General features: G+C 59.4%; 46 protein-coding genes (1 of these 46 running past the window's edge). 20 read left to right on the top strand and 26 right to left on the bottom strand.

Annotated elements, in window-relative coordinates:
- Nucleotides 1–1,234: the beginning of an ATP-binding protein gene (locus AA105894_RS07355; RefSeq protein ID WP_267311148.1), read on the bottom strand. The gene continues 2,156 nt to the left of window position 1, outside the view; only the first 1,234 of its 3,390 coding nucleotides appear in the window; the start codon lies at nucleotides 1,232–1,234; its stop codon lies beyond the left edge, outside the window.
- Nucleotides 1,231–2,499, bottom strand: a complete 1,269-nt coding sequence (locus AA105894_RS07350) for a metallophosphoesterase family protein (protein WP_267311147.1) — start codon at nucleotides 2,497–2,499, stop codon at nucleotides 1,231–1,233. Before AA105894_RS07350 ends, AA105894_RS07355 begins: the two co-directional genes overlap by 4 nt.
- Nucleotides 2,500–2,594: 95 nt before the next feature.
- Here AA105894_RS07350 and AA105894_RS07345 point away from each other — a divergent pair, with 95 nt between their 5' ends.
- The gene (locus AA105894_RS07345) at nucleotides 2,595–4,277 is read left to right on the top strand and encodes a Na+/H+ antiporter (RefSeq protein WP_267311146.1); all 1,683 of its coding nucleotides are present in this window, start codon (nucleotides 2,595–2,597) and stop codon (nucleotides 4,275–4,277) included.
- Nucleotides 4,278–4,299: 22 nt separating this feature from the next.
- On the opposite strand, the gene AA105894_RS07340 is transcribed toward AA105894_RS07345, so the two are convergent.
- The 4 genes from AA105894_RS07340 to AA105894_RS07325 form a co-directional block, all read right to left on the bottom strand.
- Nucleotides 4,300–5,199 (bottom strand): sugar phosphate isomerase/epimerase family protein, encoded by a 900-nt coding sequence (locus AA105894_RS07340; protein WP_267311145.1) that lies wholly within the window; start codon nucleotides 5,197–5,199, stop codon nucleotides 4,300–4,302.
- A 202-nt stretch (nucleotides 5,200–5,401) separates the two neighbouring features.
- The gene (locus AA105894_RS07335; RefSeq protein ID WP_267311144.1) at nucleotides 5,402–6,577 is read right to left on the bottom strand and encodes a mechanosensitive ion channel family protein; all 1,176 of its coding nucleotides are present in this window, start codon (nucleotides 6,575–6,577) and stop codon (nucleotides 5,402–5,404) included.
- A gap of 159 nt (nucleotides 6,578–6,736) precedes the next feature.
- Complete coding sequence (locus AA105894_RS07330; protein ID WP_267311143.1) at nucleotides 6,737–7,699, bottom strand: bile acid:sodium symporter family protein; 963 nt, start codon at nucleotides 7,697–7,699, stop codon at nucleotides 6,737–6,739.
- A gap of 245 nt (nucleotides 7,700–7,944) precedes the next feature.
- Entirely contained in the window at nucleotides 7,945–10,641 is a 2,697-nt protein-coding gene (locus AA105894_RS07325) for a Hint domain-containing protein (protein WP_267311142.1), read from the bottom strand.
- 670 nt (nucleotides 10,642–11,311) lie between these two features.
- Between AA105894_RS07325 and AA105894_RS07320 the strand changes: the two genes are divergently transcribed.
- The 5 genes from AA105894_RS07320 to AA105894_RS07300 all read left to right on the top strand — a co-directional run bounded on the left by AA105894_RS07320 (nucleotide 11,312) and on the right by AA105894_RS07300 (nucleotide 16,327).
- Complete coding sequence (locus AA105894_RS07320; protein ID WP_267311141.1) at nucleotides 11,312–12,082, top strand: DeoR/GlpR family DNA-binding transcription regulator; 771 nt, start codon at nucleotides 11,312–11,314, stop codon at nucleotides 12,080–12,082.
- 54 nt (nucleotides 12,083–12,136) lie between these two features.
- A complete protein-coding gene (locus AA105894_RS07315) occupies nucleotides 12,137–13,132 on the top strand; it encodes a tagatose kinase (protein ID WP_267311140.1) in 996 nt (331 codons plus the stop codon).
- Nucleotides 13,129–14,379 carry a D-tagatose-bisphosphate aldolase, class II, non-catalytic subunit gene (locus AA105894_RS07310; RefSeq protein WP_267311139.1) on the top strand — a complete coding sequence of 417 codons (1,251 nt, stop codon included), beginning with the start codon at nucleotides 13,129–13,131 and terminating at the stop codon, nucleotides 14,377–14,379. The genes AA105894_RS07315 and AA105894_RS07310 overlap by 4 nt, the downstream gene beginning before the upstream one ends.
- A gap of 25 nt (nucleotides 14,380–14,404) precedes the next feature.
- On the top strand, nucleotides 14,405–15,187 hold the full coding sequence (locus AA105894_RS07305) for an L-iditol 2-dehydrogenase (RefSeq protein ID WP_267311138.1): 783 nt from the start codon (nucleotides 14,405–14,407) through the stop codon (nucleotides 15,185–15,187).
- 372 nt (nucleotides 15,188–15,559) lie between these two features.
- Complete coding sequence (locus AA105894_RS07300) at nucleotides 15,560–16,327, top strand: DUF1460 domain-containing protein (RefSeq protein ID WP_267311137.1); 768 nt, start codon at nucleotides 15,560–15,562, stop codon at nucleotides 16,325–16,327.
- A gap of 22 nt (nucleotides 16,328–16,349) precedes the next feature.
- Here the strand turns inward: AA105894_RS07300 and AA105894_RS07295 are convergent, their stop codons facing one another.
- Nucleotides 16,350–17,282 (bottom strand): bifunctional helix-turn-helix transcriptional regulator/GNAT family N-acetyltransferase, encoded by a 933-nt coding sequence (locus tag AA105894_RS07295; protein ID WP_267311136.1) that lies wholly within the window; start codon nucleotides 17,280–17,282, stop codon nucleotides 16,350–16,352.
- Between the two features lie 221 nt (nucleotides 17,283–17,503).
- Here AA105894_RS07295 and AA105894_RS07290 point away from each other — a divergent pair, with 221 nt between their 5' ends.
- Genes AA105894_RS07290 through AA105894_RS07275 form a run of 4 tightly spaced genes read left to right on the top strand, consistent with a single transcriptional unit; the run spans nucleotide 17,504 to nucleotide 21,949 of the window.
- Nucleotides 17,504–19,816 carry a TonB-dependent siderophore receptor gene (locus AA105894_RS07290; protein ID WP_267311135.1) on the top strand — a complete coding sequence of 771 codons (2,313 nt, stop codon included), beginning with the start codon at nucleotides 17,504–17,506 and terminating at the stop codon, nucleotides 19,814–19,816.
- The gene (locus tag AA105894_RS07285; protein WP_267311134.1) at nucleotides 19,813–20,097 is read left to right on the top strand and encodes a hypothetical protein; all 285 of its coding nucleotides are present in this window, start codon (nucleotides 19,813–19,815) and stop codon (nucleotides 20,095–20,097) included. The genes AA105894_RS07290 and AA105894_RS07285 overlap by 4 nt, the downstream gene beginning before the upstream one ends.
- Nucleotides 20,094–20,402 (top strand): hypothetical protein, encoded by a 309-nt coding sequence (locus AA105894_RS07280; protein ID WP_188427454.1) that lies wholly within the window; start codon nucleotides 20,094–20,096, stop codon nucleotides 20,400–20,402. Before AA105894_RS07285 ends, AA105894_RS07280 begins: the two co-directional genes overlap by 4 nt.
- Nucleotides 20,399–21,949, top strand: a complete 1,551-nt coding sequence (locus AA105894_RS07275; protein ID WP_267311133.1) for a PepSY-associated TM helix domain-containing protein — start codon at nucleotides 20,399–20,401, stop codon at nucleotides 21,947–21,949. The genes AA105894_RS07280 and AA105894_RS07275 overlap by 4 nt, the downstream gene beginning before the upstream one ends.
- A gap of 45 nt (nucleotides 21,950–21,994) precedes the next feature.
- On the opposite strand, the gene AA105894_RS07270 is transcribed toward AA105894_RS07275, so the two are convergent.
- The 7 genes from AA105894_RS07270 to AA105894_RS07240 all read right to left on the bottom strand — a co-directional run bounded on the left by AA105894_RS07270 (nucleotide 21,995) and on the right by AA105894_RS07240 (nucleotide 31,256).
- On the bottom strand, nucleotides 21,995–23,305 hold the full coding sequence (locus tag AA105894_RS07270; protein WP_267311132.1) for a serine hydrolase domain-containing protein: 1,311 nt from the start codon (nucleotides 23,303–23,305) through the stop codon (nucleotides 21,995–21,997).
- Between the two features lie 205 nt (nucleotides 23,306–23,510).
- Entirely contained in the window at nucleotides 23,511–25,379 is a 1,869-nt protein-coding gene (htpG, locus tag AA105894_RS07265) for a molecular chaperone HtpG (RefSeq protein WP_267311131.1), read from the bottom strand.
- Between the two features lie 76 nt (nucleotides 25,380–25,455).
- Nucleotides 25,456–25,854 carry an NUDIX hydrolase gene (locus AA105894_RS07260; RefSeq protein ID WP_267311130.1) on the bottom strand — a complete coding sequence of 133 codons (399 nt, stop codon included), beginning with the start codon at nucleotides 25,852–25,854 and terminating at the stop codon, nucleotides 25,456–25,458.
- A gap of 10 nt (nucleotides 25,855–25,864) precedes the next feature.
- A complete protein-coding gene (locus tag AA105894_RS07255) occupies nucleotides 25,865–26,539 on the bottom strand; it encodes an HAD-IA family hydrolase (protein WP_267311129.1) in 675 nt (224 codons plus the stop codon).
- Between the two features lie 82 nt (nucleotides 26,540–26,621).
- Nucleotides 26,622–27,734, bottom strand: a complete 1,113-nt coding sequence (locus tag AA105894_RS07250) for a glycerophosphodiester phosphodiesterase family protein (RefSeq protein WP_267311128.1) — start codon at nucleotides 27,732–27,734, stop codon at nucleotides 26,622–26,624.
- A 111-nt stretch (nucleotides 27,735–27,845) separates the two neighbouring features.
- Nucleotides 27,846–30,263 (bottom strand): TonB-dependent receptor, encoded by a 2,418-nt coding sequence (locus AA105894_RS07245; protein WP_267311127.1) that lies wholly within the window; start codon nucleotides 30,261–30,263, stop codon nucleotides 27,846–27,848.
- A gap of 189 nt (nucleotides 30,264–30,452) precedes the next feature.
- Nucleotides 30,453–31,256, bottom strand: coding sequence for an OmpW/AlkL family protein (locus tag AA105894_RS07240; protein ID WP_267311126.1), 804 nt, complete (start codon nucleotides 31,254–31,256; stop codon nucleotides 30,453–30,455).
- 273 nt (nucleotides 31,257–31,529) lie between these two features.
- On the opposite strand from AA105894_RS07240, the gene AA105894_RS07235 reads away from it, so the two are divergent.
- Together AA105894_RS07235 and murA are read left to right on the top strand one after the other, a co-directional pair.
- Nucleotides 31,530–32,159 carry a Crp/Fnr family transcriptional regulator gene (locus AA105894_RS07235; protein WP_267311125.1) on the top strand — a complete coding sequence of 210 codons (630 nt, stop codon included), beginning with the start codon at nucleotides 31,530–31,532 and terminating at the stop codon, nucleotides 32,157–32,159.
- 108 nt (nucleotides 32,160–32,267) lie between these two features.
- Nucleotides 32,268–33,530: a UDP-N-acetylglucosamine 1-carboxyvinyltransferase gene (gene murA / locus AA105894_RS07230; RefSeq protein ID WP_267311124.1), complete on the top strand. Its 1,263-nt coding sequence runs from the start codon at nucleotides 32,268–32,270 to the stop codon at nucleotides 33,528–33,530.
- A gap of 162 nt (nucleotides 33,531–33,692) precedes the next feature.
- Here murA and AA105894_RS07225 read toward each other — a convergent pair whose 3' ends face one another.
- The 9 genes from AA105894_RS07225 to AA105894_RS07185 form a co-directional block, all read right to left on the bottom strand.
- Nucleotides 33,693–35,213 (bottom strand): GMC family oxidoreductase, encoded by a 1,521-nt coding sequence (locus AA105894_RS07225; protein WP_267311123.1) that lies wholly within the window; start codon nucleotides 35,211–35,213, stop codon nucleotides 33,693–33,695.
- Nucleotides 35,210–35,851, bottom strand: a complete 642-nt coding sequence (locus tag AA105894_RS07220; RefSeq protein WP_267311122.1) for a gluconate 2-dehydrogenase subunit 3 family protein — start codon at nucleotides 35,849–35,851, stop codon at nucleotides 35,210–35,212. Before AA105894_RS07220 ends, AA105894_RS07225 begins: the two co-directional genes overlap by 4 nt.
- Before the next feature lie 262 nt (nucleotides 35,852–36,113).
- Nucleotides 36,114–36,665: a dCTP deaminase gene (gene dcd / locus AA105894_RS07215; RefSeq protein WP_025841649.1), complete on the bottom strand. Its 552-nt coding sequence runs from the start codon at nucleotides 36,663–36,665 to the stop codon at nucleotides 36,114–36,116.
- Between the two features lie 82 nt (nucleotides 36,666–36,747).
- Nucleotides 36,748–37,041 (bottom strand): putative quinol monooxygenase, encoded by a 294-nt coding sequence (locus AA105894_RS07210; RefSeq protein WP_188427467.1) that lies wholly within the window; start codon nucleotides 37,039–37,041, stop codon nucleotides 36,748–36,750.
- 13 nt (nucleotides 37,042–37,054) lie between these two features.
- Entirely contained in the window at nucleotides 37,055–37,243 is a 189-nt protein-coding gene (locus tag AA105894_RS07205; RefSeq protein ID WP_188427468.1) for a hypothetical protein, read from the bottom strand.
- Nucleotides 37,240–38,421 (bottom strand): glycosyltransferase family 4 protein, encoded by a 1,182-nt coding sequence (locus AA105894_RS07200; protein WP_267311121.1) that lies wholly within the window; start codon nucleotides 38,419–38,421, stop codon nucleotides 37,240–37,242. Before AA105894_RS07200 ends, AA105894_RS07205 begins: the two co-directional genes overlap by 4 nt.
- A 126-nt stretch (nucleotides 38,422–38,547) precedes the next feature.
- Nucleotides 38,548–40,749 carry a pyrroloquinoline quinone-dependent dehydrogenase gene (locus tag AA105894_RS07195; RefSeq protein WP_267311120.1) on the bottom strand — a complete coding sequence of 734 codons (2,202 nt, stop codon included), beginning with the start codon at nucleotides 40,747–40,749 and terminating at the stop codon, nucleotides 38,548–38,550.
- The gene (locus AA105894_RS07190; protein ID WP_267311119.1) at nucleotides 40,749–41,132 is read right to left on the bottom strand and encodes a glycerol dehydrogenase; all 384 of its coding nucleotides are present in this window, start codon (nucleotides 41,130–41,132) and stop codon (nucleotides 40,749–40,751) included. Before AA105894_RS07190 ends, AA105894_RS07195 begins: the two co-directional genes overlap by 1 nt.
- A gap of 185 nt (nucleotides 41,133–41,317) precedes the next feature.
- Nucleotides 41,318–42,274: a LysR family transcriptional regulator gene (locus AA105894_RS07185; protein ID WP_267311118.1), complete on the bottom strand. Its 957-nt coding sequence runs from the start codon at nucleotides 42,272–42,274 to the stop codon at nucleotides 41,318–41,320.
- Nucleotides 42,275–42,415: 141 nt separating this feature from the next.
- Here AA105894_RS07185 and AA105894_RS07180 point away from each other — a divergent pair, with 141 nt between their 5' ends.
- From AA105894_RS07180 to AA105894_RS07170, 3 genes are read left to right on the top strand one after another with little or no spacing between them, the layout of a single operon-like run.
- A complete protein-coding gene (locus AA105894_RS07180; RefSeq protein WP_267311117.1) occupies nucleotides 42,416–44,020 on the top strand; it encodes an MFS transporter in 1,605 nt (534 codons plus the stop codon).
- Nucleotides 44,021–44,033: 13 nt separating this feature from the next.
- Nucleotides 44,034–45,110: an HlyD family secretion protein gene (locus AA105894_RS07175; protein ID WP_267311116.1), complete on the top strand. Its 1,077-nt coding sequence runs from the start codon at nucleotides 44,034–44,036 to the stop codon at nucleotides 45,108–45,110.
- A gap of 5 nt (nucleotides 45,111–45,115) precedes the next feature.
- Nucleotides 45,116–46,615, top strand: a complete 1,500-nt coding sequence (locus AA105894_RS07170; protein ID WP_267311115.1) for an efflux transporter outer membrane subunit — start codon at nucleotides 45,116–45,118, stop codon at nucleotides 46,613–46,615.
- Between the two features lie 45 nt (nucleotides 46,616–46,660).
- Here AA105894_RS07170 and AA105894_RS07165 read toward each other — a convergent pair whose 3' ends face one another.
- Both AA105894_RS07165 and AA105894_RS07160 read right to left on the bottom strand, forming a co-directional pair.
- Nucleotides 46,661–47,797 carry a hypothetical protein gene (locus tag AA105894_RS07165; protein ID WP_267311114.1) on the bottom strand — a complete coding sequence of 379 codons (1,137 nt, stop codon included), beginning with the start codon at nucleotides 47,795–47,797 and terminating at the stop codon, nucleotides 46,661–46,663.
- Nucleotides 47,798–47,907: 110 nt separating this feature from the next.
- Entirely contained in the window at nucleotides 47,908–48,762 is an 855-nt protein-coding gene (locus AA105894_RS07160; RefSeq protein ID WP_267311113.1) for a Rossmann-fold NAD(P)-binding domain-containing protein, read from the bottom strand.
- Nucleotides 48,763–48,815: 53 nt separating this feature from the next.
- Here AA105894_RS07160 and AA105894_RS07155 point away from each other — a divergent pair, with 53 nt between their 5' ends.
- Nucleotides 48,816–49,607, top strand: coding sequence for a tetratricopeptide repeat protein (locus AA105894_RS07155; protein ID WP_267311112.1), 792 nt, complete (start codon nucleotides 48,816–48,818; stop codon nucleotides 49,605–49,607).
- A 53-nt stretch (nucleotides 49,608–49,660) separates the two neighbouring features.
- Here AA105894_RS07155 and rbsK read toward each other — a convergent pair whose 3' ends face one another.
- On the bottom strand, nucleotides 49,661–50,626 hold the full coding sequence (rbsK, locus tag AA105894_RS07150) for a ribokinase (protein WP_267311111.1): 966 nt from the start codon (nucleotides 50,624–50,626) through the stop codon (nucleotides 49,661–49,663).
- Nucleotides 50,627–50,695: 69 nt separating this feature from the next.
- On the opposite strand from rbsK, the gene AA105894_RS07145 reads away from it, so the two are divergent.
- The 4 genes from AA105894_RS07145 (at nucleotide 50,696) to AA105894_RS07130 (ending at nucleotide 57,519) form a co-directional block, all read left to right on the top strand.
- Complete coding sequence (locus AA105894_RS07145) at nucleotides 50,696–51,607, top strand: glycosyltransferase family 9 protein (protein ID WP_267311110.1); 912 nt, start codon at nucleotides 50,696–50,698, stop codon at nucleotides 51,605–51,607.
- Between the two features lie 39 nt (nucleotides 51,608–51,646).
- On the top strand, nucleotides 51,647–53,581 hold the full coding sequence (gene thrS / locus AA105894_RS07140) for a threonine--tRNA ligase (protein ID WP_267311109.1): 1,935 nt from the start codon (nucleotides 51,647–51,649) through the stop codon (nucleotides 53,579–53,581).
- 196 nt (nucleotides 53,582–53,777) lie between these two features.
- The gene (infC, locus tag AA105894_RS07135; RefSeq protein WP_025885897.1) at nucleotides 53,778–54,299 is read left to right on the top strand and encodes a translation initiation factor IF-3; all 522 of its coding nucleotides are present in this window, start codon (nucleotides 53,778–53,780) and stop codon (nucleotides 54,297–54,299) included.
- 817 nt (nucleotides 54,300–55,116) lie between these two features.
- Nucleotides 55,117–57,519 (top strand): beta strand repeat-containing protein, encoded by a 2,403-nt coding sequence (locus tag AA105894_RS07130; protein WP_267311108.1) that lies wholly within the window; start codon nucleotides 55,117–55,119, stop codon nucleotides 57,517–57,519.
- Nucleotides 57,520–57,671: the final 152 nt, after the last annotated feature.

Here is a 57,671-nt window from a genome sequence, read left to right as displayed (position 1 = left end):
CCCTGGCCGTGCCGCGTGTTGCCTCGGCGCGGGCCAGTCTTTCCTGCGCGGCTTCATGATTCCGGCGCCATTCAGTCTCACGCAGGGTGAGCGCATCATGGGCTTTTGCCTGAGGGCGCAGCCTTTCAAGAAGGCTCTCCTGCGGCAGGCGCGACAGGATTTCTTCTGCTGTCCCGGTATGGCCCTGTGCCTGCAACGCGGCTTCGAGCTGTGACAGGCTGGCTTCCTCTTCGCGATCGAGGCGCTCAGGGCCGAGCGCTTCGAACCGGCTTTTGAAGTCGCGAACTTTTCCTGCCTGCGCCAGCAGAACGAGATCAGGCTGGCAGCCCGCACGGGTTTCGACCAGCCCGTCATGGTCTTGTTGCAGGGCAGCCCGTTTCTGTAGCGCTTCGACCCAGCCCCGCAGCAGGCGCTCGAAACTTTCATGTTCCTGCAAGGTGAGGAGCGGGGCGGGTGTGGCGTTCAGTGCATCGTTGAGCGCATCGAGACGGGTCAGTGCCGATCTGAGCCGTTTGAGTCTTCCCAGCCGGCTGCGCTCCTGACGCAGGGCGGTGATACGCTGCTCAAGGCTCAGGCGGTCGCTCTCGAGTGCGCTGGCCTCGTTGGTGAGGAAGGTCCAGGTTGAGCGGGCGCTTTCGGCGGTGCTCAACTGGCTGCGCGCCGCATCGAATTCCTTTTTCAGCTCATTGAGCTGTGTGCCGCGACCGCCTTTTTTCCAGATAGCGCTGGCTTGGGCGTCGAGAGCCTCAAGCACGTTCTGCACGTTTTCGAGCCCGAATCCTGCGGCCAGAAGCTGCTGGCCGAGATCGCCCTCAAAACGTGCCATGGCGTCGCCACCGGCGCGCAGACGCTGATGGTCGAGGCTCCACATGCGCTCGAAAGCCGTACGATCGACACCGCCCAGCCAGCGAAGCAGGGCGTTTTCATCAAGTGGCGTGGTATCGTCAGGGGCGAGCAGCGTCTGCGTGCGCCCGCGTTTGCGGACGACATCGAGCCGGGTATCGCCCTGTTCGAGACTGGCACCGACGCGCAGCAGGGGGGCGTCGAAAAGCCAGTCCTGCGATTTGAGATTGGGAAAGCCGAAAAGCAGATCGCCAATCGCGGCGAGCATGGTCGATTTGCCCGCCTCATTGGCACCATGCAGCACGTGCAGGTCAGCGGGACTGGGCGCAAAATCGTAATGTCGGTCAGAAAAACTGCCGTAGCGGATGAGATCGAGCGAGCCAAATCTCATGATGCGTCTCCCTTGCCCGACAGCCTGTCGCAAAGAGCCTCGTTCAGCTCGGGCAGGATAGAGGCCCAGTCGCGACGGTTGATGCGGTCGAGGAGGGAATCAGGGGCAATCTCACCGAGATTGAGCGTCTTGAGACAGGAATCGAGCTCCTCACCAATCGATTTCAGCAGGGTTTCATCACTGGCAGCCTCATGCACGAGGCCGGATAATGCGAAACCATCGCCCTCATCTGGCGCCAATCGGGTCTGTGTCGCGACAGGGGTGGTGTCGAGCAGAAGTTTTTCGAGTTCGATCTCACCACCGCTCATGGCGGCCAGATGCTGCACGGCTTCGCGCAGAGTCTGGCCCTGACGCTTGAGCGTGTCATGCAGCGCAGTTGTCCCCGCTATTGTCAGGCGCATCACGCAGAGATGCCCTTCATGCATGTGGGCGATGTCACGCAGAAAGGCGCCGAGCCGGTCTTCGAAGGCCGAAAAATTCTCGATTCCGGTGCAATCGAAACGCGCAGCGTGCCAGCGCACCACATCGCAGGCGATGGGGGTGATCGAGTCGATGCGATGATCGGTTACGGAAACCAGTACGACGCCTTTTTCGCCCGTCTCGCGGATATGGCGGCCCTGAAGCACGCCGGGAAAGACGATGGGGGTGCCATCGGTCAGGATCATGCGCTCATGCACATGGCCCAGCGCCCAGTAATCATAGTTCTTGGCACGCAATGTCTCGGGCGCGCAGGGGGCATAGGTTTCATGCTGCCCATGGCCCGAAAGCGAGGTGTGCAGGACGCCGATATTGAAATAGCCGGGTACGGGCGCCGGATAGGCGGGGGTCATGTCATGGGGCATATGCCGGTTGGCGAAGCTCTGCCCATGCAGGGCCACGCCGAGGTCTTCAATCAGAAAGCTGCCCGGGCGGGGGGAAGGAAAACGGTCTATGCCGGCCTGTAGCGGCAGGTCGCGAGTGAGCACCGAGGCAGCGTCGTGATTGCCCTGCAGCAGGAAAACCCTGATGCCATGCGCGATCAGGCGCCCAAGAGCGGTCGCCATGTAGCGCCCGGTGCTGATGGTCTTCCAGTCGCCGTCATAAAGATCGCCTGCAATCACGACAAAAGCGACATCATGCTCGATAGCGGCATCGACCATATTGTCGAGTGCGCGGCGTGATGCCGAGCGGATGCGGTCGATGGACAAATCGTCATGCCGCTCCAGCCCCTTGAGTGGGCTATCAAGATGGAGATCGGCCGCGTGCAGAAAGCGAAAGGAGCTCATCCCGCTATTCTAGCGCATTTTGCAAAGGCGTGCGCCGGGCGAATAACGAAGGCTGTTCCTATCCTCATGTCGTGCCACACGCGGGCCCCGAAGCCATGATACCCGCAGATCATATTCTCTTTCTTCTCGTGCTGGCCGCCGCAAGCAGTCTGCTGATCCGCCTGGTCAAAAATGCGATTCCGCTGCCGCTGATCCAGATCGTGCTGGGGATCGGCGCTGCCCTGCTGGGAGTAAAGATCGGGCTGCGCCCCGATCTGTTCATGCTGGTCTTTCTGCCCCCGCTGCTTTTTGCGGATGCCTTTCGCATGCCGCTGCGTGAGTTTCACGAATTGCGGGGCACGATCTTCTTTCTGGCTTTCGGGCTTGTGGTGTTCAGTACGGTTTGCTGCGGCTACGCCATTCACTGGCTGATACCGACACTCGATCTGCCCTGCTGCTTCGCGCTCGCCGCCGCGCTTTCCCCCACCGACACGGTGGCAGTCTCGAGTCTCATGGCCGGGCGCAATGTGCCCGAACGGATGATCCATGTTCTTTCAGGCGAGGCGCTTTTCAACGATGCGTCGGGTCTGGTGTGCTTTCGCTTTGCGACGGCAGCGGCGCTGACGGGCGAATTCTCCTATCGTCAGGCTTTTGACGCGTTTCTGCTGGTTGCCTTTGGTGGCATGGCCATCGGGGCGCTCATTGCCTATGTCTCGGCGCGGCTCAACCGTGTGTTGCTGCGTCGCGGGTTTGACGATCCGCCCTTGCAGATCACCCTGATGATCCTGCTGCCGTTCGTGACCTATATCGTGGCCGAGGCGGTGCATTGCTCGGGCATTCTGGCCTCTGTCGCGGCGTGCATGGTCATCAAGACGATGGGCATGATCGAGGAGACGAATACCGCCACCCGCCTTCAGGCCACGACGGTCTGGGGCATGGTCAACTACATCTTCAACGCCCTGATCTTTCTTCTGCTTGGCCTGCAACTGCCTGCTCTGGTGAAGGGCGGCATGGCAATGGCGCGTGAGCGCCAGGTATCGCTGCTGCAGCTCGTCGCCCTTGTCGGCGCGGTTTATCTCATCATGACGACGCTGCGCTTCATCGGGATATGGCTGTCCATCCTGCGGCGCTGGTGCGTGGCGCGCTGGACGCAAAAGCCCTTTGCCTGGCCAGGTTTCCTGAGTTCGCTGCTGCTGACCTTTGCCGGGGTGCGCGGTGCGGTCACGCTTGCAGCTGTTCTGTCCCTGCCTGCGGTGGGGAGTGAACTGGGGGCGTTTCCATCACGCGATCTGCTGATTACGGTTGCGGCGGGTGTGATTGTTATTTCCCTTGTCGGTGCCGGGCTGCTTATGCCGCTCTGCATCCGCTTTTTGCCTGACCCCGGCATGGATCGCTACGCCTCGGAAGAAATCATGGCGCGTCAGAGGTTGTTGCGCACGGCAATCACCCTTCTGCACGACGAACGTTTCCAGACACCCGACACGGCCGATAGCAGCGTGCAGGACAGGGAACTCAAGCATGATGTGATCGATCGTCTGTCACAGAGCTATGAAAACCGGCTGAGCCAGATTGATGAATCGCATCACTCCACATTGATGAACCGCCAGCTTGCCCTGCGTCGCGAGCGGCTCGAACTGGCAACGCGCCTGCTTGTTCTGCGCGCGCAGCGACAGACGCTGCATGACCTGTTTGTCGAGCGTGGGATCAACGACCAGACGGAATGGGAATTGCAGCAGGAGCTGGATTTCGAGGAGCAGTTATTGCGCTCGCGCGTCCAGCGCCTGCCGAAGGATATCTGAGCCCAGCCTGGGCGGGGGCGGGTCAGATCAGACGGCGCCTGTTCAGTTCGCGCCGCATTGTATCGAGCATGAAGCGTGACGAGTCTTCCGCACGCTCTTCCCAGGCGAAGACACAGGAGGACAGAACGCCGTCAAAGCGTATCTCTGCCAGCGTGTCGAAAAAGACCGTCCAGTCGATTTCGCCCTGACCGATATCGAGATGCTGATGCACCCGCACGCGCGCGCCCGGCGGGTTGACGATGTAGCGCAGTTCCGAGGATTTGCGGTGGTCGAATGTATCGGCCACGCGGATATGAACAAGAATATCCGCCGCCTCGCGCAGCATGGCAGCCATGTCTTCGCCGTAGAAGAAGGTATGCGGCACGATATAGGACATTCTGACCGCATCCGAGCCGATATTGCGGATGATATCGATGGCAGGATGGAAGGTTTCGACCCAGTCTTCCGGATGCGGTTCCAGAGACAGGGTGATGCCTGCACGCTCGAGAACGGGCACGAGATCATCCATGGAGCGCCAGAAGGCTGCCTCGCAGGTTTCCGGTGTCGCAACGCCGGGTGGCAGTCCCGCAGACCGTTCGGGCGAGGTGCCACGCCCGAATTCGGAGACCATGAGCGGGCACTCCATTTCGGAGGCAATCTCGATGGCGCGCTTCCAGTAGCGCATGGCGATCTGACGTTCTTCCTCGATCGGGCTCGACCAGCGATACATGGGCTGCAACGTGGAAAGCTCGGTGCCGTGGTCGCGCAAGGCAGCCTTGAAATCACGGATACGCTGCGACGTGGCGCGCGGCATCACCCACCAGTCCAGAAAATCGGCGCGCGGCGAGAGTTCGATACCGTCGAAACCATAGCCGGAAACCGTTCTGGCAATTTCCGGCAGGGTGAGATGGCGTTGCATATAGGGGTCGAGAACCAGTTTCACCGGGCAATTCCCTTCGACAAAGGTGAGGCCGACCTGACAGGTGTTTCGTCCGGCCTGGTCGCCTTTTCGTCTAGAGCCTCAGCCACACGCTGTTATGCGTGAAATTGATTGAAAACCATCAGTAGGGGACTCGTGCCGGCGGGGGCGTGCGGGTTGGAAGGTGTCTCGCGCGCCCTGTAGAGCTTATGCGGTCATGCAGATATTACCGCGCAGGACGGATATCCGGACCATTATACTGGCTGCCGCTCATTGGACGGTTGACGGGGGGCGAGACCAGTGAGTCTGGCCAGGCAGGTTCGTCGGCGGCGCCGGGTACGATGGCGGTGCGACCACGCGGCAGGGATTGCGGCAGATCTTCGCGCAGGCGTTTGAGCATGCGCTCACGCAGATCGCAGCAGAGATTCCACATGCCATTGGCATCGCTGGCGCCCGCAATCAGGCGGATCGAGATTACCTGGGCATTGCTGTCGGCAACCTGGCAGCCGACCGAATTCATGTCGTGATCCCAGTTTTCGCAAGCCTTGAGTTCCTCATGGAACAGGCGCCGTACCTCGTCCATGGGTGTCTGGTAATCCAGCCAGAGAAACACCGAACCGATGAGAGAGGGCGAGCTGTGCGTCCAGTTCTGGAACGGGTTTTCGAGAAAATAGGCGATCGGCACGATATAGCGTCTGCGGTCCCAGGTGCGCAGCACGACATAGGTGGCGTTGATCTCTTCCACATAGGCCCAGTCGCCATTGAGAATAAGCATGTCTTCCATGCGTATGGGCTGGGTGATGGCAATCTGGATGCCAGCAATCAGGTTGGACAGGGCCGGGCGGGCCGAAAGACCCACGACGAGAGAGGCCGCACCGGCAGAGGCGAAAAGCGAGACGCCATATTGTCTGACAGATTCGAACACCATCAGCGCCGCACCCACAGTAATGACACCGCAGGTGATTTCGATCAGGCGTCGCAGGATGCGAATCTGGGTCTGGTGCGAGCGCACGGTGATATCATCAACCTGCGCACGGTTGGCGATGCGGTCGAGATATTTATCCGTGCCGAAACGAAAGGCCTTTATCAGCCCGAACCCGATGGTGATGATCGAGGCAAAGACAAAGAAATGGGCCAGAAACTGGATGGTCTTCGGCGTAAAGCCCGTCGTGGCAGGCAGGGCAGCACTGGCCGCCACAATCATCAGCAGCAGGCGGACATGGTTTTGCAGCCGGGCGATCGTCTCGTGAATGAAGGCGATACGCCGCAGGCCGGGCAGGCGGGGAAGTGCTTCGGTGATCAGGCGGCTGAAAAGCAGCGCGAACAGGGCGGCGGCACAGAGAAGCAGGGTGGAGGCGAGTGAGGGCGGCAGCCAGTCGAACCATGCGAGGAGCCTCGACATGGAGTGTACATAGTCTTGCTTGATCACAGTCTCTCCTGACGCTTTGCGGGAGGGGCGTCAGAATGTCACCTGTGCATGATCTCTCCAGGCGCCCCAGTCAGGGGTTTAACCGCTGACTCCTCAGGCGTTTCCCATGAAAGAGCCGTAAGAAAAGGTTTTTCAGCCTTCTTCGCCGGAGGTATGGCGCGCGGCAAAGCGTCTTGCGAGCAGCGTGCAGATGAAAAGCTGGATCTGGTGATACATCATGAGCGGCAGCACGACCGTGCCGACTGCGGCTGCGGGGAACAGGATATTGGCCATGGGCACGCCGGTTGCGAGGGATTTTTTCGACCCGCAGAACATGAGCGAAATGCTGCTGGCTTCACTGAATCCGGCAAAACGTCCGATCCCGCGAGACAGGAACAGAACCAGTGCCAGAAGCACCGTATCGAACAATGCCGTAATCAGCAGATCAGGCACCGAGACGCGATGCCAGATGCCTTCCACTACGGCATGGCTGAAGGCCGTATAGACCACGAGAATGATCGATCCGCGATCGCTGAGTGAAAGCAGCTTCTTGTTGCGTCGTGCCCAGTCGCCCAGACGTGTGTGCAGAAGCTGGCCCAGCCCGAAAGGCAGAAGCAGCTGGGTGGCGATGTCTATGATGGCGTGGCCGGACCATACATTGCCGCGCTGAACGATAAGCGCGACCAGAATGGGCGTTGCGACGATACCCGCCAGATTGGAGAGCGTTGCCGCACAGATCGAGGCGGGCACATTGCCGCGCGCGATCGAGGTAAGGGCGATGGAGCTTTGCACCGTCGAGGGCAGGCAGCACAGAAACAGCACGCCATGCCACATGTCGGGTTTGAGCAGGCCAGGCATGAGCGCGTGCAGAACGATACCGAGCACGGGAAACATCAGAAACGTGCAGCCGAGCACGCTGCCCTGCAGACGCCAGTCGCGCACACTTTCCAGAACGGCTGTGGGTTCAAGCCGTGCGCCTTGCAGAAAGAACATGATGGCGATGCAAAGCGTCGTCAGATGGGTCAGCAGCGTTGCGCCCAGCCCGTGACAGGGCAGGAACGTCGCGAGCACGATGGCGGCAATCAGGCTGAGCAGGAAAGGGTCGAGTTTGCGCATGGGGAGCGATTTCCACCGCAAAGCCATGGTTTGGCAAGAGGCCATGACGGGTTATTGCGGGGAGTGGGCGCGATCGGGAGTCGCAAGGCCGTGATCGGGGCTGATAATCGGGGTGCTGTCTGTGAGTGGCAGCAGCAATGCGTCGTGTATTCGAAGCGGGCTGGAAGCGAGCGTTTCGGCGTGACGGTGCGATCAGGCAGGATGACCGGACCGGGCGGAGGAAGCCGCCCGGTCCGGAAGGTGTATCAGGCCGTGATGCGATAGCAGGCCACTTCATCCTTGTCGGCAAGATAGGGGCCAGCGGCCAGGACCTGCACCGAGAGAATACTGCCGCCGACCGGAAGGTCGATGTCCAGCGTGATCTCGGCGTTACCCGTCGTCCATCTGGACTGATCGTTTTCCAGAGCAGCCCAGCCCTTGAGCGCTGCGATTTTCTGATGATCGGTCAGTTGCACGCTGCCCTGTGCAGTGAACACACTCATCTCACCGACCAGAACACCGAGTTCACGACGATCATCGACGAAGGCGCCAATCGTATCGACGGGTCGGCTCGTGCGGGAAACAAGCCGGAATTTCGTCATGTGAGACGGCACCATGAAGATGGTGTGGCCATTGCTCTGCCGCGCCGGACGAATGACCTTGCCACCTGCCGTCACAAGATGCAGGTCGGCATCAGTGGTCAACTCAGGCTGACTGGTCTTTGCCGCCACACCCATCTGGGCCGCACGGGCTTCGATCCTGCGGGAAAGCGGCTCGATGACAGAACGATCCACCATGAGCGGGGCTGCCGCATGGCTCTGCCAGGTGATTCCCTTTTTCGGCAGGCGCACCACTGTGTCGTCTCTGTCCATGCGAAGGCTGTTGCCCGTGTCGAGATAGCTTTCTGTCAGCACGCCATCTGCCCAGATCACCGAATGCTCGGCAGTCTCGACATGATAATAACGATAGCGGGTCTCGCTCATGTCGTAGAAGACGCTGCGGCCATTGACGAGCATGCGCACCGGCACGAAAGCACCATCGAGATAGAGGCAGTGCTCTGCCGTCACCAGCATGTCCTTGTGAGGGACGTTATCTCCCAGGGCATCCTTGAGCACGCGTATCGGGAAGCCGGAAAGATCGGCGGCCAGAACACGGCTGGCATGGATCTCGCCACCACCAATCCAGGTAACGGGACGGGCGATTGTAGCGCCGGTACGGGAGTCGAAGGTCAGGATTTCATCGCCGATCGACAGATCTTCTACCGCGATCTCACCAGTGGGTGTGCGGATCATCGAGCCAGCGAGGAAGCAGGCCTCGGAAGCACCAGCAATATTGGCAATACCACCGGAGCCCACATTCAATGGCTGCACCAGTGTCGCACCGCTCGACACTGTAAGCGTAGTGTTGGAAATCGACGGGCCTTCAATATAGCCGCCCGACGCCACCGTGACTGAGTCGTTACCGCCATAGGTCGTGTAGAAGGTGTCATTGACCGAGCTGCCACCGGAAGAGATGACGACATTGGCGGAGTTGCCGTTATTGCCGGACATATAGCCACCAGACTGCACAACAACGTAGCCGTTATTCAGGGTGGAGTTCAGCAGCTTGCCGCCGTTCTGAACGGTGATGGTCGGATAACCCCACTGGGCCTGCAGCATGCCATCGACTGTCGCACCGGAGGTAATGTAGAGGTTCGCGCCAGTAAGGAAAACAGGGCCGGTGATGCTGGTTGTACCGCTCTGATAATAAGTCGTGCCGCCGATGTTGACGGCGGACCACGTACCACCCGTGATATTGCCGTCAGAAAAGAGCGTATTGCTTGTCACATGGCTCGGATCTACTGTCACCGAGCTTGTATTGGAAGTAACTGCGACGCCACCAGAAGTGACGCGCCCGCCCGACCCGACGACAACACCGTTCAAGGTGGCACCATTGACAGCATTAAGGTTCATGTTGGCGTCGACAATCGCACCGGACACTGAAGCACCGCTCTGCACTGTGACCGTGTTTGCGTTTGTGCCGGCAACGTAGAACTGATCGTCCTGCGATTTTGCGCCGGTTGCGAATGTTACACTGTTTCCGTTGAATTGATTGCCTGAGGTCAATCCACCCGCGCTGACGACGACGATGCCTGCGTTGACTGTGGAGTCAGTGAGTGTGCCGCCGCTCATGATCGTGATGCGGGGATTACCGCCAGCGGCTGCTCCCAGCAGGCCAGATACCACGGCGCCCGATGTGATAACGAGTGCTGTATTTGCGTTGAGAACAATGGGTCCCGAGACGGTCACGCCACCGCTTTGGTAGACTGTGGTGCCATTGACGTTGACGGCAGACCAGGTCGTTCCGTTGAGCAGTGCCTGTTTGTAGCGTTGGGCATCAGTCGCAATATTTTGCGTTATCGTCGTGCCGGTGCCGACGGAGGCGCCATTGGCAATGGAGACCGTGCCGCCGTCATGACTGGTGAATGTTCCAACTTTCGCGCCAGATGACGCTGTCATCGTTGTATTAGCTAGATCGGCGCCCGTTATATAACCGCCATTCATGACGGTCACCGTATCAGCTGTTCCGGCAACGGCCTTGAACTGATCATTGACCGAGCTACCACCGGCACTGATGGTTGTTTTTTGCGAATCGCCGATATTGCCCGAGGTCAGTCCGCCACTCATAATGTTGGTCGTACCGTCAGTCAGGGTCGAATTACGCAGAATACCGCCATTTTGCACATTGATAATGCCGCCCTTTGTCTGGACCAGACCGTCGACGACGGCACCTGAGGTCACGTTCAGCGTTGCTGCTCCGAGAATCACAGGACCCGACACAGTAACAGTGCCACTCACAAATACCGTTGCGTCTCCTGATTTGACGGCCGACCAGACGCCTGTCGAGAGCGTAGTCGTGGTGGCTCTTGGCGTCACTGAAGCACTGGCTGCGTTTGCTGTAACGCTCGAGGTGACGTCGGCCATTTCTTATTCTCCATTCTCAAACCGCAAGGGCGGATAACAAGTAGAATTTTAGGACCCAGCTTGTTCTTTATTGTTATTTTTTCGGTCCCGACAATATTTTGTCGAGAAAGTCAGGATTCCCCGGACTGGGTTGGGATTATACAAACAAGCGTCACAAAATAATCTAATGACAAAATCTTTTCCCAATATGTCGTAATGCGAGCGATTTCGGATGAGGTCGGGTTTATCGTGAAATTAGTCTATTATTAATAAATAATTCTTTGTTTTTATGCATTGATTACTGAAATATATTATTGATAGATATTATTCTGTTAAATGCCCATAATTATCGTTATATCGATCGATGTGTTGGAAAGAAAAACGCGCGCAAATTTGTATACAAATATGGACATCTGTAACGGTCAAATTTTGTAATATCTCTCGCTAGGTTTCGTCGAATTTTTTACTGTCTATCTTTGAGGCGAAGATGTTTCCGGGATCTTTTTTCGAAAAAGACTTTTCTTGGAGCAGGAGGGGCGAAGCCAGAGACTCCGACGATTTCTAGGCGTGGGAATCCCAAGGGAGGCGTTTAGAGACACGTTGTCGTGACAGTTCGCGTAGCTGGCTGACAAGCAGCGCAGGATCGCCTACAGAACGAAAACAAGATTTTCGTTTCGAAAGATCCTCACTGATGTCCATGGGCGTGAACAGTGCGACTCTCAAACGCCGCCTTGGCATCATCGATGCTGTCAGGCGGGCCGGGTTCCTGCGCACAGAAGCGCTGGCAGACCAGTTTGATGTCTCCATGGTAACGATCAGATCAGATCTGGCCTATCTTCAAAGCCAGAATCTCGTGATCAGAACCAATGGTGGCGCACAGCCGGCCCATGATTGCGCGGTCAATGCGCCTCTTGATGAAAGCCCGACCCTTTTCGAAGCGCGGGCGCTTGCGAGAGCGGTGGCTTTCCGGCTGCAGCCCGGGCAATGCGTCTTTCTCGACAACTCACAGGCAGCATCTTTCGTGCCGGTCCATGCGACCGCGGAAAATCTGCGTTTTGTGGTCAATAGTTTCGAAACTTATCATCTGGCGAGCCGATGCAGCGATGCGGCAGTCTCACTGCTTGGTGGCGAATATGACCGGCTCGGTTACCCGCTGATCAGCCCGGCAGCTAATCATGCGCTCTCTTTCTATGATCTCGATCTTGCAGTGATCTCGGTCTCACAGATCGGCAAGCCTGGGTTTTCGTGTCTCGACCAGACAGGCAATTGCCTCGACGCTGCCATCTATCAGGCAAAGCAGGTTTTTCTGCTTACCGACCGGCTAGATCGTGTCGATGAGGACGCGCATCTGTTCGAATGGCGCGACACCATGTCGGTTCTGCATGGCGGCAGCCCGCCCGACGGCGCCGTGCTGTGTCAGGACTGGAGCGTTTTCGCTGACAACCCGTCATCGCCCGATTGAGGGGCTTTCCCGCTCTCCGTTTCTCTTTTTCTCTTCCCGGATGGATATCTGACCATGGCATCCAGTTTTCTGATGGATCTCGATCCCGAAGCGCCACGCTGTATCGTCACGATTGGCGAGATTGTGGTCGAGATCATGGCCGAGACGCAGGGCGTCGGCTTTCTTGAGCCCATGACTCTGAAAGGCCCTTATCCTTCAGGCGCTCCTGCGATCTTCATCGATCAGGTGGCAAAGCTGGGTGGAGATTGCGGTGTCATCTCCGCAGTTGGACATGACGATTTCGGGACACTGAATGTCGAGCGCCTTAATCGCGACGGTGTCGATGTCTCGGCCATTCTGCGTGCCGAGTCCTATTCTACCGGTAGTGCGTTTGTGCGTTACCGCCCGGATGGCAGTCGGGATTTTGTCTATAATATACGTCAATCGGCCTGTTCGCAGGTGGGTCTGCATGAGGCGGCCCGGGGCCTATTGAAGCGTGCCACGCATTTTCATGTCATGGGGTCGTCTCTTTTTTCCTTCCCGATTATCGATGCGGTGACGACCGCCGTGCATCAGGTGAAGGCGCAGGGCGGTACGATTTCATTCGATCCGAATATCCGCAAGGAAATGCTCGATATTCCTGATATGCGGGCCGCTCTCGAATTGATGCTGCAGGAATGCGATATCTTCCTGCCCAGCGGGCCGGAATTGCTGCTGTTCTGCACCGGTACGACTCAGGAAGAAGCCATCAGGGAAATTCTCGATATGGGTGTTTCCGAGATCGTGCTGAAGCAGGGAGCTGAGGGGGCTACGTGTTTCTGCGCCGACAAGACGGTGCGCAATGCGGCATTCACTGCTCAGGAAGTCGATCCGACAGGGGCTGGTGACTGCTTTGGCGCCACCTATGTCACGTGTCGCCTGTCTGGCAAGACCCGTGAGGATTCCCTGCGCTATGCCTGCGCTTCCGGGGCTCGTGCCGTATCGGTTTTCGGGCCGATGGAAGGGACATCGAGCTTCACCGAGCTTGACCAGCTGATCGCAGCGCAAAGCGCGACAGGAGCCGCATCATGATCGCGTCACCTCTGTCCATGCTGCGTGCTCAATACGACAAGGGTCAGGGCCAGGCTCTGATTTCCGTCTGCTCGGCCCATCCGGTTGTCATCGAGGCGGCACTTTTGCATGCAGCGTCGCGCAACCAGTCTGCAATGATTGAGGCAACCTGCAATCAGGTCAATCAGGAGGGCGGCTATACGGGCATGACTCCTGAAGGTTTCAGGGATTATGTTTTTGGCATTGCCGATCGCGTCGGGTTTGCACGAGAGCAGGTCATTCTGGGGGGCGATCATCTCGGCCCCAATCCGTGGAAGTCCCTGCCGCCTGAAGAGGCGCTGCAAAAAGCATCCGACATGATTGCGGCCTATGCCGGGGCGGGTTTTACCAAACTGCATCTCGATGCCAGCATGGGATGCAAAGGTGAAGCCGCGCATCTGCCCGATGCCGTCGTGGCCGAGCGTGCGGTGATGTTGGCCAGAAGGGCGGAAACCGTGGCGCCCGGTCAGGCCGTCTATGTGATCGGTACTGAAATTCCGACACCAGGCGGGGCGACAGAGGCGCTCGACCATGTGGTGCCGACCACGCCGGAAGCGGTGCGCGCAACCTATGCGGTGCATGAAGCGGCTTTTCGGGCGGCTCTGCCCGAAGCCTGGTCTCGTGTGATCGGCATCGTTGTGCAGCCGGGTGTGGAATTCGGTCATGACGATGTGGCGGTCTATCAGCCTGAGGCCGCCCGGGCGCTGGTAGCGAGCCTGGTCGATCTGCCGGGGCTCGTTTTCGAGGCCCATTCCACCGATTATCAGCCGGGGGCTTCTCTGGCGCAACTCAAGCGCGATGGGTTCTGTATTCTCAAGGTAGGCCCCGAGCTGAGCTTCGCCCTGCGTGAAGCGCTGTATGGACTTGATGCGATCAACCAGTTTCGTCAGCCACAGGCGTCTTCGCTTATTGAGATCATGGAGCGGGTAATGCTGGCAGCGCCAGCGAACTGGCAAAGCCATTATCATGGCGATGCAGAGGAACAGCGTATTCTGCGTCATTTCAGCTATAGCGACCGCATTCGCTATTACTGGCCGGTGCCTGAAGCTGAAAAAGCAGTACAGGATCTGATGCATTCATTAGGGCAGGATTCACTGCCCGAGACGATGGTCAGCCAGTATCTGCCCCGGTTTTTCGAGCGTGTTCAGGCGGGCGCCCTTGCCCCAGAAGCCGGGAATTTTCTGATCCAGTCGGTCCGGGATGTCCTGGATCGCTACGAAACGCTGTGACTGGCACAGCTGCAGGAATAGACACATGAGCACCAACAAGACGTTGCAGGATCGTGTTGCTCTTATCACCGGTGCCGCGCGTGGCATCGGCCGGGCTCTGGCCGAGCGCTACGCGCAGGAAGGCGCGAAGGTCGTGATCGGCGACCTGAACGAAGCGGGCGCTATCAGTGCCGCTGCGGCGCTGGGCGAGGGCCATCTGGGCGTAAAGCTGGATGTGACGCGTCAGGAATCAATCGATGAGGCTCTGGCTGCGATCGTTGCGCGCTATGGCCGTATCGACATACTCGTCAATAATGCCGGTCTTTTCGATCTGGCGCCGACAGTGGAAATAACGCGGGAAAGCTATCATCGCGTTTTTGCGGTCAATGTCGAAGGTCTGCTCTTCACGTTGCAGGCCGTGGCCCGTCAGATGATCGCACAGGGCGAGGGTGGCAAGATCATCAATTTTGCCTCGCAGGCGGGGCGTCGCGGTGAGCCGCTTGTCGGCATTTACTGCGCGTCGAAAGCCGCTGTCATTTCGCTCACCCAGAGCACCGGGCTGGACCTCATCAAATACGGCATCAACGTCAACGCGATTGCGCCGGGTGTGGTCGATAACGAGCACTGGGATGATGTGGATCGTCGTTTTGCGCAGTACGAAAATCTGCCCCTTGGCGAAAAAAAGCGCCTTGTCGGCGCTTCTGTGCCTTTCGGGCGCATGGCACGCCCTGATGAAATCGGTGGCCTGGCAGTTTTTCTGGCGTCCAGAGACGCCGATTATATCGTCTCGCAGACCTATAACATCGATGGAGGCAACTGGATGAGCTGAGGCCCGTCGCGGCAGTTATTAAGGGTCGCAAACGAGGGATCGCTTGCGACCGTTGATAGGCAGGCCGTATCACCTGTTGCCCGAAAAGGTGATTTTACCCACGAGTACTGCCTCTAAGCGTCAGTTGTTTGGGAGCCCCTCAGCCACGTCGCACAGGCGGCTTTTAACTGGTCTTGGTCTAACCTACTGCAGAACTCAGGATGGGGAGAAACCATATCTTCTACCGGTATGTCTTGTGAGACGAATGATCCCGTTGCTGCTTTGATAGGGTGCTCTTTATCTCGCCGTTTTTCCTTGCAATCCTGCGGCACAGGGATGGTCAGACGTAGGAGGGATGACGTGGGTGATTGTGGTTTCTGGAAAAGGGTGGCCATGGCGGTGTTTGCTGCCCTGATGCCTCTTTCGGCTCAGGCTGCCGAAAGCCGTTTCTCGCCCGAGGATCAAGCGCGCCTCGCCATGATCGAGCGCCAGTTGGTGTCCGTCAGACCGTTTGCCGAGCGTGTAGCGCTGGCATCGGCAATGTTTCTTGGTACGCCCTATCGTGCGAATACACTGATCGGTGGCCCCGAGACTGCCGAGGCGCTTGTCGTGCGTTTTGACGGGGTTGATTGCTATACTTTTGTCGACATGGTGCGGGCGCTCACCCTGTCAGAAAACCAGGCCGGTTTTATCAGGGCACTCGAAAAAACCCGTTATCATGATGGCCATGTTGCCTATCTGGACCGGCGCCATTTTCTGACGGACTGGGTGGCCCTTACACCGCAGAATGCGCGTGACATCACCCGGGCGCTTTCGCCTCATGTCGTGGTGACGCACAAGGATCTCAATCGTCGGGCCGATGGGGGCGTCTATATCCAGGGGTTGCCGGTTCATCCGCGCGAGATTGCGCATCTGGCGCCGGAATTCCTCACGCCGGAAGTGGCTGCGAAAATCCATACAGGCGATGTGATCGGCATTTATACGAAGCTGGACGGGCTGGACGTGACCCATACCGGTCTGGCCGTCTGGAAAGATGGCGTGCTGTATTTCCGCAACGCCTCGTCGCTCAAGGCCAATATGAAAGTGGTTGACACACCGCTTGCCGCCTATCTGGCAGGCAAGCCGGGCTTTCTCGTCCTGCGCATGATGGAGGCGGGCTGAGTCACGCCGAAACCTCACTCCCTCAGGGAGTGGGTGTCGTGTCCGGGGTGAGGCGACATTCCCAGTCTTCCCCCTGAAGCGGCACGCCAAAGAGATCGTGCGGTGCCGTTGCGATGCACACAAACCCGTTTCGTGCGTAGAGGCGGCGTGCCGTTTCAAGTACGGTATGGGTCCAGAGAATGACGCGCTCATAACCCTTGTCACGCGCGAAGGAGAGGCAGTTCTGCACCAGCGCGTCACCGACGCCGCGCCTGCGTGCAAAAGGCTCGACATGCAGCAGGCGCAGCCGCGCCGTGCCACCGCTCTCATCGGTCAGAAAGACGGCCCCTGCCATCACGCCGTCGAGTTCTGCCACCCAGCAGGCTTCGCGATCGGGGTTGAAATGGCGCAGGTAGCTGGCAACGGTTTCGGCGATCAGGCATTCGAGCTTGTGTCCCCAGCCATGGCTTTCGGCATAGAGCGCCGATTGTCGTGAGGCGATCAGACTGGGTTCTCCCGCTCCTGCCAGGCGTAGGGTGAACCGGGCCTCGCTGGCAGGCGCAAGCAAACGATGCGCGCGGGAAAGGGACTGAACGAGGTCGTTCTGTTCGATCGGGGGCAGGCTATCGAGCGTTTGCGCGAGCGCGCCGTTTATCCGCTCTTCGAGCTGGGCAAGCAGTACCCGTCCCCTGTCAGTAAGGGAAACGGGGCGCGCACGTCGGTCATGGGCCGGGCTATTTCGTGTAACGAGGTCGTTTCGGACGAAACGCGTGATCATGCGGCTGAGATAGCCCGGATCGATCTGCATGATTTCCTGCAGTGTCGTAGCGCGCACCGGGGCACGTTCTGCGATTTCGTATAGCAGGCGCGCTTCGGTTGCATTGACTTCCGAACCCAGAAATTGCGCGTCGATCGCGCCGACATGCTGAACGTAAAACCGGTTGAACCGCCGGATAGCCGCGATCTTCTCGTTCATGCCGTATGTCTCCTTCTTGCGGGACGCCCTCTTTGCGGGGTTCTGTACCATCAGTGTCTAGGGATGGGCATGGGGTGTGTCACGTCACCTTGCCGGGACCGGGCAGGGAGGTGTGGCTTTGGCGTAGCACCCCCAGAGCGAAAGCTGACTCATTAGATAATATGCAATTGACAATGACTCGCATTCAAAAGAAATCCTGCGCGGGTTTTGAACAGTTTGATGTGAAATTTAAAGCGATGCGCAGGATAATCGGTCTCGTCGCCCTTGCCGCTGCAAGTGCCTCTTCCCTGACTGCCGCTCAGGCAGAAAACAGCCAGCCGGACTCAGTCCTGCGGCAGAAACCGGCGCTTAAAAACACGGATCGGCAAAAACAGGCCGAAACGAAGCGCGACAAGGCGCACAAGGACAAGGCCGATGAGGTGATTGTCGTTTCGGCTACCGGGCTTTCGCAGGCAGGAGCAACGACGAAAACACGTACGCCCATCATCGACTCTCCGCAGACGATCTCGATCGTTACGCGTGAAGAAATCGAATTGCGGGCCTCGCCGACCATCGCCGACGCGCTTTCCTACATGGCGGGTGTGCAGGCCGAGCCTTCAGGCATTGATAATCGTGTGGATGAAGTTTCGGTACGCGGTTTCGGTGCCGGTGGATTTTCGTCCAACAACAACTTCGTCGATGGCCTGCGTCTGCCTTCGGGCGGGCAATGGACGCGTACGTCATTCGACCCCTTCGCCTTGCAGCAGATCGAGGTGCTCAAGGGGCCGTCAGGTGCGCTTTACGGCCAGACGGCGCCTGGAGGTATTGTCAATCTGACGACCAAGCGCCCGACCGAAAAATCGCATGGCGAATTTTTCCTGCAAACCATCGGCTACACCAAGCTTGGCAACTGGCAGGGCCAGGCATCGGGTGATGTTTCCGGCAAGCTGAACAAGTCCGGAACGGTTCGTGGTCGTATTGTTGCGTTGGCACGCTACGGCGGCACGCAGGTCAATGATGTGAATAGTGGCCGCTATTATGTCTCTCCCAGCCTGACCTGGGCCTATGCGCCGGGCTCGAGCTGGACGCTTCTCGCGCAGTATCAGCGCGATACCGGCGGCTCGACTTTCCAGTTCCTGCCCATGACTGGCACGCTTGTACCGTCGAAGGGGCGCTATATCGCCAATGATGCAAATATCGGCGAGCCGGACTGGAATAATTTCGACCGCACGCAGGCACTGGCAGGTTCGTTCCTCGAGCATCGCTTCAGCCGCATTTTCACGCTACGGAACAACACGCGTTATACCTATCTCGATAACCTCTATCGTTCGACCGTGCTCTCGGGCGATACGCTCACCAAATGTACCGCCGCCATCAAGGGGTGCGTCCCGTATGACACCGTCAATCGCCGTGCGGTTGAGGGGCGTGGACGGTCACAGGGCGTCGCAACCGACACCCAGCTTGAGGCGAAGGCAAAGACCGGCATCGTTCACCATACGCTGCTCGTCGGCACGGATTATTTTTACACGAACTGGGAAAGCTCGCGCGATCTGGTGAATTCAGCGCTCGTGCTGCCCATGCTCAATATTTTCGATCCTGTTGCGCGTGGCACGACGGGTTACTCGGCCGGACTTGCACCGCAGGTCTATGGTGCGACCGAATCACAGCAGAACGGCATTTATTTTCAGGATCAGATCAAGATCCAGAATCTCTATATTACCGTGGGTGGGCGAGAGGACTGGGCGCGTGACAACACGCTCAATATCCTGACCCAGAAGCGCTATCAGAATAACAATGACAAGTTTACGTGGCGGGCCGGTGCGGTCTACCGCACGAAAATCGGTCTGGCGCCCTATTTCAGCTATGCGACATCGTTCCAGCCTCAGGTCTCCGATCCGTCGACCGCGCTTGATAACAAGCCTTTCAAGCCGACAACGGGCGATCAGTATGAAGCTGGTCTGCGCTATCAGTACGGCAAGAATATCTATGTCACTTTCGGCGCCTATCAGATCAAGCAGCGCAATGTGACCACGCCCGCCCCCAGCGGTGTTCTTTGCGGCACCGCGACCTGCCTTGTGCAGACGGGCGAGATGCGGGCGCGTGGCCTCGAGCTTGAGGGCCGGGCGACCCTGCCTTGGGATATGGCCGTCATTTTCACCGGTACGCGCAGCGATGCGAAGATCACGGAATCCAATACGCTGTCGCAGGTCGGCAATTACATGAATGCCGCGCCGAAATGGATGGCGTCGCTATTCGTCGATCAGCGTCTGCTTCATGGTCCGATGCGTGGTGCCGGTTTTGGCGGTGGTGTGCGTTATACCGGTCATTCCTATGGTGATACGGCCAATACGCTCTCCATCCCCGGCTACACGCTTTTTGACATGTTCCTGCGCTATGATTTTGGTGTGGCGCGGCCGCGCTATGACGGGCTCTCTTTCTCGCTCAACATGCGCAACATTGCGAACAAGCGCTTCGTTGCGACCTGCACTGCAGTGTCAGCCTGCTATTACGGTCAGGGCCGCAGCCTGACGATGCGTCTGGAGTATCGCTGGTGAGCCACGCACCGCTCTTCGTTCTGACGGGTGTGGTGCTGTCATCTGGGGCGGGTGTCCTGTTTTATCTGGCGTCGCACCAGCAACAGATCCTGCCCAGACGCATGCCATTCAGGCCTGGCGTGACAGGAGGCATAGTGCTGAGTGTGCTTACCTGTCTGGCCTTTTCCGCAGCGACGAGTCCTCTGGTCGGGATTTTTATGAGCTTTGTCGCGCTGATGACGGTCACGAGCCTGTTTCCGCTGGTCGTGGCGCTTGCGATCCATAAAAGGCGCCCCTCATGAAAAAACGCGTCATCGATAACCGGCAATGGCCCGCGAAGGTTCTGGCGGGTCTGATACTCGGAGCGATTTTCTCTCTGGGGATAATGGTGCTGATCGGTCATGTCTGTGGCAGCACGGGCAATCCGATGACGCAGTCGGCGCAATGGCTGATGTGGCTGGCAGCCCTGCTCTGGGTGATTTGTCTCAGTCTCTGTTTCCTGTTCCGCACAGGGCTGGGGGCATGGCTCGGGTTTGGCTGGCTGGCCTGCCTTGTCTGGCTGATCGACACGCTCCTTACGGGCTTTGACGCAGCAGGTGGGTCATGAAGTTGCGTGCTGACATCGTGACCGTCTATCGCGAGCTGCATAGCTGGGTGGGCGTTGTGGCAGGGCTTTTCCTGTTCATCGCGTTCTATGCCGGCGCGATCAGCATGTTCGAGCCTGCGCTGGAATCCTGGCTGACGCCGCGTGTCTCGCTTCCTGTGGCGGTATCGCTCGACCGGACGCCTGAGTTGGCGCAGAAGGTGTTCGAGGCTTTTCCCGAAAGCCGCAAAAACTACACGATCGTGGTCGCTCCTGATGCCGATCATCCCGCCCGCATGGTCTGGCCATTGACCGCATCGCGTCACGGCCATGGGGCGCAGTCTGTCATGATGGCCGCGCTCGATGAGCAGGGGGGGCTTGTGACAGCGCAGCGCAAACCCTCGGCAGTGGCGCAGCTGATCGACACGCTGCATCAGCAGATGGGGCTGCCCTTGCCTCACGAGATCGCCATGATCGTGATGGGTTTTATCGCTCTCGGTTATGCGCTGGCGCTTGTTTCCGGCACGCTGGTTTTTCTGCCAGCTCTGGCTCGGGCGCTTTTCGCGGTCAGGCTGGAGGGCAGTGTCCGCCGCAAATGGCTCGACCTGCATAATCTGCTGGGTTTCTGCTCACTGCCGTTTCATATCATCATGGCGCTGACCTCCGTGGTGTTTGCCTTCCACGATGTCATCTTCACGGTGCAGGCCGAATTTCTTGCCCATGAGCAGAGCGACGCCCATCGGGGGGGACATGCGGGCCGCGCCATGGCTGGAATGCCCCATGGCTCTCGTCCGCCCGAGGGAGCTGTGCCGCTTTCTCCGGCCGAAATCGTGTCGCGTCTTGCCCTTGAGGCGCCCGGCTTTACGCCCGATACACTCGATTATTCAACGCGTCCAAATGGCGCCATGATGCTGCGTGTTGCAGGTCATGACCCTGCGCATCTCACGCGCGGACCGAGCAGCGGCTTTACGACCATGGACCCTTATTCGGGTCGTCTGATCTGGCGTGATTATCTGCCCGGGTTCCAGCCGGGAGGCTTTGCGGCGCTTACCAGCTTTTTCGCGCTGCATTTCGGCAGTTATGGTGGCGCACCCATACGCTGGGCCTATCTGGTGCTCGGCTTTGCCGGGGCGTTTCTCTTTTATACTGGCAACCGCCTCTGGATCGCGGTGCGCCGACGAAAGGAAAAGGCGACCGGGCGCGAGACCGATACGCGCGGCACGTGGTTCCTTAGCCGCTTGACTGCCGGGTGTTGCGCCGGATGCATGGCCGGTATCGCGATATTGCTCGACACGGCGCTCGTCAGACCGGGTTGGGTCTCTGATCATCACGCCATGACGGTGTATCAGGTCGTTTTCTGGCTGTTCGTTTTTGGCGCCTTCATCCCTCAGATAAAGGAGCGGGCCCTTCTGGCGGTTTGCGGCGTCTTTTACCTGCTGCTGACCGTGCTCGTTTTTCTGCACGGCGGACGCGACATGACGACCAGCTGGGCTGTCGCCCTTGTTTCACTGGTTCTTGGCGGCGCGCTATGCCGCCATGCCCTGCGGCGTCAGCGGTTGCGCGCAGCGTGACGAGGCCGTCTCTCGACCAGTTTCCGGGCAAGAGACGGTGGGTTTTTATTTCTTCAGTCCGTTGGCGATGGCGTTGAACATTAGGGACGCCTCGAGCGGCTGCTTTGCGAAAGAGGGTTCTGCCTCTGGCCAGGTCGACCACTGGACGATCACCAGCTTTTCTTCAGGGTCAATCGCGATAAGCTGGCCGAAAATACCGATGGCCCAGAGCGTCCGGGCGGCAGTCATGCCGTTTCGGGGGGCGACATGGCTGGCAGTGGCTGGAACATCGTTGTGCCACCACTCGAAGCCGTAAGTGCCATTGGGGTGAGACGGGGTGACCGAATGCAACGCGCGTGTCCAGTCGCTGCATTCTTTCAGCCATAAATCGGGCAGCATCTTGCGGCCGTCGGGCAGAACTCCCTCATTCATTACGAACAGCCCGAATTTCCCCCAGTCTTCCAGCGTGGCGTTGAAGCCGTGGGCACCTACATCATGCTGGCCTTTGCGATAGCTGTGCCAGACGCCGTCATGAGTCATGCCGTAGGGCTGCCAGATGTTGTCCTGCAAATTTTGCGCGAGGGTCTTGCCTGTCGCTTTTTCAAGCACGTCGCCCAGAACCCAGGCGCCTCCTGAGGAATAGGACCATTCGTGACCGGGTGCCGCGACCGGCTTGCGGTCTGGCGTGTTCACCAGCGTTGTGACGCAGGCATAGGGGTCCTTGCCCGCCTCACAGGTTGTCAGCTGTGAGAAATCGGAGGCCGGGTTGGTATAATCCTCGTTCCACGCGACGCCCGAAACATGCTGAAGCAACTGGCGGATCGTGATGTTGCCCCATACCGTATGGTCGAATTGCGGATCATAGCGACTCACCCTGTCATCGAGCGACTGGATATGGCCCTGTCTGAGCGCGATACCGATCAGGGTCGAGACGACGGATTTGCCAACCGAACGCGAGGTCCAGAGCGTATCTGGCGTGTTGCCGCTGCCATAATAGCGATAGACGATGCGGCCGTTCTTGATGACCATCAGGCCGGTGACGTTGTTGCGGCTCAGATAATCCGCAAGCGTGTAGCGTTTCGCGTCGGCCTCGTAGTGAAGCGCCGAAAGATCCTGCAGGGCAACGGGAAGGGGTGACGGCGTGCCGGCTTTGAAGACATCGCCTTCATACATGCGCCAGTCATTGCGAAACCCGATGACCCGCTGTGCCTGTCCCCAGGTGAGCATGTCTTTGGCCGCAGGCAATGTCTTGTCGGTCGGTATCGGACAGGATGAGAGGCCGAGTTTCTGACATGCCTCGCTGGCGGTACTGGCTCTGGCTGCGGCAGTGCTGCCAAGCAGGAGAGCGCAAAGAAGGCTGACTGTTCTGATCTGCATTTTATGAGAGACTCTTCTTGTTCTTGCCGCAACGGTCAGCGGAATTCTGACCGCGATTGACGACAAGGGTGAGTCTCAAAGGGGCAAGGTCACGCCCATTTCATCAGATCGGTGCCCGGCTGAAGGCCGCGCCTACGCGCAGGGCCGGGGCAGATTTCCCCCGGAGAAGCTATGCTCTCCGGGGGCGGTAGCGCGTAACCTGATATCAGACCGTAATGCCGCTGGTGAGCATGGCGGTCAGGCGCTGCGCGAAGCCTGCGGCGTCGGGCAGGGTTTCGCCATCCTGGATACGGGCCACATCGAGCAGGACGCGTGCATAATCGGCAACGCTTTCGCCCTTCTCAACGCGTGCCGCCAGATCGCGGATGAGCGGATGGTGCGGATTGATCTCCATGATCGGTGCTGCCGGTGGCATACCCTGACCTGAGCGACGCATCAGACGCTGCATCATCAGGTCCGGACCGCCCTCGCTCGTGATGACCACGGCGCTGCCGACCAGACGCACGGTGCCGCGCACATCCTTCACATCATCGCCAAGGGCTTCCTTGAGCGCCGGGATCAGCTTCCCGAGATCCGCGGCCTCGCCTTCCGGCGTGGGAGCCTCGAACTTCTCCAGATCGCCATGAGCCTGATTGATGGATTTCAGGGTCTTGTCTTCATAGGAAGACAGACGATCGGGCCAGAAGCCATCCACCTGATCGGAGAGCAGCAGCACTTCGATGCCACGGGCACGGAAGCCTTCGAGCTGCGGCGAAGCAGCCAGGGCCTCGGCATTTTCACCCGTCAGGTAATAGATCGATTCCTGACCCGGCTTCATGCGCGTCAGATAGGCGTCGAGCGTGGTCGGATCGTCAGACGCCGTGGAACGGAAGCGCGACAGGGCAGCGAGTTCCTGACGATGCTCGGAATCCTCCCAGATGCCTTCCTTGATGATCGGGCCGAAATTCTCCCAGAACGTGCCGAAGGATTCGGCATTTTCCGTGTCCTTGGCGCGGTTCCTGATTTCGGTCATCACGCGCTTGGTCACGGCCTTGCGAATGCGCTGCAGCACCGGTGTCGATTGTAGCATTTCACGCGAGACGTTCAGCGGCAGGTCTTCGGTGTCGACAACACCTTTCACGAAGCGCAGCCAGGCCGGTAGAAGCTCGGCGTCATCGGTGATGAACATGCGGCGTACATGGAGATGCACCTTGCTCTCACGCGACTGTTCCATGAAGTCGAACGGGCGCGCACCGGGAATGAACAGGAGCGCCGTGAATTCCGTCGTGCCTTCCGCGCTCCAGTGCAGGGTCGCATAGGGCTCGTCGAACTGATGGGCAACGTGACGATAGAATTCGGTGTACTGCTCGGGCGTGATGTCGGATTTCGACTTGCGCCACAGAGCCGTGCCCTCATTGGCCGATTTGTCTTCCTCTCCTTCACGCAGTGTGATCGGCCAGGAAATGTGATCGGCCCATTTGCGGATGATCGAGCGCAGACGCCAGGCATCGAGAAATTCATCGGCATCGGTTTTGACATGCAGAATGATGTCTGTGCCGGGCTGCTCGCGCGTGGCAGGGGCGATCGTATAGGCCCCCTTGCCGTCAGACGACCACTGCCAGGCCTGATCGGAACCGGGCTGGCGCGAAATCACGTCCACCTTGTCGGCCACCATGAAGGCTGCATAGAAGCCGACGCCGAACTGGCCAATCAGGCTGGGGCGGTCTTCAGGCTTGGCGCTGTTCAGCTTCTCGCCAAAAGCGCGCGTGCCCGAGCGCGCGATGGTGCCCAGATTGCTCGCCAGCTCTTCACGGCTCATGCCGGCGCCATTGTCGCTGATGGTCAGCAGACGGGCATCCTTGTCGGGGTGGATGCGAATGGCGGCATCGGCGGGGAGGGCCTTGGCGGCGTCGGTCAGAGCCTCGAAACGCCGCTTGTCCGAAGCATCGGCAGCATTGGCCACGAGTTCACGCAAGAAGATCTCGCGCTCGGAATAAAGGGCATGGACGACGAGATCGAGCAGACGGCCGACTTCGGCGCTGAACTCATGTTTTTCGGCGCCCTGGACCTGATCTTTTTCTGTGTTTTCGGTCATGGATATCCCTTGAGACTGTGATGGCGCCGTAACGACGCCTATTTGCAGGGAGAAGTAGAAATGCGCGTCTCTTTTTTCAAGAGAGGCAAGGCCATAAGGGCAGTACGCAATCGCGCGTCAGGGGCGCGAGGGAGAGCGAAAGGGCATCGTCAGGCGTGACCCAGCGCGCTTCGGCAATTTCAGCGGCGACCTTGATGGCGCCCGTCCAGCGCAAGGCGAAGAGTTCGGCCCGCACTGTATGGCCGGGCTCATTCGCCGCCGGGGCCTCGATCCGTTTCAGAAACCGGCAGGCTTCTGCTGAGGCCTGCAGGCCAAGTTCTTCGTCAAGTTCACGAAGCAGGGCGGCACAGGGTGTTTCACCGGGTTCGATCTTGCCGCCGGGCTGCATGAAGGCCGCAGTGTCCTGCTTGCGCACGAGAAGGAGGTGCCCCGCCCCGTCATGAAGCAGGGCGGCAGCAATATGGATCACAGGCATTGTCAGGCAGTCAGATTGTCTCGCCACGAATGCTCAGACGGCCATCCTCGTTCTGATGGGCCTTGAGGGCCTCATATCCCGGAACGGTCGGGTGCGGGACGTCTATTGCATGGGTATGGGTGGCGGTAATCACCACCACGCTGGCATCGGCGGCTTCACCCGCCTTGATGCCGGCTGGCGCATCTTCGAACACGGCGCAGTTCTTCGCTTCGAAACCCAGACGCTGCGCGCCGAGCAGGAAGCAATCCGGGGCGGGTTTGCCGTTTGGCGCGTCTTCTGCCGTGATGAGAATTTTCGGCAGGGGCAGGCCTGCAATCTGGATGCGCTTGAGGGCAAGATCGCGCGAGGCCGAGGTGACGATGGCCCAGCGATCTGTAGGCAGGCTGTTCAGAAAAGCCGTGGCGCCGGGAATGGGGTCGATGCCATGGGTGTCTTCCAGCTCCCGACTGGTAATCCAGTGCGCTTCCTCAACCGGGTCGACACCCGGCAGTTTCTGGCGACGAATGGTTTCGATGGTCTGCACGCCATGGATGGTAGGCAGGAATTTGGCAACATCCAGACCGTGCTTCTGTGCCCAGAGGGTCCAGACGCGTTCTGCCGCGATGATCGAGGTCAGGATCGTGCCATCCATGTCGAACAGGAAGGCATCGAAGGAACGTCCGGGAAAAAGGTCATGCTCGGCCAAAAGACATCTCCGTCATGAGAACAGGGTCAGCAGGGTGGGAGACCCTGCATGAGCTGTGTAACGCAGACAAGCTTGATTCAGATCAACCCGCCGTGTCGACGGCAAGGCGACCGAGGGCCGGGTCATCGGTGAAAAATCCGTCCAGCCCCATGTCGAGATAGCGTTTGACCTCGGCAATCATGCCTTGCGGATTGCGGGCATTCAGCGCGCCACCATCGCGCAATTCCTTGGGCAGACAGTAGTTTTCCGGACGCGCCGTGTAGGAATGAACCAGCAATCCGGCCGCATGCGCATCGGTGATCAGTGTGGTCGGGGTGCCCCAGGACCCGTCCGGTTTGCGCGGAATCAGATCCGTATTGGATGGGCCGATGACATCGGCAAAGCGGCGTATGGCGCGCAGCCCTTCGGGCTTCATGAAATCGCCAAAGCTTTTTGCATCGCTCTTGCCCAGCAGATCGGGCGGGGTCTGGCCGGGTTCGCCCATCAGGAACATGATTCGCGCCTGGGGATTGATGGCGCGTGTCTTTTCCCCGATCGCCTTCAGATTTGTTGTCTCGAAGGACTGGAGTTCCAGCGGGGCCTGACGGGTGTATTCATGCGCTGCGATGGTACGCAGAAACGCGGTTTCCGGGTCCAGACCGAGGCTGTGGAAATGGGTGGAATTCTTGATTTCGGGAATAAGCCCGAACACCTTGCCGCGTGCTGCCGATTCAGCGGCGACAAAATCGATGACCTCTTCAAAGGTCGGCACATCGAAATGCCCGTCATAGCGCGTGTTATGCGGGCGAAGCTGCGGCAGGCGCTCTTTTGCCCTCAGGGTCTTGAGTTCTGCCAGGGTGAAATCGGTGGTGAACCAGCCTGTCTCCTTCTGGCCGTCAATGGTCAGGCTGCGCTTGCGGGCGGCAAATTCAGGGCGCGAAGCGACATCGGTGGTATCGGCGATATTGCTCTCATGGCGCACGATCAGCACGCCGTCCTTTGTCATGACCAGATCAGGCTCGATGTAATCGGCACCGTCTTCCATCGCCTTGGCATAGGAGGCCAGCGTGTGTTCGGGGCGCAGGGCGGAGGCGCCGCGATGCGCGAAGACGAGCGGCTTCGGTGCCAGGGAAGGGGCGGCGAACCCTTTCTTGGTCAGGCTCGGGGCGCAGATCCCGGCAAGGCCGAGAAACAGGGTATGACGACGTGACAGCAAATCAGATCTCCTCAACCCCGCTCCCGTCAAAGACACGGCCGGGAGGAGGCATTCTGAAAAGAAAGACGCCGCCCGATTGAAAAGGCGGCGTCGTGTTGGTGATCGCCCGGATTACCAGTTGGCGCTCAGCGTCAGGAAATACATGCGCGGCGCGATGGGATAGGCTGTGAACTGACCCGAGGTCTGCGTCGTGCTGACCGTGGACCAGCCACGCGTATTGGTCAGGTTGGTGATGTTTCCCTGAACGCGCAAGGCAGGAATATGGGGGATGCCGTGAATGGTGTAGCCCGCATTCATGCTGAACTGTGCGGTCGGCGAGGCCCAGAGATCATTGGTATAGGTCGTGTAGCGCTTGCCCATGACATCACCGATGAACTGACCGTAGAAATTGCCCCAGTTCGTGGTGGCAACGAACTTCTCGGTCCAGTCAGGCTGACCGGCCACATTGCGGCCTGCAATGCGGATGGTGGACGTGCCGGAGTTGTAATTGTCGTTATAGACCGACTTGTTATAGCTTAGCCCGTTATAGATCGAGAAATGCGGCCCGAACTGCGCGGTGAAGGAGAAATCCATACCGTCTGTCGTGACCGAGCCCACATTGGCGAGCGTCGTGGCCGAACCGATGATGGAAGACAGCGACTGCGTGGTGGCGATGGCAACCAGACGGTTCGAGAAATGTACGTGGTAATATTCGGCCTGTGCCGAGATATCGGTCAGCGGCCCGAGATTGACATGGTGATGGGTACGCAGGCCTGTTTCATAGGTCCATGAGGTCTCGACCTTGCCGTTCTTCTTGAAATCCTCGAAGGCGGCCTGGCTGGTGGCTCCCCAGGGAGTGGCGTTGCCGTAACCGGCGCTCTGATAGGAGCGCATGTTTTCCTGGATATTGGCGAACCACTGCTCGTTCGGCGTGATGTTCCACAAGGCACCGAATGAAGGCAGGAACGGCTTGGCAGCGGCAATCGTGCCGCCAGGCACGGTCACGGCGGTGGCGGGTGAGAGCGAGCCTGGCTTGCCAGCCACAGGCAGCGTGCCGTTGGTGTAGACCAGCTCGGATTTGAAGCCTGCCGAGAGCGTGAAGTTCTTCGTGACTTTCCAGCTGTCCTGCAGATGGGTGACGAAGGTGTTGGTATAGAAATAGTTGGTGTACTGCTTGATCAGCGCATCCTGCTGACGATCATAGGGCGTCGTCGGGTTGTTCGCATCCAGCGGATACCAGCGACGCGCCTGGGTGTTGTTGTTGCGCTCGTACCAGCCCCCGACTTCGAGATCGTGATGGCCCAGCTTGTAACGCAGCGTCGTGAGCAGGCCGCCACGGTTATCCCAGTATTCCGTCGTGCGCGTGGCATAGCCCGAGCCGCCGAACACGTTGCTAAGCTGGCTGGCACTCTGGTTGGGGAAATAGGCACTGAACAGCGTGGGCAGACCGGCAGCCGTGATCGGCCCCGCCACCACACCTTCACCAAGGTTGTGATGGTAATAGAGCTTGTTGTCCCAATGCAGATTGGCGTTGAAATCATGCTGCCAGCCCAGATAGGTCAGGAAATCCTCACGCTGGGCGGCTGAGTAGTAATTGCGATAATTCAGGCCGGCATTCTTGTAGGCGGCCGAGTTCAGATAGGATTTGGCGTAGGTGAAATCGGGATAGGTGAAGGGGCGTACATAAGTGCCATAGCCGTTGGGCAGCACGATCCCGTCTTCATTGGGTTCGACCTTGTCGGACCAGTCAAAGAAATAGGTGATCTTGTCCTTGCTGCCCTTGTGCACGAATTTCGCGTTGACCTGATTGCCGCCCTGATGACCGGCAAAATCCCAGGCGCGGGCATCCTGACGGGCCCATGAGATATAGGCCGAGTTGCCGTTACCGAAATTGCCGGTATCGAAACGGGCAAAGGTGCGGAAGGTCGAGAAGCTGCCGAAAGTCTGATCGAGCTGGCCGCCCATCTTCTGTTTCGGGTCGAGCGAGGAGAACAGCAATGTGCCGCCCAGATTGGAGGTTGAGGCCGTGCCGAGGGCGCCAGAGCCGGTCGCCACTGTGGCATTGCCCACGTTTTCGCTGATCACGGCGCGCTGTGGTGAGAGACCGTTATAGTTTCCGTAGGCCTGGTCACCCAGCGGAATGCCGTCAAGCGTATATCCCAGCTGGTTCTGGTTGAAGCCATGGATGAAAAGCGAGGAATTCTGCTCGTTATTGCCCCAGGGATCGGCATTGTTGAACACGACGCCGGGCAGGATCTGCAGCGCCTTGAGCGGGCTGACACCTGGCAGGATACGCTGAAGCTGCGTGTGGCCGACGCTCTGCTCCGAGCGGGTGCGGCGTGCGGTCGCGATGACCTCTTCCGCCGGAGCGGTAGAAACCAGAGCTTTCGCCTTGCGCGAGGCGTTCTGGGCATGAAGCTGCGAGGCCGGTGCCGTATTCTGATGAACGGGAAGCTTCGCTTCTGCAGCATGAGCGGTTGCGCTCAGCAAAGCGAGGGGAGAGCAGAAGAGAGACAGCGTAAGGGCATGGCGCTGCTTGCGAAGCTTCATCAGTAAACTTTCCTTTAAGGCGGGCTCGAACGCGGCGCACCCTATTCGGAGAGTTCGTTACGGTGTGTGAAGCTTCAGTGATTTGGGTATGACAGGCCTGTTACAGGGCCTGGGGGCGATCCGGCACAAAAAAAGGCCACCCGTCTGACGGGTGGCCTCTTCCATTCCAATGTTCCCGGGGAGGAGAAATCAGAAGCGGTATTCGATACCGGCGCCGACAACCGTCGGGTCAAGCGAGTCATGAGCCTTGATGAAGGCGCCCGACCCACGGTCGTTAGCCCAGGCATGCATGCGCATGAACATCTGCTTGGCATCGACGTTGAAGAACCAGTTGCCGACCAGCTGGTAGTCGAAACCGACATTGACCGACGGGCCACCCGTCACGCCGACATTGAGCTTCTGCACCAGGCCGCCAGCGGGCGACACGTTGTGGAACCAGGCAAGCGTTGCGCCCACGCCAACATAGGGGTTGAAGCGCTTGTGAGGGCGGAAATGCCAGGCCAGCGTGATGGTGGGGGGGAGCGCCCAGGCGCTGCCGACATCGATGTTGCCGAGCGGCGTGCCCTTGGCAGCCACTTCGTGGCGGGTGCTGGCAGCGATCAGGTCGATCGAGATGTTATCGGTAAAGAAATACTCGAAGGTGAGTTCCGGCATGACCTGGCTGGTGGTCTTGACGCGGCCGGGAATGGCAGCACCGTTCAGCCAGAGCTTGCTGTCACGATCCTGCGGGATGACGCCCAGAGCCGACAGACGGACGATGAAGTCGCCCTTGCCCAGACCGATCTTGGTGGTGGAGCAGGTCTTGAACAGGCCACAATCGTCGCTCGACGAACGGGGCGCAGCCATAGCCTGAGCCTGGGGGGCGAGAACCATGTTGGTCGTCACCGGGGTATTGACGACCGGGGTCGTCTGGGCCTGAGCGGCCGGTGCTGCGACAGCAGCAGCGACGAAACCGGTCAGGAGAGCGCTTGAAAGTTTGAAAGAGGTCTTCATCGACGTCATCCGTGATTAAACAGTGACGTTCACTCACCATGCGCTATGATGCGACGCCTTGATCCACATCAAAGCCATGACAACGTTGCTGATGACCGTGGGGAATTAGCAACAGTATATGACTTAATGTTAACGAATCAAGAATAAGAATAAAAAAGAGGACTGTTTTTCGCCATGGATGCCCAGACGAGGGAAAGTATCAGCATGCTCGGATCTTGCGGCAGTTGCGGGCAGTGCCTCCATTGCGAGGCGCGATCACGCAGTATTTGTTCCGTGATCGATCCGGATCATGTGGCGCGACTCGCTCAATACTCTCATCGGCTTGCCGTCTCGCCGGGCAAGACGTTCATTCAGGAAGGGGAAGCAGCGAGCGATTTCTTTATCGTCACCTCGGGCCATGCCAAGCTTTTCTCGCTGATGCCCGATGGTCGGCGTCAGATCATGGGCTTTGCTCAGGCGGGTGACTTCCTCGGGCTGGCCAGTGGTGCAACCTATGCGTTCAGCGCAGAGGCCCTTGGCTCGCTCTCGCTCTGTCGCTTCTCCCGTGCGGGCCTCGCTCTCCTGCGGCGCGAATTTCCCGATCTCGAGAACCGTCTGATGGAAGAAGCCTCGCGTGAGCTGGTTCAGGCGCAGAAAAGCATGATGCTGCTCGGGCGCAAGACGGCGCGTGAGCGTCTGGCCAGCTTTCTGCTGGAGCAGCATCAACGCTCGCCCACCCGTGAAATCGTCATCCATTTGCCGATGAGTCGCACTGGGATTGCCGATTATCTCGGTCTGACCATCGAGACGGTCAGCCGCACGCTCAATGCGCTTCAGCGTGAAAAGCTGATTGCGATCAGCCAGGTCACGCAGATCACCCTGCTCAACCTGCCAGCGCTTGAAATTCTGGCCCGTGGCGGCTGAGTTGCGAGCCAGGCCACGCCTGCCCAATTGATGCCTTGACGCCGCCATGATGAAGGGGGAGAGAAGACACTTTCCCGTTAGAGCCTCATCCTTCAGGAGCGACAGATCATGGACCGTTTCATTATACGTGGCGGCAGGCGTCTTGAAGGCGAGATCGTGATCGGTGGCGCCAAGAACGCCGGTCTCAAGCTCATGGTCGCGGGGCTTCTCACTTCTGAACGCCTCATTCTCTCCAACGTGCCGAAAATTGCCGATATCGAGACCATGCAGACGCTTTTGCGTCAGCACGGTATTGCGGTTGAGCCGGTTGATGCAGAAGGGCGCACGCTGTCGATCGGTGGTCCCATTACATCCGTCGAAGCGCCTTACGATATCGTGTCGAAAATGCGCGCCTCGATTCTGGTGCTTGGCCCGCTTCTGGCGCGTGCGCATGAGGCGCGTGTATCGCTGCCGGGTGGCTGCGCCATCGGCACACGTCCGGTCGATCTGCATCTGAAGGGCCTCGAAACCCTCGGCGCCAGGATTCGTCTCGAAAACGGCTACATCAATGCCAGTGCCCCTGGTGGTCTGGTGGGCGATCGTATCCTTCTGCCCTTCGCTTCTGTCGGGGCTACCGAAAACCTGTTGATGGCGGCGACGCTGGCCAAGGGGCGCACGGAGATCGTCAATGCCGCGCGCGAACCGGAAATCAGCGATCTGGTCGAGTGCCTCAACCGCATGGGCGCGCGTATCGCTGGTGCCGGTACCGGTACGCTGGTGATCGATGGCGTCGAAGCGCTGACCGGTGCTGAACACGCCATCATGGCTGACCGTATCGAATGCGGCACTTATGCCTGCGCAGCGGGTATCACGGGCGGTGATCTGCGCCTGATCGGCGGCCGCGTTCGCGATCTCGGTGCCGTGGTGCGCACGCTTGAGGAAGCGGGCGTCGAAGTGCTGGAAGAAGAAAACGCCATTCGTGTGCGTCGCAATGGTCCGCTCAAGGGGGTCGATATCATGACCGAGCCCTATCCGGGCTTCCCGACCGATATGCAGGCCCAGTTCATGGCCATGCTTGCCGTTGCAGAGGGCGCCTCAATGGTGACGGAGACGATTTTCGAAAACCGCTTCATGCATGTGCCCGAGCTCAATCGTATGGGCGCGCGCATCAATGTGCATGGCTCTTCCGCCATTATCCGTGGCGTGGATCATCTTTCCGGCGCGCCAGTGATGGCAACCGATCTGCGTGCATCCTTCTCGCTGATCATCGCGGGTCTCGGTGCGCAGGGTGAGACCACGCTAAGCCGCATCTATCATCTCGATCGTGGCTATGAAGCCGTCGATCGCAAGCTCTCCGCCGTGGGTGCCGATATCGAGCGCATCAGCGAATAACCAAGCCCGACCGTCTTTCTGGTCAGAAGCAAGAGCTAGCCGGAAAAGGGGGATGAAAGGGGCGCGCCCCTTTCCGGGGGGGCGGGGCAGCGCCCCGCGAAGCCCAAAAGGAAGCGATGGCCCCATACCCCGCCAGAGGGCCATCTTCCTCCGGAAACTCCCTTATTTCGCCTTGATGGCTTCGGCCGTGCGCAGGCTCAGGGCCATGATCGCCAGTGCCGGATTGGCTGCCGTAGCACTCGGGAAGATCGAGTGATCGCTGATCCAGAGATTATCGATATCATGGCTGCGACCGAACGGATCGACGACCGAATCATCAGGGTCGCTGCCCATACGACAGGTGCCGATCATATGGGCAGCACGATCCATCGCCCAGATATCCTTTGCTCCGGCAGCTTCCCAGATGGCGGTCATGGTACGGGCCATATGCTCGTGCATGGCCTGTTCGTTGGGGCCGTAGCTGAAGGTGATTTTTGGCTTGGGCACACCGGCACGACCGATCTCGTCTGACAGCGTGACAAGATTATCGTCATTCGGCAGGCAGTCGCCATGGGCACCGAGCCCGGCCATGTAGTTATAGCCGCGCAGATAATTGGTCAGGGCCTCGCCCCAGAGACCACGCCCTCGTGCCACGCCCGTGGCCCATGTCAGAGGCATCATGCCAAGTGACTGGATGAGATAGCCGCCTGCGAAATCGGCATCCTTGGGGCGCATCATGTCTTCGGTGATGGTGAGCGACGGATAGCCCTTATTGGGACGGATGATCTCGTCGAACCGTCCCCAGACCTGCGTCGAGATATGCGCCATGTAGTTGCGCCCGACCTGGCCGCTGCGGTTGGCGAGCCCGGTATGAAGCAGCAGACGCGCCGTTTCAACGGCGCCAGCAGCAAGAACGAGGGCCGCGCAACGCTGCTTGCGGTCTTCGCCGTTCTCACGATAGACGACCGCCGTCACACGACCCGCGCTGTCGCGTTCGATACCATGGACGAAGCAGTTCGGCCGGATTTCGGCCCCGGCAGAAACGGCCAGCGGCAGATAGGTAACGTCGGTGCCGGATTTTGCGCCGTTGCGGCAGCCCTGATGACAGGCGCCACAGCCGACACAGGCTTTGCGATTGCCCCAGTCACGGGTGATGAGAGCTGTCGGACCATCGGCGTTGCGAATACCAAGCGCATTGCACCCCCGCGCCATGGCCTGCGCGGCACCATTGCGCTGCGGCGGCGGGTAAGCATAGCGACGTTCGGGGGCCCACGGGTAGTTTTCGGGGCCGGAAACTCCGATTTCACGTTCGACACGCTCGATATAGGGAAGCAGCGTTTCATAACCGAAAGGCCAGTCCACGCCTTTTCCTGTTTCGGTATGCAGGCGCATGTCACGCGCGTCGATTCGCGGCATGAAGGCACCGAAATGGAGCATCGACCCGCCAACGCCGGTGCCACTGTTATTGCCGCCGAATGCCATCGGGTTGGCGCCGCCGGAGAGGCGTTCCTCCAGCCAGTAGATTTCAGAGGCCGTTGCCTCATCGGGCGTGTGCTGACGCGGATCGAAGCGCGGGCCTGCCTCGAGCGCCACCACCTTCAGCCCGGACCGGGCGAGTTCGGCCAGAAGCGGGGCGCCACCCGCGCCTGTTCCCACAACAACGACATCGACCACGTCATGGTCGTCAAAGCGACGGCTGTTCATCGGTCGCGCTCCCTGGCTTCGGGTTCCCACGCTTCGCTCACGCCTTCTCCCATTGCGGAGAAGCCCTGAAATACGCCATCGCCGCCATTGAAGACGGCATCAATGCCGAGCTGCGCCTGGACGGCCGGGTGGCTGATGAAGATCTGCACGCAATCCGCACGCAGATCCGCAAACCAGGCGCGCATCTGGGTTGCATCGAGCGATTCCGTGCTGAGAGCGCCTTCTGCCATCGTGTGGACGAGGCTGTCCTGCAATTCGGCATCGAGCCCGGTGAAACCGGCACCATGACGCTGCCTGGCTACGGTATCGATCCCGGTCAGTGCCAGTTCATAGGCCTCTGTATCCGGTGGCAGGGCAGCAAAACGCCAGCCATCTCCGGCCGATCCAAGTCTTGAATCGATGCGCGCAGCGATATTGATCGTGGCATCCGGAAGGATGGCGGCCTGGGGAAGGACACGTGCCGACAGGGCGCCGAGCACGTCATAGGCGATTTGCGAGAGGTGACGCGGCTTGTAGCCTGCATCGCTGGTCTGGGCGCGTTCCTCCATGACCTGACGGGTGCGGCCCGAGATACGATCGGAATCCAATAGCGCCAGATAATCCGGGTCGATGGCGGGGGGCAGAGAAGTCTGGCTCATGGTACGTTCCCAAAACCGTGATGACGCCTCTAACATGCCCGGAGTGGCGAAAGTTGCCAATGCGCCTCTTCCGGCAAGTCATTGAGAATGCTTCTCAAAATCATCTTGAGTGTCGGGAAGGGGTCTCCGTCGTCAGACGAATAGGGGGAGCTGCGGCGCTTTCCGAAAAGAGCGCCATCGCCCCTTTACCCCTCACGGGGATAAAAAAGGGGCTGCGGCTTTCGGGAGAGGCAGAGGCGCAAGCCCCTCTGCCCACCGGGTTTCAGAGGCGTGGTGTCGTGACGCCAAGTTGCTTCATGTATTTGCCGGCGCGGTCGGCATAGCTTGTCTCGCAGGGAGAGGCGCCCTGGAAGAACAGAAACTGGCAGATGCCCTCATTGGCATAGATGCGTGCAGGCAGTTTGGTGGTGTTGCTGATTTCAATCGTGACCTGGCCTTCCCATTCGGGTTCGAGCGGGGTGACATTCACGATGATGCCGCAACGCGCATAGGTGGATTTGCCGAGGCAGACCACGAGGACGTCGCGCGGGATACGGAAATATTCAACCGTATGAGCCAGAGCGAAGCTGTTGGGCGGGATGGTGATGTCGCCTGTGCGCGTGACGAAGCTGTTGGCAGCAAACTGCTTGGGGTCGACCACGGCATTATCGACATCGGTGAAGATCTTGAAGTCTTCGCCAACGCGGGCGTCATAGCCATAGGAAGACAGGCCGTAGGAAATGACACCTTCGCGTTTCTGGGCCTCGACGAAGGGTTCGATCATGCCCTTTTCCTGGGCCATTTGACGGATCCAGCTATCTGGCATGATGGGCATGGCGCGATTTCCAGTACGGTGAGGAGAATGGGGTTTGCAGGTCTAGCGCCAGCGCCACGGCTCTGCAAACCGCCAGGGATGATCAGGCGATATGGGTCAGGAAGACAACCTTCGAGCCACCGCCCTCGACCAGGGTCTTGATGGCATTATTGAAGATTTTGCCATGTTCCATGCCCATATGGGCCTTGAAGGCGTCTTCGTCGCGATAGGTTTCCTCGACATGGAAGAAATCGGGATCTTCCTCAAGGGTATAGACGACGAAACGCTCATTGCCGGGCTCGTTGCGCACGTCATCGGCAAGAGACGTAAGCAGTCGGGCAATTTCCTCGCGCTTGCCGGGCAGGGCGCGCATGGTCGCATAAAGAACCTTGGACATGATCATGTTCCTTTCAGGGGGATGAAGCCGGGCCGGGGCCTGTCGGTGCTTCCTGGTCTTCAGGGGCCTTGACCGCGCGATTGCGCACCTGCGCCTTGCGACGCAGCAGATTGGCACGCAGGGCAGCGGCCTCACGCGCCTGGCGCTTTTCCAGATCGGCTTGCGCCTTTTCGGTCAGGGTGGTGCGTGGCGGCGTGGTCATGAGGTGAGTCCCAGAAAGCGGTCTGACAGGCAGCCACCGAGCAGTTCATCATAGACAGCGAGTGTGGCTGATTGCATCTGCCGGGTGGTGTAGTTTTCTGCAATGTGATGGCGCGCGGTCTCGGCCAGAAGGGTGCGGGCGCCATCTGACAGGGTCAGGATCTGCGCCAGCGCCTCGGCCAGTGCTGTGGCATCGTCAGGAGGCACGAGAAGCCCGGTGCGGAAGGGAATGACCGTCTCCATGGCACCACCCTGAGCCGAGACCACCACGGGACGCCCCATTGCCTGCGCCTCGATCACCACGCGCCCGAAAGGCTCGGGACGCAAGGACGGTACGGCAACGACATCGGCCAGCGCATAAGCGGCGGGCATGTCCTGACACAGCCCGGCAAAACGCAGGCGTTCGCGCAGGCCCAGCCGGATGGCGGTGGCCTCGACCTCCTGCACATAGCTGTCCTTGGGGTCGGCCGGGCCAACCAGAACGCAGAGCCAAGGCCCCGGAAGCTGCGTCTGAAGATGAACCATGGCCCTGAGCAGGAGAAGCTGCCCCTTCCATCGTGTCAGACGACCGGGAAGCATGATGACCGGCGTACCCGGCGGCACCTGCCATTTTTCTGCAAGAGCCTGAATCCGCGCACCATTGACGATATCGGGGTCGAAGCGGGTCATGTCGGCCCCGCGTGGAATCAGGCGCAGCCGGTCATCGCCCACGCCATATTCCTCTCTCAGGCGGGTGGCGATGTACGTGCTGATGGCAATAACACGTCTGCCGCGCGCCAGAACGGCGTTATAGCGTTTCTTGCCGGGAAAGCCTGCCTTGTGAACACCATGCCATGTCGTGACGAGCGGGGTGCCCGTGCGCCGTGTGGCATGCCATGCCGCCCATGCCGGTGCACGGGAACGCGCATGGACCAGATCGATGCGTTCATCCCTGATGAGCTGGGCGAGCACCTTTGCATGACGCCAGATGGCAAAGGGTGATTTCTGCCCGAGCGGCAGATCGATATGACGGGCGCCGATGGAGATCAGCTTCGGAACAAGCGGTCCTGTGGCGCCTGCCACCAGCGCACGCCCTCCTGCGGCGATGATTGCCTCGGCCATCTCTATGGTGCCCTGCTCGATACCTCCCGTGCCGAGGGCCGGAAGAACCTGAAGGATATGAGGGCAGAGACGCGACATGGTCTGGCGGTAGCATGAAGCGCGCGCCGCAGGGAGAGGAAACGGGGCGACGCCATCAAAAAAGGGCCGGGGGAAACCCCCGACCCTTTTTGATACGCACCGTCAAAGGGGAAGACCCCTGCCGGTTCAGTGCTTCTGGTCTGCCGTGTCGGGCAGAGCATAGACCACGAGCTGGTCAGACACGGGGGTCATCATGAAGTGGTGACCGCCCGCCATGATGGCGACGTACTGCTTGCCGTTGACTTCGTAGGTCATCGGGTTGGCCTGGCCGCCGCCGGGCAGAACGTCAGACCAGACATCCTTGCCTGTGCGGATATCGATGGCACGGATCTGGTTGTCGGTCGCTGCCGCGACGAAAACGAGACCGCCCTTGGTAACGACCGAACCTCCATTATTGGGTGTGCCGATATTGAGCGGCAGACCTGTCGGCATGTTCCACGGACCATTGGCGCGTGCCGTGCCGAGCGGACGTGACCACAGAACCTTCTTGGTCTTGATGTCGATCGCCTCGATCATGCCGTAAGGCGGCTTGTTGCACATCATGCCCGTATAGTGATTCCAGAACGGGGTCACGACGATACCATAGGGCGTGTCAGCCTGAGCGCCATTGCCTTCTGCGCCGCCGCCAGCCGGGTTGTAGCTGGGGTTGTCGATCGGCTTGAGGCCCAGCGCATCCGCCTTCTTGCGGGTGATGAGCTGGTCATACATCGGCGTCGAGTTCCAGTTGGCGATGACGATGCCCGATTCCGGGTCATAGGCCATGCTGCCCCAGTCACTGCCACCGTTATAGCCGGGATATTCGATATTCGGCTTGTCGAGGGCAGGCGGGGTGAACTCACCCACATAACGCGCCTTGCGGAACATGATGCGGCAATAGAGCTGGTCGATGGGCGACATGCCCCACATGTCGCTTTCCTTCAGATCAGGGAAGGCGAGACGCGGGAAAGCGGTCGACCAGGGCTGGGTCGGGCTGCGCGGGTCGTCAGACATCGTGCTGGCAGGAGCCGGCTTTTCGACGACCGGGAATTCCGGCAGCGGCTTGCCTGTGGCGCGGTCGAGCACGAAGGTCTGGCCACGCTTGGTGGGCACCAGCAGGGCCGGGGTGACCGTGCCGTCTTCGTGGTGATAGTCGAACTTGGTAGCCTGCGATCCGATGTCATAATCCCAGACATCCTTGTGCGCTGTCTGGAAGACCCAGCGCGGCTCACCTGTCTTGACGTCGATCGCGACGATCGAGGAGGAAACGGCGTTCTCCTTGTCCGTGCGCATGGCGCTGTAATAGTCGGCGGCCGAGTTGCCTGTCGGCACGTAGACCAGACCCAGCTCATTATCACCGGTCATGGCGGCCCAGGAGTTGGGCGTACCGCGGCTGTAGAACTTGCCCGGTTCGGGCTGGTGATGATCGTCGGGATTATTGACGTCCCAGGCCCAGACGAACTTGCCGCTTTCGGCGTCGTAGCCACGGATCACGCCGGACGGTGCCCAGCGACGCTGGCCATCGAGGACTTCATGATTGACTACGACGATGCCGTTGATGACCGGAGGCGGGGTCGTCATGGAGACGAAGCCCGGTACGGACTCACCCATGCCCTGCATCAGGTTTACCTGGCCGCCAAAACCGAAGCCCTCGCAAGGCTTGCCGGTTTCGGCATCGACCTGGATCAGCCGCATGTCGAGCGTGGCTTCCATGATGCGCGTATGGCAGGCCTGACCTTCGGGAACGGTCGAGGAGGTGTAGTAGGTCACGCCCTTGCAGGCAGCCGTGTAGGGAATGGAGTGGTATTTCACACCCGCATCATGACGCCAGATTTCCTTGCCGGTGGCAGCGTCGATGCGCATCATGTCGTTCATGGCCGAACACATGTAGAGCGAGTTGCCTACCTTGATCGGCGTCGTCTCGGCGGCCCATTTATTGGCCTGACCCGGGCCGGGCTTGCTGCCCGTATGATAGACGAAGGCGCGCTTGAGCTGACCAACGTTTTCGGGTGTCAGCTGGTCGAGCGGCGAGTAGCGGTTCTGGCTAGAATCGCGTCCGTAGGCCGGCCAGTCTTCGCGGGCAGGTGTCGCGTCGATCTGCGGCACAGCGGCCGGAACCTCGTTGATGCCGATCTCGGAGATGTCGGGCAGATTGGCGGCATTGACGCCAGGGGCCTGCGGGGCCGAGGGCGACGGCCCACCGAAGCGCCCTGCGCCGGCATTATGCGCCATGGCCGCAGTGGTCGTTTCTTCGCCGGGCGTGCTGTTGGACGGCGGAATCTGCGCGAAAGCCATCGAGGCGGAAATCATGCCGCCCAGAATGGTGGCGGTCAGAAGGGCTGGTTTACGCATCAGACGGCTCCACGGGAAACTGGACGAACCGTATCCTGACGACGCAGAACCGGCAGGCTGAGCACGACCAGAATGGCGATGAGCGTCGGGCCGAAAAGGCGCGGCAGCCAGCCCCACCAGTCGAAACCAGCTTCATAGATGGTCCAGACGAGCGTTGCCGCCCAGGCAAGAAGGAAGAGATAGGCGCCAAGCAGACGGCCCATGGCCATGAGCCCCCCCGATGCCAACAGAACGATGCCGCAGATCAGGTAATAGGGAGAACCGCCAAGGCTCAGAAGATAGCCGCCACCACCGACAAAGATGAGACCGAAAACAACGATCAGGATGGCGAGGCCCAGTGTTGCCCAGTCGCCAATGCGCCTGGGTCTGGAACGAGACGTCATGAATCCTCCTTGAGACAGGGTGTGCAGCCTATCCTGAACGCGAACAGAACAGAGCAACACATATCGGTGAAAACTCTGATACGTTTAATGAGATGCTCAGTTTGTCGATCACAGGATATCGTCTGGAGGTTATTCGCAAGAAGTTTCTGATTCGTGTTTGCAGAACGAGCCGTATGGCCACTCCGTCATGTCCCCTGTCGATCGCGCAGGGCTTTGACCACTGACTGCACCGTTGAAAAAATGGTCTCACGGAGCCAGCGATGGACGGGATCATTATCGAGTCGTGGATGCCAGGCCTGGAAACTGACCAGATCCGGAAGCGGAAAAGGAAAGGCAAAGGCCTTTGCGCCGATACCTTCAAGAGGGAGGCGACGAATGATGATCTCCGGCAAGGGCAGGATCATGTCGGTTTCGCGCATGGTTTCGATCATGGCGTAGTCACTGGGTACGACCAGTGCAATCCGTCTTTCAAGACCATATCTTTCGGCGAGAATGCTATCGATAGGTCCATGTGCACGCCCTTTTCGAGAGGTGCTGATGTGATCATAGGCAACCAGTGTCTGTGGGGTGATTTCCTGATCGAGAATCGGGTGACCGGCACGGACAACCGCCTCGAACCGTGTCTGGAACAAGGTCTGTTTCTTGATTTCGGGCAGCAGATCCTGGGTGGCGCCGATATACAGATCGATCGTGCCGCGTCTGAGTGCGTCGCCGATCGAATCTTCTGTTTCTGGTGAAAAAACGACCTGACAGCGTGGAGAGGCCTCCCGAAGTTTCTGCGCAATGGCGCTGCCAAAAGCCCCGATAAAGAGGTCACGCGCACGGATCGTGAAATGCGGTGCAATCTGTGACAGATCCAGATGGGCGCGCGCGCTGACAAGTGCTTCCGCCTCAGCCAGAACCGTCTGTACCCTTCCCAGCAGATCAGTAGCGAAGGGCGTCGGGACGAGCTGCCTTCCCGAGAGGACCAGCAAGGGGTCGCCAAAAAGCGTTCGCAAGGATGCAAGGTGGCGACTTGTGGCAGCCTCGCTCACCTTGAGCCTTTTAGCGGCACGCGTGACGCTTTCTTCTTCAAGCAGAACCTGAAGCCATCGGAGATGATCGAGCGAGTAGCCACGTTTGGCAGGCAGATTTCTGGTCATGAGGTGTGGCTCCGGATGTGCTGCACGGAATGCAAGAGATCTGCCGCACCCTTACGCCAGGTGGAAGGGTTTTTTACCTGGATTGCGGGTTATTGGCCCGGCAGGGCGACGCTAGAGACCATGCGGAAAGGATACCCCCGCATGAGCGCACCCACAGGGCAGGAGGCAAGGACCTCGCCATCTCCTGCCGCCATACCCCCGTTCGGGCTTCGAACGATCACCGGATGTCTGGGCATGCTGCTGGCCGTGCATGTCGCGGGATTCAATGAACATGTGACGGAACTGGGTCTGTCCGATCTGCGCGGGGCCATGCATCTGGGTCACGATGAAGGAACCTGGTTCATCTCGGTCTATGAGGCCTGCAACATTGCGGCGATGGCCTTCACGCCCTGGTTCTACATGACCTTTTCGATCTATCGATTTGCCCTGTTCATGACGGCGGCACTGGCTCTGCTGTCGCTCCCACTTCCCTTCATGACCGATATGGTCTCGATTGGCATCCTGCGCGCCATGCAGGGGCTGAGCGCCGGTTGTCTGCCGCCCATTCTCATGACGGTCATGCTGAAATATCTGCCGCCGCCGCTCAAGGTTTTCGGCATAGGCGGTTACGCGATGAGCGCGACCTTCGGCCCCAATCTCGGCATACCTTTCGAAGCCCTGCTTTTTGAACGCCTTGGCTGGCACTGGCTCTATTGGGAGGTATTGCCGCTCGGCGCGCTCGCGCTTGTCATGATCGCCTGGGGGCTGCCGCAGGACCCGGTTCAGCTCTCGCGTTTTCGTGGCTTCAACTGGCGGGGATTTCTGATCGGCGCGCCTTCAATCCTCTGCATCGTGACGGTTCTTTATCAGGGTGACCGGCTCGACTGGTTTCGTTCGCCTCTCATCACGCATCTGACGTTCTGGGGCGGGGCCCTCTTTCTCGGGTTCCTGATCCATGAATGGCATCACCACAGTCCGTTCTTTCGTCTGCAATACTGGAAGAGCCGCAATATCACGATGTCTCTGCTGGCACTCGTGGCGGTGCTGATCGTCTGCGCCCTGATGAATGAGGTCACGACGACATTTCTGGAAGAGATCAAGGGGTACCGCCCCGTTCAGGCGGCTCCCGTCGCCTTGACCGTCGCTCTGCCGCAGCTTGTGGTGCTGCCTCTGGTCGCGGCGCTGTGCAACATGCGTCGGGTCGACTGCCGATGGGTGCTCGGGATCGGCATGACCCTTTTGGGGCTGTCAGCCTGGCTCGGGCTGGGTCTGACATCCGAATGGGTACGCGACAATTTCTATCTTATCCAGGCTCTTCAGATCTTCGGTCAGCCCATGGTGGTCATTCCGGTGCTGATGCTGGCCACGCTCGCACTCGGGCCGAGCGACGGGCCGTTCATTTCGGGCATGGTCAATATGCTCAAGGGCATGGCCAATGCGCTGGCATTCGCCTTGTTCTCGACTCTGCTGCGCCGTCGCGAACAATATCATTCGACCATGCTGCTGGATCATCCCGGCATGGCTCATGACCCTTACGGCGCCGATGTGGCGGGCCGCCTGCACGAAATGCTGTCTGGCCAAGCTCTGGTACTTGCTCTGGTCGATATCCTGCTTGTCGTGGTCGTGATCTGCGCCGCCTTCGTCGTGCTGACGGCCATTCTCCCCGGGCGCGTCTATCCCCCCGGCAAGGCACCCGCCGATCGCGGCTCTCCCTTGCCCGCGTCGCCCTCGCCGCAGGCCGTGCCCTCTTCTCTCGCAGCACAGTAACGGAATTATTCAGATGGCTTACAAGAAACCGCTTCTGCTTGCGGGATGCACCGCGCTTGTTCTGACCGGTCTGGCCTGGAGCGCGGATCGTTTCTTTATTGGCGATGGTCGTCATCAATCGACCAATGATGCCTATATCACCGCAGATTTCACGCGTGTGGCACCCAAGGTCGCGGGGCGAATTGACCGGGTGCCCGTTTCAGACAACCAGAAAGTGCATGCGGGCGATCTGCTGGCACATATAGAAGATGACGATTATCGCACGGCGCTGGATACGGCTCAGGGAAAGAACCGCGCAGCCGAAGCCGATATCGCCAATCTTGCAGCTGCGCAGCAGCGTCAGTCAGCCACGATCGACGCGGCTCTCTCGACAATCGAGGCGGATGAGGCTGCCCTGCTCTTCGCTCGACAGAATGCAGCACGCTATCGCGCTCTTTCGGCCGGAGGGGCCAGTACGATCGAGCAGCAGCAGGCGGCCGAGGATCGTCAGCGCGAGGCCGTTGCGCGGCTTGCTCGCGACAAGGCAACCCTGAACGCCGATCGCGCCGGGCTTGCTGTACTCGCCGCAGAGAGTGAGCGTGCGAAAGGTGTGCTGATCCAGACGAAAAGTCTTGTGCGTCAAGCCGAACTCAACCTGACCTATTGCACCATTACTGCCCCTGTCGACGGAGTGGTCGGAGCGCGTGACGTTCGTGTCGGGATGTATGTCCACCCCGGAACAGGGCTTCTGGCTGTTGTACCCGTGCGTGAGGCTTATGTGATCGCCAATTTTCAGGAGACGCAGATGGCCCATGTGCAGACCGGCCAGAAAGCCGAGATACGGGTCGACAGCTTCCCGGGTGAGGTTCTCCATGCCCGTGTTGATAGTGTCGCGCCAGCGACGAATGTCGCCTTCGCGCTTATCCAGCCGGATAACGCAACCGGAAATTTCACAAAGGTGGTGCAGCGCATGCCGGTGAAGCTGGTCTTTGATGCTGGGCAGCCTCTGGCACGGCGTGTACGCGTCGGCATGTCTGTCGAGGCCATGATCGATACTGGCTCGTCTCGTGATGGCGCTCATGCCGCCGACGCGCGCTTTGTGTGGGAGTGAGGGGTATGAAACACCTGTCCCGCACGGCTGGGCTGATCCTTCCTGTGATCCTCGGCGGATGTTCTGTTGGGCCTGATTTCCAGAAGCACGACCCTGCGGTGTCGCCTCACTGGTATGAGAGCGTGACGCCTCGGAAAAGCCATCCGGATGAAACCGCGCCTGTCGAGGCGCAATGGTGGAAACTCTATCAGGACCCGGTTTTGACGGCGCTGGAACAGGATGTGCTGACGGCCAATCTCGACCTCAAGGAAGCGGCCCTCCATTTCGAACAGAGCCGCGCCGAACGCAGGATCGCGGCTGCAGCGCGTCTGCCCCATGCGCAGGGCGCTGCCTCTTATGCCCGCGAACGCGCCAGCACGAACGGTATTCTGAGCCTGCTCGGCACTGAAGCGGACCGTGACCCGGCGCAGATAGCGGATGGAACGCAGGGGTTCGGGCCCGCCGCCGCAGCCGGGCCGAAGGGCAATCCTGCCTTCAACCTGCCCCAGTATGGGCTCAGTGCGTCCTGGGAGGTCGATCTGTGGGGACATGTACGCCGTCAGGTCGAAGCCGCAACAGCCTCGATGAAAGCGATGCAGGAGATGCAGCGTGACACGCTGGTTTCGCTCATGGCCGAGACCGCGCAGGATTACATCGCCTTGCGCAATGTGCAGGCGCAAACCGAGATCACGCACCAAAGCCTCGACATCGCCCATCATAGTGTCGAGTTGACTGTTCTGCGCGTGACGCAGGGTACGGCAACAAAACTCGACCTCGCCTATGCGCGGGGGCAGCTTCACGGGTTCGAGGCGCGTCTGCCCCAGCTCCATCGTGAAGAGGTGCATCTCCTCAATGCCCTGGCGTTCCTGATGGCACGCGAACCGGGCGCCCTGTCACAGCGCCTTGCAGGCCATGGGAGCATTCCGCCGCTCCCGGCGTCCATTCCGGTAGGATTACCCTCGCAGCTTGCCGAAAGACGGCCGGATATACGCGCCGCCCAGGAGCGTTTGCATGCGGCGACGGCAACGATCGGCGTGGCCATGGCCGATTTTTTTCCGCGCATCACGCTATCGGGCAGTCTGGATGTTCAGGCGCTGCAGTTCAGCGGTCTTGGCTCGTGGGCGTCGCGCCAATACGGTTTTGGCCCGACAGTGACCATCCCGCTGTTCGAGGGCGGGAAACTGGCCGGACAGCTTGCCTTGCGGCGTCTGCAGGAGAAGGAGGCAGCGATCGCGCTTCAGCGAACGGTTCTTCATGCCTGGGAGGAAGTTGATGATGCGATGGCGGATCTGGGCACTGCACAGGAGCGCCACGACCGATTGAGCGAAGCGGTTACCGAAAGTGAGACGGCCGTTCAGGTAGCGCAGCTGCAATATGCTCAGGGGGCGGGAGATTTTCTCAACGTCTTGACTACGCAGAACGGACTGCTCGAAAGCCGGAGCGCGCTTTCGGATGCGCGAGCCGAGGTGGCGGTATCGATGGCGCGGCTGTATCGGGCCTTGGGTGGTGGCTGGACCCGATCTTAGGTGAACTGGGCGCTACGATACGCGCTGCGCCGTCGCAGCTTCTGTTCAGCCCGCCGGAATGGTGATGACGGCGCCGGGCGAATGACTGGTGGCAGCGAGAGCGGCAAGGATCTGCATCATGGTGAAACTGAGCTTGCTGCGGAAATCGTCATCGCTGATCCAGTACCAGCGTCCGCGATAATGGACGGCGTCGTAATTATGCTCAGGGGCTGTCTTGCCCGAATGAATTACGACATCGGGACGCGTCTCGATGCCGACCGGACTGATTGTCGGCAGGGTGCGGCCTTCTTTCACATCGTCTTCAGGCACTTCCATTTCATAGGCGATCTGCGACAGCATGGCGAACATCGAACGTGTCAGGATGGCAATCTGTCCGGGCACCTTGGGATAGGGCCCGTAAACGATTTCGGCTTCCTCGGCATGCGCGTCGAGATGCAGCAGGCGGCGCACTTCCATCTGGATGGTGGTCAGCGCGGGGTCTGACGTCGCCGTCAGAACAAGATAGGCATGTTCAGGCTGTGAACCCGAGGGCTTGTTTGCCGAGCCGGAGGGGGGCTGATCGCCGGAGGGTTTGGGGGCATCGGTCGAGATGCGGATCGTCATGGCGCCCTGGATCTGCAACTGACGCAGATCGTGCAGCAGCAGATAGAATCGCACCGAGCCGCCGCCGGTCGGGCCTGCGCCAAGGGCGCGGACATTCGACAGACCGTCGATCGATTGTGCCGTCAGGCGCAGCAGGGTGTCGATCGGCAGGCCGCCAAGGCTGAGCGGCATGATGACCACGGGAGAGATCGGCCGGATGACGTTCTCGGCATATTGCTGCCCTGTCTCGGGCTGATAGGTGAAAGTCGGGCTTTCCTGGAGTGTCGCCGTACTGCCGCCGAACAGATAGCTGCCTACGCCGGAAGGAAAGGCGTTGAAGCCGCCATTGACCGACCGGTTGAACTGATAACCGGCAATGACCTGTGTTGTATCGAGAAAGGTTGGCGGGTCGGCATAGCGGATACGGATGATATTGAGCAGCATCGCATGTTTTTCCGCCTCGCCAAGGGCGCGGGAATAGTCGAGCTGATCATGGGAAAGACGTGAGGGTCCGATGGTGATGCAGCCAGAGACCAGGCAGGGCAGCATCACGAGGCACAGGGCGCGCAGGGGCGAGAGAATGGAACGTGAAATGATCATGGCCCCCGAGGCTTGGCACAACCCACAAGCCTTAGCGTATCCGTGATCGGGGCGACCAGCCCACATTGAAGGTTTCTTCACACGCCGCTGACGAAATGCGCTTTCTGCCGTCACTCTGCCGAGCGGCTTTCTTCGCTGTCGAAAATGGCAGCGAGTCCTTCGCGATAGCTGGGATAGCGCCACTCCCTGTTCAGGCTTTGCTTTGTCAGAACGCTTTCGACCAGACGGCGCTCTGCCCAGAAACTTCTGGCCATGGGGCTCATCTCTTCCCATGCGGCCTCGAGCGTCAGTCTGGGCGGCAGCGTTGCACCGCTGAGGCGTGAGGCCTCTTCGAAAACGGCTGCCTGCGGGCTGGGGGTGTCATCCACAAAATTCAGAATACGACAGCCTTGGGCTGTTTCGATGGCGGCAAGCGTCGCCTCGGCAATGTCATCCCGGTGGATGCGGCTGAAGAAATGATCGGGCGCGTCGATGAGGCGCGCCTTTCCGGAACGGAGCGCATCGAATGCCGACCGACCGGGGCCGTAGATGCCGCCCAGGCGCATGATATCGCAGGCCAGTCCGCGTCTGGTAGCAAGGGATTGCCAGTCCTGTTCCGCCTTGACCCGTGCCGCGCTGCGCGTCTGACCGGGGGCTACCGACGTGTTCTCGTCAACACGGGCGCCCTGCCTGTCGCCATAGACGCCCGTGGTTGAATAATAGCCAATCCAGCGCAGATGGGGGGCTTCTTCAAGAATCGCGCCGTAGCGGAGCAGGGCCGGGTCACCCGCCTCGCCCGGTGGGGCGCTGACCAGAAGATGCGTGGCGTTGAGTAATTCGGTTTCGACAGCATCGAATGCCTTCAGCCCCGATTCTGCCTCAGGGGCGCGTTTCGTGCCTGTGACAGTCCAGCCTTGTGCATGCAGAAGCGTCGAGACGGCGCTTGCCGAATAGCCCTGACCGAGAATGACGAGGTAAGGTGGCATGAAGGCTCCATTCCCGCTTGACCGCTGAGGCGCTGCCGCGCCAATCACAACGTATGAAACATGCTTTTGGTGCTCTGGCGATAGGAAGCAGTCTGTGGGCAGGAGCCGCTCTGGCTCATGCTCCCGCGCAAAGCCTTGCCCAATGTATCGCCCCTTTGCCCGATACCCCTGACCTTGTGCAGGAACAGGCGCAGGAATGGCTGCGTCATGGCGGCGGGCGCGAGGCTCATGATTGTCTTGCCCAGGCAGATCTGGCGTTGGGGGCCTATCGTGACGCAGCGCTGGAATATCAGGCGCTTTCGGCTGTCCCGGCTCATGAGCGGAAGGGGCAGGCTGACGCAGCGGAAGGGGATGCAGGCTATGCCGAGCAGGAGGCGGGAGCCTGGCTTCTCGCCGGTGATGGCAAGGCGGCGGAGCAGGCTGCGCGGCTGGCGCTGAAACGTGATCCGTCCCGCCTTGGCCTGCGTCTGCTTCTGGCCCGCAGCCTGTCGATGCAGAATGATTTTGCCGGGGGTATCGCGGCTCTGGGCACTTTGCCAGAACCGGGCGTACCTGGCGGGGCAACAGATCCGTTTCTTGTGCGCGCGCTCGTCACGCGTGCGGCGGCCTATCGGCAGCTCGGCCAGAATGAGAAGGGGCTGGCCGATGCGAATCAGGCGCTGGCGCTTGAGCATGACAATATCGAGGCATTGCTTGAGCGCGGCATTCTGGAAGCGCGTCTCGCCCGTTATGCCGAAGCGCGGCATGATTGGGATCAGGTCATCGCGCTCTCGCCTGATGGTCATGCGGCCTATCTCGCCCGTCAGGATGAGGCCGTCATGGATTCCGACCCGGATCAGAACTGAGTCTGCCGGTGCGGCCTGCCGGATAAAGCAGGCAGGCCGCACCGTACGGGGGCTCAGCCGTGATCTGAGACGCTGCCGGTTGTGACGAGAGAGACGACTTCCTGCCACTCCGGGGCCGATTCTGCTGCGCCCAAGCGCGTTGTGGCCAGTGCGCCGCTGGCTGCCGCATAGCGAACGGCCTCAGCGAAGGGTTTACCCAGCGTCAGGGCCGTCGCCAGTCCGCCGTTGAAGCAATCGCCTGCGGCGACCGTATCGATGGCTCTTACCTTGTAGGGCGGCACGAAGCCCTCTTCCGAGCCACTGCGATAATACACGCCGCGTGCGCCCATCTTGACCAGGGCATGGGTTGCGCCCAGCTCCTGCAGCTTCAGGGCGGCTTTGGCTGCCTCCTTTTCCGTTTCCGGATAGATGCCGGTCAGAAGACGGGTCTCGGTTTCGTTCGGGGTGACGATATCGAGCGCGTTCCAGAGGGCCTCGGGCAATCCTGCCTCGGGCGCAGGAGCTGGGTCGAGAATGACCAGTGTTCCGGCACGACGCGCCTCTCCGGCTGCGGCGATGGTAATGTCGAGCGGTATTTCGAGCTGAAGCAGCAGTGCCGAGGCTGACTGGATGAGCGGCCTGTGGGCTTCAACGTCGCCCAGATCGAGCGCCATATTGGCGCCGCCGGCGACGGTGATGATATTCTCGGCCTTCGCATCGACCGTGATGAGCGCGACGCCGGTCGGGTGGGCTTCATCTTCCCTGAGTGCAGAAAGATCGACGCCAAAGGGCGTCAGCAATGTGCGGGCCAGCGTGCCAAACTGGTCGGTGCCGGTGCGCCCAGCCATATAGACGCGCAGGCCGCATCCCTGACCCAGACGGGCGGCGGCGGCGGCCTGATTGGCACCCTTGCCGCCCAGCCCCGTGGCGTAGCTGGCGGCATGAACCGTCTCGCCCGGATGAGGAATACGCTCGGCGCGCGCCGTAATGTCGATATTGACGCTGCCGAAAGAGAGAATATGAGAGGGCCTGTCGGACATGGCTGCTTTCCGGGCTTGCAAGAAACACCCGGCGTATCACCGCAACACGGTCTCGGCTAGGATCTATCCATGCTTCGAATTCTCGTGATCAAGCTCGGCGCGCTGGGAGATTTCATTCAGGCTCTGGCACCCTTCGCGGCCATCAGGGCGCATTGGCCCGAAGCCGATATCACCCTTCTGACGACGGCCCCTTTCGAGGCCCTGGCCCTGGCCAGCCCCTATTTCGATCATGTCAGTCTTGATGAACGGCCGCGCTGGAGCAATCCTGCTGGTCTGCTGCGTCTCAGAAACCAGCTGCGCGGGTATGATCTCGTGATCGATCTGCAGACGTCAGGCCGCACGACGCGTTATTTCCGCCTTGCCGGGCAGAAACGCTGGAGCGGTATCGCCAGGCGTGGGGCCTATCCCCACGACAATCCCTATCGCGATGCGATGCACAGTGTCGCCCGACAGCGCGACCAGCTGGCTCGTCTGGGCGTGCCTGACGTGACGGGCGTCGATCTTGACTGGCTGGGTCGTGAAGGGCCTGAGATTACTGGCCCCTATGCTGTGCTCGTGCCTGGGGCCGCGCCGCATCGCCCGGCAAAACGATGGCCGGTGCAGCATTATGCGACGCTCGCACGATCCCTGCAGGATCAGGGGCTGAAAATCGTGGTGGCAGGGACGCAGGCCGAGCGTCCTCTTGGTGCGGCCATTCTGGAGCAGGTTCCCGACGCGCGCGATCTGACGGGGAAGACGGATCTTCTGGCCTTGGGTGGCATACTGGCGCGCGCCTCGCTTGCCGTCGGTAACGATACCGGCCCGATGCATCTCGCAGGGGCAATGGGGTGTCCATCACTCGTGTTGTTTTCGGCAGAGAGCAACCCGCGTTTGACGGCCCCGAACGGGGTGCGGCCCGGACAGATGCGCGTTCTGGCGGTGGATGATCTGCGTGATCTGGACGTTTCCAGGGTTGCGGCTTGCCTGAACTGGGGCCATTAGAGCAGCTTCACTTACTTCTTACGCCAGGAGCGCAAGTCCATGCCTGCCATTACCCTGCCTGATGGTTCCGTCCGTACGTTCGACGGTGCCACGACCGGCACGGCAGTCGCGGCTTCGATCGGTCCCGGTCTGGCGCGTGCTGCCGTTGCGATGAGCCTTGACGGCAAGCTGGTCGATCTGTCGACGGAAATCGCCGAAGATGCGGCCATCCGCTTCATCACGCGCAAGGACGATATCGTTCTCGAGATGATCCGCCATGATACCGCCCATGTGCTGGCCGAGGCCGTTCAGGCGCTCTGGCCCGGCACGCAGGTGACGATCGGGCCGTCGATCAAGGACGGGTTCTATTATGATTTCTTCCGCAATCAGCCTTTCACGCCCGAGGATTTCGAGGCGATCGAAGGCAAGATGCGTGAAATCATTGCAGCAAATGCCCCGTTCGAGCGTGAGGAATGGGATCGCGATGCGGCCATCGCCTTCTTCGAAGAGAAGGGCGAGCGCTTCAAGGCCGAACTGATCCGCGATCTGCCTGAGAGCGAAACCATCTCGATCTATCGTCAGGGGGCCTGGCTCGATCTCTGCCGCGGCCCGCATATGCGTGGCACGGGCGATATCGGTACGGCGTTCAAACTCATGAAGGTGGCAGGCGCCTATTGGCGTGGCGACCATCGCAACCCCATGCTGACGCGCATCTATGGAACGGCCTGGCGCGACCAGAAGGAGCTGGATGCGTATCTGCACCAGCTTGAGGAAGCCGAAAAGCGCGACCATCGCCGCATCGGGCGCGAAATGGATCTCTTTCATATTCAGGAAGAAGCCGTGGGCCAGATTTTCTGGCACGCCAAGGGCTGGCGTCTCTACACGGTGCTGCAGGATTACATGCGCCGTATCCAGACCCGTCATGGCTATCAGGAAGTCCGCACGCCGCAGCTGGTGGATCGTGCGCTCTGGGAGGCCTCGGGGCACTGGGACAAGTATCGCGAGCACATGTTCATCGCGACTGTCGAGGATGAGGACAAGACGCTTGCCCTCAAGCCGATGAACTGCCCGTGCCATGTGCAGATCTTCCGCCATGGCTTGCGCTCCTATCGCGAACTGCCGCTGCGTATGGCGGAATTCGGTGCCTGCCATCGCTATGAGCCCTCGGGTGCGCTGCATGGCATCATGCGCGTGCGCGGCTTCACGCAGGATGATGCGCATATCTTCTGCACCGAAGAGCAGATTGCTGCGGAGACGGCCACCTTTGTCGCGATGCTTGACGAGGTCTATCGCGATCTCGGCTTCGAGAATTTCCGTGTGAAGTTCTCGGATCGTCCTGATGCACGCGCCGGTGATGATGCGACATGGGACAAGTCTGAAAATGCCCTGAAGGAGGCCTGTGCGCTTGCCGGTGTGGCGTTCGAGACCAATCCGGGTGAAGGCGCTTTCTACGGTCCGAAGCTGGAATTCGTTCTGACAGATGCTATCGGCCGTGACTGGCAGTGCGGCACGCTTCAGGTGGATTTCATTCTGCCTGAGCGTCTGGATGCGTCCTATATCGGTGAAGACAGCGCCCGTCATCGCCCGGTCATGCTGCATCGCGCCATCCTCGGCAGCTTCGAGCGCTTCATTGGCATTCTGATCGAGCAGTTTGCAGGCAAGTTTCCGCTCTGGCTGGCCCCGACCCAGGTCGTGGTTGCCAGCATTGTGACCGATGCCGAACCCTATGCTCAGCAAGTTGCCGAGAAGCTGCGTCGAGCAGGGCTGCAGGTTGAGGTCGATGGCCGCAACGAGAAGATCAATGCGAAGATCCGCGAGCACTCTCTGGCGCGCGTGCCGGTGATCCTTGTTGTGGGCCGACGCGAGGCAGAAGAAGGCAAGGTGGCGATGCGTCGTCTGGGAGGAGCCGCGCAGGAGATCCTGGGTTTCGACGAGGCGCTTGCCCTGCTGACAGAAGAGGCGCAGGCGCCGGACATGCGCCGCCTGCAGGGCTGACCTGCGACGATTGAGCGCGCAAACCTTGCAATTCCGGTGTTTCGAGCCTATGTCGGGGCACCGGGCTTCCCGCAAACAGGACGTTAATTTTGTCACGCTAAGGTGATGAAATTTTTGCCCTCCTTGCGCGTATTGAAGTGCCGACCGCAAGTTTGTTCGAAAACGTCGACAGGAGACGACCATAGCTAGACCACCGATGCAGGCCGCACCCACCCGTGAAGGGCCCCGAGTTAACGAGGAAATCCGTGTTCCTCAGGTGCGCTTGATTGACGCTGACGGCGAAATGGCTGGCGTCATGACAACGCGCGATGCCCTTGCTCGCGCCTATTCGGTCGGACTCGACCTTCTGGAAATCAGCCCTACGGCTGAGCCGCCGGTCGTCAAGATTCTCGACTACGGCAAGTTCAAATACGAGCAGCAGAAAAAGAAGAACGAAGCGCGCAAGAAGCAGAAGGTTATCGAGATCAAGGAAGTCAAGGTGCGTCCCAGCACCAACGAAAATGACTACCAGGTCAAGCTGCGCGCGATGAACTCCTTCCTGGCCGAAGGCGATAAGGTAAAGGTATCCTTGCGCTTTAAGGGTCGCGAAATGGCTCATCAGGAACTCGGAATCAAGATGCTGGAGCGTATCCGTGTCGAGATGGAAGAGAAGGCCAAGGTCGAGCAGATGCCCAAGCTCGAGAATCGTCAGATGATCATGGTGCTCGCACCGCGCTGATTATGGCGATGTGATTGCGGTATAATGCCGCGTCATACGAGAACCCCGGCTCTGCCGGGGTTTTTTTTATTCTGCAAGTTGTATTTGTACTGCCTTGTCGTGGCGTGAACCCGGGTCTGTTGAGTGTCTGGGCATAAGGCGTAAGTATCCAACGCATCTGGACGATACCAGCTCAAGTGCAGATCGTGCTTTCGAGCCGGCCGGGTCTCATGGTGGCAGGTAACCTAGGTCGCCCGAATCGCAACCACTTTACAACAAAACATTTCTGCAGGAGGGGGGATGTTAGCCGAGGCTTGCAGGACTCCTAATTTCCCGACGGCGAAAATATCGTTTTTAGGACGAAGAGGCTTCATCCGCCCAAGAAGCGTCTCGAATTACCTCAAAAAGTTTCAAAAATTTCCTTTTTGTCACCGTTCGTCAATATTTGAAAATAAGTCTAGTTCACCGGAAATGGCGTGTAAGACGGAGTGCCACTCGTAATAGTCGTCGATATGACGCGTATCTTTTATTATAGGTGACGGTTAGGTGTTTATTTGTTGATGGAATTTAACAGAGACTAAGACGATATACCTAAAAAAATTGCGAAATTCATTTTTTCGTGAGGTTTTTTTCAAAATTTCTTCCTAATCTCCTATTTCTATACGAAGTAGCGTTGATAAATTTTCGAAATATCGTTGTTATAATGGCATGTAAATTATAATCACATTCCAGTGATCATTTTGTCTGCAAATTAAGGTATTTTAAAGACACAAATAGCAAACTAGCGTGAGTTTGAAGCGTGTATGTCACATATAGCTGATAGAAAGTCGGATTAACGATGAGCACCAGTAACCAGCAGGCCCTGACTGATATCTATACTGATCCGAGTATAGATGGCCCCAATCTCGTCATGAATACTCAGCAGGTCGTGAATGGTAGCATCATCTTCAATGACGAGATGTCCGATCTCGACGGTGGAAGTTCTCCCGACTGGGCTGTCATCCAGTGGAACGGAGCAACCGCGCTTGACCCTTCAGTTGGCGACGACACCCAGGTCTGGGATGATAATTTCGGTTATTCTGTAGGTCACTGGACGCAGGGCTCATCGACATCGGCAGCAGGCGAGACGAGCTATAACGTCTTCCGGGATCCGGATAATGGCCATTACATCTATCAGCTTGCTGCACAGGGCGGGAAGCTGCTGGATGTTCAGCTTTCGGCCGTAAAGGCGATTGATGGGCAATATTCCTTCAATCACCAGCTGACTGCCACTTTCAATCAGGGTATCAGTAACTACTCGGGCACGACCGGTACTTATCAGGCCGGTATCAATTTCACGATTAATTTTCACAGCGCGACGATGAACTTCGGGCTGTTCCTGCAGTTTGAGACCGTCGATTACAAAGGTGTTCCGCAGACCTATGTCAGCCTGCCGAAGTCGCTTGGCGGTTCCATCTACAACGTCTCTGGTTCTCAGGCAGCCTATATCAACCCCAATGATGCCTCGAATGACGGGGTCATGTACCAGACAACGATCGACCTTAACCAGGGTCTGATGGCAGCCATCAAGGCAATGGTGGGGTTGTATCCGAGTCTGGCCAGCCAGTTGCAGGATCTGAGCAACTGGTATCTGAGCGGAACCTATATCGGCGTCGAATCAACGGGTACCGGTCTCTCGACCGATGTGACCGGGAACTACAACGTCGAAGACCCAACCATTACTTACGATACCTCGAAGACGGTCAGCTATGCCGATCAGTCGAGCACAGCGCCCATCGTCTCTATGACGCCGGAGGAAGGCACCGGCAGCACCACAACAGCAACAAAATCAGAGGTCAGCATGCCCAATCTCGTCGTCAAAGGTGTCAACAACACTGTCTATGTTCCCTATGTGACCTCGGATACTGCCGGTGCCATGGCCAAGAGCTATGCATCCAGCCTGCAGTCACTGATCGCTGCCGGGTCTCTCGACAATTCCATCCTGACAACGGGCTCGAACAGCTTCGTGTCTTCCCAGAAGGCCTCTCAGGCGATCGTGGATACGGCAGGCTCCTATGGGGTTTCCGGAAACTACTCGAATATCGTGATCGCCTCTACGAGCAGCACGACGCTTGGCGGTGCGGTCACCCTCGACACCACCCAGAATACGGCCAGTTATCTCAATATCGTGGCGGCTGATCAGTATGGCTCGACCGTGAAGGTGGGCAACAGCTCAGGCAGCTACGCAGGTACGCAGGGCAATAACGTCTTCAATGCCTCCAACTCGACCGGCAACTGGAACATCGCCACGAGCTCGGGCAACGACACGATTTACGGTGCGAGCGGGACCAATACGATCACGGGTGGCACCGGTAACAATGTGATCTATCTTGGTGGATCGAATAACTTCGTCACCTCGGTCGGCACGGACACCATTTATGGTGCAGCCGGTGCGATTGATACGGTCTCCCTGCAGGGAGGCAATTCGGTCGCCAATCTGAAGACCAATGCTGCTGTCATGGATTTCTCTTCGGGCAACAAAATCACGATTGGCGATAACAGCTCGGTCTATGGTGGCACGTCGTCGGTCGTGAATGTGAGCTCGGGGTCGGCAACGGTGACGGGCACACAGGGCGACACCATCTCGGCAGCGGGCAATCTGCAGGTTGTTCATGGAAGCAACCAGAATATCAGCGTCTCCGGGGCACTGACTTTCATCTCGGGTACGGGACAGACGTCGATTGCTGCGGGCAGTGGCACGATTTTTGGCGCAGATGGACTGGTGGCCACCCTCAGCTCGGCTTCTCGCCTGCTTTTCACGGCGAACCAGCCTTATACGACTGGCAACCAGATGATCGACGGACGCAACGTTGCAGGGGGGCTTTCTGCCTGGACTGGCGCAGGCCAGCAGACTGTTCTTGGCGGAACGGCCTCGGATCAGTTCTATTTCGGAACGGCCTTTACGGGGGTCTCTTCTTCAACGGTCGCCGCAACCGTGACTGGTGGTTCTGGGGCGGGCAATATGTTTGGTATGCTGGCCAATCATACAGCAGGCAATTTCACGATCACCGACTTCCGGGCAGCAGATAACAAGTTCTTCCTGTATAATTACAAGCCTTCCAGCAGTGACGCTGCGGCCCAGAACATTCTGAACACGGCTACCGTGTCGGGCGGTAATACGTCGGTCATGATTGATGGCACGGCCAAGATTACATTCCTGGGTGTAACCGATCTGAAGGTGTCTGATTTCACCATCAGCTAAGCCATTCGCTGAGACAGAGTCCGCCAGATCGCAGGTTTGGCGAGGCCGCAAGCAGGTGGTCTGAGAGGAAGCGGGGGCATTATCGTACCCTCGCTTTTTCTATGTGCGGACAATCCATGGCGCTGTTGTAAAAAGCGTCTCAGGCGCAAATG

Source organism: Asaia spathodeae NBRC 105894 (assembly GCF_025994195.1).
In the GTDB taxonomy this organism is placed as follows: Bacteria; Pseudomonadota; Alphaproteobacteria; order Acetobacterales; family Acetobacteraceae; genus Asaia; species Asaia siamensis.
Note: the sequence above shows the minus strand (reverse complement) of the source record. Positions and strands in the feature narration are given on the sequence as shown.

Coding starts and splice junctions, on each gene's coding strand:
- AA105894_RS07350 (WP_267311147.1), bottom strand. CDS start 2,499: ATGAGCTCCTTTCGCTTTCTGCACGCGGCCGATCTCCATCTTGATAGC.
- AA105894_RS07345 (WP_267311146.1), top strand. CDS start 2,595: ATGATACCCGCAGATCATATTCTCTTTCTTCTCGTGCTGGCCGCCGCA.
- AA105894_RS07335 (WP_267311144.1), bottom strand. CDS start 6,577: ATGTCGAGGCTCCTCGCATGGTTCGACTGGCTGCCGCCCTCACTCGCC.
- AA105894_RS07330 (WP_267311143.1), bottom strand. CDS start 7,699: ATGCGCAAACTCGACCCTTTCCTGCTCAGCCTGATTGCCGCCATCGTG.
- AA105894_RS07325 (WP_267311142.1), bottom strand. CDS start 10,641: ATGGCCGACGTCACCTCGAGCGTTACAGCAAACGCAGCCAGTGCTTCA.
- AA105894_RS07320 (WP_267311141.1), top strand. CDS start 11,312: ATGTCCATGGGCGTGAACAGTGCGACTCTCAAACGCCGCCTTGGCATC.
- AA105894_RS07315 (WP_267311140.1), top strand. CDS start 12,137: ATGGCATCCAGTTTTCTGATGGATCTCGATCCCGAAGCGCCACGCTGT.
- AA105894_RS07310 (WP_267311139.1), top strand. CDS start 13,129: ATGATCGCGTCACCTCTGTCCATGCTGCGTGCTCAATACGACAAGGGT.
- AA105894_RS07305 (WP_267311138.1), top strand. CDS start 14,405: ATGAGCACCAACAAGACGTTGCAGGATCGTGTTGCTCTTATCACCGGT.
- AA105894_RS07300 (WP_267311137.1), top strand. CDS start 15,560: ATGGCGGTGTTTGCTGCCCTGATGCCTCTTTCGGCTCAGGCTGCCGAA.
- AA105894_RS07295 (WP_267311136.1), bottom strand. CDS start 17,282: ATGAACGAGAAGATCGCGGCTATCCGGCGGTTCAACCGGTTTTACGTT.
- AA105894_RS07280 (WP_188427454.1), top strand. CDS start 20,094: ATGAAAAAACGCGTCATCGATAACCGGCAATGGCCCGCGAAGGTTCTG.
- AA105894_RS07275 (WP_267311133.1), top strand. CDS start 20,399: ATGAAGTTGCGTGCTGACATCGTGACCGTCTATCGCGAGCTGCATAGC.
- AA105894_RS07270 (WP_267311132.1), bottom strand. CDS start 23,305: ATGCAGATCAGAACAGTCAGCCTTCTTTGCGCTCTCCTGCTTGGCAGC.
- htpG (WP_267311131.1), bottom strand. CDS start 25,379: ATGACCGAAAACACAGAAAAAGATCAGGTCCAGGGCGCCGAAAAACAT.
- AA105894_RS07260 (WP_267311130.1), bottom strand. CDS start 25,854: ATGCCTGTGATCCATATTGCTGCCGCCCTGCTTCATGACGGGGCGGGG.
- AA105894_RS07245 (WP_267311127.1), bottom strand. CDS start 30,263: ATGAAGCTTCGCAAGCAGCGCCATGCCCTTACGCTGTCTCTCTTCTGC.
- AA105894_RS07240 (WP_267311126.1), bottom strand. CDS start 31,256: ATGAAGACCTCTTTCAAACTTTCAAGCGCTCTCCTGACCGGTTTCGTC.
- murA (WP_267311124.1), top strand. CDS start 32,268: ATGGACCGTTTCATTATACGTGGCGGCAGGCGTCTTGAAGGCGAGATC.
- AA105894_RS07225 (WP_267311123.1), bottom strand. CDS start 35,213: ATGAACAGCCGTCGCTTTGACGACCATGACGTGGTCGATGTCGTTGTT.
- AA105894_RS07220 (WP_267311122.1), bottom strand. CDS start 35,851: ATGAGCCAGACTTCTCTGCCCCCCGCCATCGACCCGGATTATCTGGCG.
- dcd (WP_025841649.1), bottom strand. CDS start 36,665: ATGCCCATCATGCCAGATAGCTGGATCCGTCAAATGGCCCAGGAAAAG.
- AA105894_RS07210 (WP_188427467.1), bottom strand. CDS start 37,041: ATGTCCAAGGTTCTTTATGCGACCATGCGCGCCCTGCCCGGCAAGCGC.
- AA105894_RS07205 (WP_188427468.1), bottom strand. CDS start 37,243: ATGACCACGCCGCCACGCACCACCCTGACCGAAAAGGCGCAAGCCGAT.
- AA105894_RS07200 (WP_267311121.1), bottom strand. CDS start 38,421: ATGTCGCGTCTCTGCCCTCATATCCTTCAGGTTCTTCCGGCCCTCGGC.
- AA105894_RS07195 (WP_267311120.1), bottom strand. CDS start 40,749: ATGCGTAAACCAGCCCTTCTGACCGCCACCATTCTGGGCGGCATGATT.
- AA105894_RS07190 (WP_267311119.1), bottom strand. CDS start 41,132: ATGACGTCTCGTTCCAGACCCAGGCGCATTGGCGACTGGGCAACACTG.
- AA105894_RS07185 (WP_267311118.1), bottom strand. CDS start 42,274: ATGACCAGAAATCTGCCTGCCAAACGTGGCTACTCGCTCGATCATCTC.
- AA105894_RS07180 (WP_267311117.1), top strand. CDS start 42,416: ATGAGCGCACCCACAGGGCAGGAGGCAAGGACCTCGCCATCTCCTGCC.
- AA105894_RS07175 (WP_267311116.1), top strand. CDS start 44,034: ATGGCTTACAAGAAACCGCTTCTGCTTGCGGGATGCACCGCGCTTGTT.
- AA105894_RS07170 (WP_267311115.1), top strand. CDS start 45,116: ATGAAACACCTGTCCCGCACGGCTGGGCTGATCCTTCCTGTGATCCTC.
- AA105894_RS07165 (WP_267311114.1), bottom strand. CDS start 47,797: ATGATCATTTCACGTTCCATTCTCTCGCCCCTGCGCGCCCTGTGCCTC.
- AA105894_RS07160 (WP_267311113.1), bottom strand. CDS start 48,762: ATGCCACCTTACCTCGTCATTCTCGGTCAGGGCTATTCGGCAAGCGCC.
- AA105894_RS07155 (WP_267311112.1), top strand. CDS start 48,816: ATGAAACATGCTTTTGGTGCTCTGGCGATAGGAAGCAGTCTGTGGGCA.
- rbsK (WP_267311111.1), bottom strand. CDS start 50,626: ATGTCCGACAGGCCCTCTCATATTCTCTCTTTCGGCAGCGTCAATATC.
- AA105894_RS07145 (WP_267311110.1), top strand. CDS start 50,696: ATGCTTCGAATTCTCGTGATCAAGCTCGGCGCGCTGGGAGATTTCATT.
- thrS (WP_267311109.1), top strand. CDS start 51,647: ATGCCTGCCATTACCCTGCCTGATGGTTCCGTCCGTACGTTCGACGGT.
- infC (WP_025885897.1), top strand. CDS start 53,778: ATGCAGGCCGCACCCACCCGTGAAGGGCCCCGAGTTAACGAGGAAATC.
- AA105894_RS07130 (WP_267311108.1), top strand. CDS start 55,117: ATGAGCACCAGTAACCAGCAGGCCCTGACTGATATCTATACTGATCCG.